This is a genomic window from Pseudomonas sp. NPDC087639 (assembly GCF_044743385.1).
Classification (GTDB): domain Bacteria; phylum Pseudomonadota; class Gammaproteobacteria; order Pseudomonadales; family Pseudomonadaceae; genus Aquipseudomonas.
Map to the genome: position 1 here is coordinate 1 of NZ_JBIUWI010000004.1, position 57,671 is coordinate 57,671.

Genomic DNA, 57,671 nt, shown 5'->3' on the forward strand with positions numbered 1-57,671 from the left:
TCACATCCTGGGGCTGAAGCCGGTCCCAAGGGTATGGCTGTTCGCCATTTAAAGTGGTACGCGAGCTGGGTTTAGAACGTCGTGAGACAGTTCGGTCCCTATCTGCCGTGGACGTTTGAGATTTGAGAGGGGCTGCTCCTAGTACGAGAGGACCGGAGTGGACGAACCTCTGGTGTTCCGGTTGTCACGCCAGTGGCATTGCCGGGTAGCTATGTTCGGGAAAGATAACCGCTGAAAGCATCTAAGCGGGAAACTTGCCTCAAGATGAGATCTCACTGGAACCTTGAGTTCCCTGAAGGGCCGTCGAAGACTACGACGTTGATAGGTTGGGTGTGTAAGCGCTGTGAGGCGTTGAGCTAACCAATACTAATTGCCCGTGAGGCTTGACCATATAACACCCAAGCAATTTGCGTCGAAAGGCCAGATTGCGGTGTGTGAAGACGAAACGAACCGAAAGTTCGATGTTCACAAAACACCGACAGCTGTCACATACCCAATTTGCTGAAGCGAGGCCATCAGGTCACGACTCAGTACCCGAATTTCTTGACGACCATAGAGCGTTGGAACCACCTGATCCCATCCCGAACTCAGCAGTGAAACGATGCATCGCCGATGGTAGTGTGGGGTTTCCCCATGTGAGAGTAGGTCATCGTCAAGATTAAATTCCGAAACCCCAATTGCGAAAGCAATTGGGGTTTTGTTTTGCCCGCAGGAAAGTTCGGAGAGCATTCAAAAGCGCAATGGCGCAGGAAGCGTCCGATACTTATTTCGCAAATTTCCTACATTTTGTTTGCCTCGCCAGTAAAAAACAGGGTTATTATCCGACGGCGTTTCGGGTCATAAGCCCGGCGCCAGAAGATTGCCGTGTGTCCACAGACCCGGTAATCGCAGCCGATCGGGACCACCCTGGCGCTGTTATCCCCGCACAGGTTGTTCCTCGTCGTTGACCCTCAAATGGAAGGCGAGGTTTCAATTGGTCACGCGGTTTGCAATCGACGATGTAATGGCCAAGGCGAACGATCTCGCCAGTGCGCCAGTCAATTCTCCAGCTGTTTGTGCTGACCGCGTTGCGGTTTTTTTCGCCTGCTCATCTCCCCCGGATTTCATGTGTGTGCCCGCGTCGGACTTAGCTCTGCACGCGCGCGCCGCGCCATCTCCCTGAATTCGAATCACCGAACCGGCACTTGAGGCCGGGGCCTGACTGACGGGGACGTACTGTCGCCGTCTGATCACAAAAATAAAGTAGTCATGGACGGTAGCCTCCGATGCTCGACAACACTTCCTTGCGCGGGACGACGCCTGCGCAGCCCGACCTTTCATCCAGAAAATCGCCAGCCGCTTCGGCATTGACCGATTCCGACTACCAGCGACTGATCCACGACTGGAACAGCGCGACGCAGTCGTTCGATGAAAAAATGTGCGTGCACGGCCTGTTTGAAGCGCAGGTGCTGCGCCATCCCGATGCCATTGCGGCATGTTGGCAGACAGAGGCGATAAGTTACCGTGATCTCAATACCCGCGCCAATCGCCTGGCCCATCACCTGCGCAGTTTCGGGGTCGGGCCGGACGTGCGCGTCGGGTTGTGCCTTGAGCGTTCGCTCGACACCCTGATCGGCGTGCTTGCGGTGCTCAAGGCCGGCGGCGCTTATGTGCCGCTGGATCCGGCGTATCCGCAGGCGCGGCTGGCACACATGCTGGCTGACAGCGCACCGCCGGTGGTGCTCACCCACGGCGCGGCGAAGCTTACATTGTCGGCGGCGCTCGAGCATTCTGTCACTGCGCCGACCATCCTTGATCTTGCCGATTCCAGCCATTGGGCCTCGCTCTCGCCTGATAATCCCGATCCGCACGCTGTCGGCCTGACACCACGGCATCTGGCCTACGTGATCTACACCTCTGGTTCGACCGGCACCCCGAAAGGCGTGATGGTCGAGCACCGAGGGCTCATCGCTGTGAGCGCCGCCTGGGCGCAACTCTATGCCTTGGACGAGCCAATCAATCACCTGCAAATGGCGGGTTTTTCATTCGACGTGTTCAGTGCCGATCTGATTCGGGCGCTGGGGTTTGGCGGCACGCTGGTGTTGTGCCCACGGGAAACCCTGATTGACCCGCCGGCGCTGTATCGCCTGATGAACGAAGCGCATATCGGTTTTGCCGACTTCGTGCCAGCGCTGCTCAACCCTTTGCTGGCCTGGGTCGAAGAAAATGGTCACGACCTGTCGTTCCTGCGCACCGTGGTCTGCGGTTCGGATATCTGGACCGCCCACAGCGCACGGCAATTGCGCAGGCTTTGTGGTGACCGCGTGCAAATCGTCCAGGCCTACGGTGTCACCGAGGCGAGCATCGATAGCACCTGTTTTGAACTCAGCGACGCGAGCCAGGTTGATGGCGTGCTGCCCATCGGTCGGGCGCTGCCCAACACCCGGATTTACCTGCTCGACACTCAAGGTGCGCCTGTCGCCGTGGGTGTCGCGGGTGAGTTGCACATAGGGGGCATCGGTGTGGCGCGAGGCTATCTGAACCTGCCGACACTCACCGCCGAGCGTTTCGTTGATAGCCCGTTCGTGGCGGGCGAGCGTCTGTACCGCACGGGTGATCTGGCGCGATATCGGGCCGATGGGCAACTGGAGTTCCTTGGGCGCAACGACTCCCAGGCGAAGTTGCGCGGCCTGCGCCTGGAACTGGGGGAAATTGAGACGCGCCTGGCGGACATACCGGGCGTGCGTGAAAGCGTGGTGCTGCTGCGTCAGGACGGCGCGCATGAGCCGCGACTGGTCGCTTATTTCTGCGCCGACCCAGCCACCGCGCTGACCTCCCGCTCACTGCGTGAGCAACTGCAATTGAGCCTGCCGGATTTCATGGTGCCGACAGCGTTCGTGCGTCTCGATGCGTTGCCTTTGACCGCCAACGGCAAGGTGGATCGCCCCAATTTACCGGCCCCGAACGTCGAAGCATTTGATCAACAGGATTACCAGGCGCCGCAAGGTTCGCTGGAAACTGCGCTCGCTGCGATCTGGGCCGAAGTGCTCGGCGTCGAGCGGATAGGTCGTCAGGATCAGTTCTTCGCGTTGGGTGGCCACTCGTTGTTGGTGATGCGGGTGCTGGCCCGAGTTCGCCACAATCTTGGGCTGGAAGTGACAGCTTCAGCGCTGTTCGCTGCACCCGTGCTCGTAGAGTTTGCCAAACGGCTGCAAGCCAGTCAGGCTGCGGCTCGTCCAGCCATTGCGGCTGTTGCACGGTCGGACGCGCAAACGTTGTCGTCTGCTCAGCAGCGCTTGTGGTTTCTGGCACAAATGGAGGGCGGTAACGCGGCTTATCACATGCCGTTGAACCTGCGCTTGCGTGGCTCACTGGACGTGGCGGCACTTGAACGCAGTTTCAATCAACTGGTGGCGCGCCATGAGGCGCTGCGTACCACTTTCCTCTCCGTTGAAGGCGAAGGGCGGCAACGGATTTCGCCACCAGCACACAGCATCCGGCTGACGGTGATTGACCTTCAGGGGCCTGACGCGCAAGAGCGTCTCAACCGATTGATCGATGAAGAGGGCGCCAAGCCGTTCGACCTGAGCCGTGGCCCGTTGATGCGGGTCAGCGTGGTGCGGATGGCGGCGGACGATCACGTGCTGTTGCTGACCCAGCACCACATCATTTCGGATGGCTGGTCGATGGGCGTGCTTACCCGCGAAATGGGCGAGTTGTACGAAGCGGCGTTGCAGGATCGCGAGGATCCGCTGCCGGCATTGCCTGTGCAGTACGTGGATTATGCCGTGTGGCAAAAGCAGTGGCTGTGCGGTGACGAACTGGCTCGCCAAAACCGCTATTGGCGCGAAACGCTAACGGGTGCACCAGTGCTGCTGGAGTTGCCAGCCGATCACAAGCGTCCGCCCATGCAGGACTACCTCGGCGGTTATGTGCCGCTGGTATTCGACGAGGCCTTGACCGTTCGCTTGAAGACCTTGGGCATGCAGCAAGGCACCACGTTGTTCATGACTTTACTGGCCGGTTTTTCGTTGCTGTTGTCGCGCCTGGCGGGGCAGAGCGATGTGGTGATCGGCGTGCCATCGGCCAACCGGCCTCAGCAGGAGTTGCACGGGCTGATCGGCTTCTTCGTCAACACCCTGGCGCTACGCATGACTTGCTCAGGCACACCGTCAGTGGCGCAATGGCTGCAACAGGCGCGGCGGGTGGCGCTGGAGGCCCAGGAACATCAGGATCTGCCGTTCGAGCAAGTGGTGGAGTTGCTCAACCCGCCGCGTAGCCTGGCGCACAGTCCGGTGTTTCAGGTGCTGTTTGCCTGGGAGCAGGATCAGGATTCGGACCTGCTGTTGAGCGGGTTGGAGGTCACTCCGGTCGAGAGTGGTCATCACGTGGCCAAGTTCGATCTGCAACTGGCACTCAGTGAGCGCGACGGCCAGATTGTCGGTGGCCTGGAATACGCCTCGGGCTTGTTCAATCGAGACACCGTCGAGCAGTTTGGCGATTACCTGCGCCGGGTGCTGGAGCAGATGGTCGAGGACAGCCATCAGCCGCTGGCGATGATCAACCTGTTGAGCGCCGAACAGCAGCGCAAAATCGTTCATGACTGGAACCGCACCACCCGCGATACCTCGTCGATACCCGGTTGCGTGGCACGCTTCGAAACCTTGGCCCGGCAGATGCCCGACGCTGTGGCGTTGCTCTCCGAAAGCGAGCAACTGAGCTACGGCGAATTGAACCGCGCCGCCAACCAACTCGCCCATTACCTGATCGAGAAAGACATTGGCCCCGAGCATCGAGTTGGCCTGTGCCTGGAACGCTCGCCGCAGATGGTTATCGGCCTGTTGGCGATCCTCAAGGCGGGCGCGGCGTACGTGCCGTTCGATCCGGCCTATCCGAGTGAACGTCTGGCGTTCATGTTCAGCGATGCCGCGCCGACCCTGTTGCTGACGCAGGCCGGCCTGCTTGCCGGATTGCCCGTCAGCGATGAGATGGAAATCTGCTGCCTGGACACTGAAGCGCAGCAATGGGCGCAGCATCCGGGCCACGAGCCACAGGTAGCGGTGAGCCCGGAAAACCTCGGCTACGTGCTTTACACCTCCGGCTCAACCGGACGCCCAAAAGGCGTGGCGCACAGCCGGCGTGCGCTGGATAACCTGATCGCCTGGCAACTCGACCAGGCCACCACGCCGCAGCGTGTGCTGCAATTCGCGTCGCTGAACTTCGATGTGTCGTTCCAGGAAATCTGCAGCACGCTCTGCCAGGGTGGCAGCCTGTTGCTGATGACCGAAGACAGCCGCAAGGACCTTGCCGCGTTGCGTCCGACGCTGGTGGCTGAAGGTGTGCAGCGGGCGTTTCTGCCGTTCGCCGTATTGCAGCAACTCGCCGGCCTGACCGAGGCCGATGCACCGATGCCGGCCGGCGGCTGCGAGATCATCACGGCCGGTGAAGCCCTGCAAATCAATGATGAGTTGCGCGGTTTTGTCCGAGGTCTTGGTGGCGCGCAATTGCACAACCAATACGGGCCGACCGAAACCCATGTGGTCAGTCAATTCAGCCTTTCGTGCAGCGAGGCCGAGGCCTGGCCGGATGCGCCGCCTATCGGTCGCCCCATCGCCAATGCGCGGCTGTACGTGCTGGATGAGCATCTGAATCCGGTGCCGGTCGGCGTGGCAGGCGAGTTGTACATCGCCGGTGCATGCCTGGCCCGAGGTTATCTGAACCGCGCGGATCTGACCGCCGAACGCTTCCTGCCTGATCCGTTCAGTGACGAGCCCGGCGCGCGGATGTATCGCAGCGGCGACCAAGCCAAGTTCCAGCCCGATGGCAACGTGCAATACCTGGGACGCATCGACCAACAGGTCAAGCTGCGCGGGTTCCGCATCGAACTCGGCGAGATCGACAGCCTGTTGCAGCAGCAACCCGGCGTGCAGGAAGCCGCGGTGCTGTTGCGTGAAGACGTGGCCGGCGACAAGCGTCTGGTGGCTTATGTGGTCGGCTCCGCGAACAGCGAGTTGCTGCGTGCCGAACTGCAACGGCACTTGCCCGAACACATGATCCCGAGCGCGTGGGTCAGGCTGTCGCAACTGCCGCTGACCCGCAACGGCAAGCTCGACCGGCAAGCGTTGCCAGCGCCGCAGCGCAGCACCGGGGCCGCATACGTGGCGCCGCGTAACGACATCGAACGGCAAATGGCCGATATCTGGGCCGAGGTGCTCAAGTGCGAACGCGTCGGTATCCACGATAACTTCTTCGACCTGGGCGGGCATTCGTTGCTGGCGACGCGGATGATCTACGCGATCAATCAGCGCATGGGCGCGCAGTTGTCGCTCAGCAGCCTGTTCCAGAAGCCGGTGCTGATGGACCTGGCGGCGCACGTGCACGGCGCACTTGATGCCGACACTTACATCGAGCCTGCCTTCAGCCAGATCGAACCGGATCGCGGCGCCCGACATGAGCCATTCCCTCTGACCGATATCCAGCAAGCCTACTGGTTCGGTCGTGAGGCCACGGTCAGCCTTGGTGGCGTCAGTGCCCACGGCTATGAAGAATTGCGCATTCCCGACTTCGATGCGGAACGTTTCGAGCAGGCGTTGAATCGCATGATCCAGCGTCACGACATGCTGCGCGTGGTGTTCCTCAGTGACGGCACGCAGCAGGTATTGGCACAGGTGCCGACGTATTGCATGCCGCGCAGCGACCTGCGCGGTCTGCCGGCCGAGGTGGCGCTGCGCACGCTGGAAGCGACTCGTGAACGCCAGTCCCATCAGGTGCTGGATGCCAGTCGCTGGCCGCTGTTCGAGTTCAGTGTGTCGCTGCTTGATGACGGCATTACCCATTTGCACATCAGCCTGGATGCGCTGATCGTCGATGCTGCGAGCACGCAGATTCTTGCGCGCGAATTGATGGCGTTCTACGTCGATCCGACCCTTGATCTGGCGGAGCCGGGCCTGACGTTCCGCGACTATGTGCTGGCCGAGCAACAACTGCGCAGCGCCAGCCGTTACGAGCAAGCGCTGAGTTACTGGCGTGAACGGGTGACCACCCTGGCACCGGCACCGGATCTGCCGCTGGTGCGTCAGCCCGAGAGCATTGCCAATCCACACTTCACGCGGCGCGACCGCGACATGTCAGCGGCGCAGTGGAGCCGGCTCAAAGAGGTGGCCAAACAGTTTGCGGTGACGCCTTCGGTGATGCTCCTGACAGCGTTCAGCGAAGTGCTCGCATTGTGGAGTCGCACGCCACGCTTCACCTTGAGCCTGCCGCTGTTCAATCGCATGCCGTTGCACCCGGACGTCGACGAAATCATTGGTGACTTCACCTCGCTGGTGTTGCTGGAAGTGGCGATCGACGGGGCGCTGAGTTTTACCGAAAAGGCCCGTGCCGTGCAGGCGCGGTTGTGGCAAGACATCGATCATTCGGCGGTCAGCGGTGTACGGGTGCTGCGTGAGTTGTCGCAGGCCCGGGGCGTGCAGCAGACGGCGATGCCGATTGTGTTCAACAGCACATTGTCGGAAGCAGCGCCGGAACTGGCCGAGTTCAATCTGGCGGACGCCTTGAACGCCCGGCACATGCACAGCATCACCCAGACCCCGCAAGTGTGGCTCGACCATACGTTGCTGGAACTGGAAGGACGCCTGTTGTTCAACTGGGACAGCATCGACGAACTGTTTCCCGAAGGCCTGATCGAGCAGATGTTCGTCGCCTATAACGCGCTGCTCGATCGTCTGTGCGAACCCCAAGCGTGGGACGCGGACACACCGCAGCTGCTGCCGCAAGCGCGGCTGCCGGCGCCTGTCGACAGCCACGACACGCTGCCCCTGATGCACGAACTGTTCGAACGTCAGGCGCTCGCCACGCCCGATGCGCTGGCGGTGATCGGCGCGCGGCAGCTGACTTACCGCCAACTGCGTGCAGAGGCTCGGCAACTCGGCGCCGCGCTGCAAGCGCAGGGCGTGGTGCCGAATCAGTTGGTCGCGGTGGTGATGGAACGGGGCTGGGAGCAAGTGGTGGCGACCCTGGCGATTCTCTATGCCGGTGGCGCTTACCTGCCCATTGAACCCACTCAGCCGGCGGAGCGCCTGCGGCATATTCTGCAGCGGGCCGAGGCGAGTCTGGCACTGACCCAACCGGCACTGATCGACAAGATCGAATGGCCGGCGCAAGTGACGGCGATTGGCGTGACCGACGCTGTCACTGCTGAGGTCGTTGCTTTGCGACCGGTAGAGCTGGTCAGCAGCGATCTGGCCTACGTGATCTACACCTCCGGTTCCACCGGCCAGCCAAAAGGCGTGGCGATTGATCATCGCGGTGCGGTCAACACGTTGCTCGACATCAACCGGCGCTTTGCCGTCGGCCCGACGGATCGGGTGTTGGCCATCTCGTCGCTGAGTTTCGATCTCTCGGTCTATGACTTCTTCGGCACCCTGGCGGTGGGCGCGGCGGTGGTTGTGCTCGAACCACAACTGGCGCTCGACCCGGCGCACTGGTTGACGTTGATCGAGCGTCACCGGATCAGTTTGTGGAACTCGGTGCCGGCGCTGCTCGGCATGCTGCTTGAGTATGTGGAGGGCGAGGGTGGTGCATTGCCCGCCCACCTGCGCCTGGCGATGTTGTCCGGCGACTGGATCCCGTTGACCTTGCCCGAACGGGCCTGGGCCTTACAGCCGGACTTGCAGTTGATGAGTCTGGGCGGCGCGACTGAAGCGTCGATCTGGTCGATCGGTTACGCCGTGCAAAACGTTGATCCTGAGTGGCGCAGCATCCCTTATGGCAAGGCCCTCGATCACCAGCGTTTTTACGTGCTGGACGAAGCGCTGCAAGTGCGTCCGACCTGGGTCGCGGGGCAGTTGTACATCGGTGGCATCGGCCTGGCCAAGGGTTACTGGCGTGATGAAAAACTCAGTGCCGGCAGCTTCTTCGCCCATCCACTGACCGGCGAACGCCTGTATCGCACCGGAGATCTGGGGCGTTTGTTGCAGGACGGCAACATCGAGTTTCTCGGCCGCGAAGACAATCAGGTCAAAGTTCAGGGTTATCGCATCGAACTGGGCGAGATCGAAGCTGCTCTCAACCGCCATCCGGGCGTGCAGAGCGCCGTGGTGCGCATCCTGGGCAGCACGTTGGGAGAGAAGCGCCTCGCCGGTTACGTGCTAAAGGCTGATCCGGAACTGCAAGCCCGGGACTTCAGCGAATACCTGGCGGATAAGCTGCCGGCCTACATGATTCCGTCGTCGTTCACTTTCGTGGAGGCCTGGCCGTTGTCGTCCAACGGCAAGGTCGACAAGAACCGTCTGCCGGAGCCGGCTCAAATCGAGGAACAAGGGCCGGCACTGCAAGTCGATGGCCCGCAGGAGCAGCGCCTGGTGGAGATCGTGCAGGGCGTGCTCAAGCGCGATGCGATTGCCGCCAACGCCAACCTGCTGAACCTTGGCGCGACCTCCATCGATATCGTCAGGATCAGCAATGCGTTGTCCAGCGCCTTGCAGTTCCGCCCGCACGTGGCGCAACTGCTGGCCCAGCCGACACTTCAGCATCTGCTCGGCATGTACCGCCAGAGCCGGGTTCGCCAAGAGGTCATCGGCAGCGTTCAGCAACCAGCGGACACCCCTGCGCAAGTCATCGAAGATCCGCAGTTGCGGGCGCAGTTCAAGGCTGAGCAGCGCGGGCGGCGTGAGTTCGCTCAAGCCTTGCCGACGCTGGAACTGGCCTTGCCACAAGACCCGACGTTCGCCCGGCGCTTCAGCGAGTATCGCTCGGTGCGTCAGTACAGCCCGCAGCCGATTGCCGGCGAGGTTTTCGCGCAATGGTTGGCGGCGTTGGCGCAAGGGCAATTGGACGGGGAGGCGAAATACCAGTTCCCGTCGGCGGGCGGGCTGTATCCGATGCAGACATACCTGTACGTCAAGCCGGATCGCGTGCTGGGCGTGCCCGGTGGCGCGTATTACTACGATCCCCGCCAGCATCGCTTGCTGGCCCTGCAGAGCGGTGTGCTCGACCCGGACACCTATGACTATTTCGTCAATCGTCCGGTGTACGAAAACGCTGCATTCTCGCTGTTTTTCATCGCCGACATGGCGGCGATTCGTCCGTTGTATGGCGAGCGCAGCCGTGACTTCTGCCACATCGAAAGTGGCGCCATGGCGCAGTTGCTGAGCATGACCGCCGTCGAACAAGGCCTGGGCCTGTGCGGGATTGGTTCGGTCGAGGAGCAGTCGCTGGCGGCGCTGTTCGACCTCGGGCCGAGCCATGAGCTGATCTACTCGATGATCGGCGGTTTGCGCACGGCCGATGAGCAACACCGCGCGACGGTTGAGGCGTATGCCCCGGTGCCGGTGACGGAATGCCTTGACGACGATGACATGGAGGAATTCGAAGTATGAATGCCGATCAATTGCTGGCGCTGTTCGCTCGTCATGGCGTGGTGCTCGATGTGGATGGCGACAAACTGCGCTGCAAGGCGCCTCGGGGTTTTCTCACCGAAGAGCTGACCCAGGCGCTCAAGCAACACAAGCAGGAACTGATTGCCTTGCTCGGTGGCCAGGACAGCGCGGCGATTCCCCGTCGTGGCGGCGAGCAAACAGCCTGGCCGTTGTCGTTTTCACAGCGGCAACTGTGGTTTCTCGATCAACTGGAACCCGGTAATCCGTTCTACAACGTGCCGAGCGCAGTGACGCTCAAGGGGCATCTGGACGTTGCGCTGCTGGAGCGCGCGCTGAATGAACTGGTCAGTCGCCACGAAATCCTGCGCACCACTTTCTGCCGCGTGGAAGGCGAGCCGCGCCAAGTGGTGCATCCGCCACTGGCGCAGGCGTTGCCGGTGAAGGATCTGCGCCAGGTGTCTGCCCGCGAGCGTGAGCAGCAGGTCAGCCGCGCCGTCGAGCAGGAGGCCCGTGCGCCGTTCGATCTGGTCAGCGGGCCGTTGCTGCGCGCGTCTTTGCTGCGTCTGGCCGACGACGAATACCTGTGGCTTTACAGCGTGCATCACATCATCGCGGACGGTTGGTCGATGGGCGTGATCCTGCATGAGGTTGCCGTGTTGTATGGCGATTATCAGCGTGGCGAGGCGTCGAGTCTGGCGCCGCTGCCGGTGCAATACGCCGACTACGCCTGCTGGCAGCAACAGCGCGTGGGCGGAGCGATGCTGGACGATCAACTCGACTACTGGCGCCGCGCCCTGGCCGATGCGCCGGCGCTGTCGACCTTGCCCGCCGACCGACCGCGACCGTTGGTGCAGCGTTATGTCGGGGCGACTTTCAGCTCGTCCGTCGATGGCGGCACGCTGCGCGAACTCACGGCGCTGGCCAGGCAGACGCAGGGCACGCTGTTCAACGTGCTGCTGGGGGCGTTGGCGGTGTTGCTGTGGCGCCATAGCGGCCAGCAGGATTTGTGCATCGGCACGCCTTTCGCCAATCGCAACCGTGCGGAAATCGAGCCGCTGATCGGTCACTTCGTCAATACGCTGGTGCTGCGTCAACGCCTGAACCCGCAGCAGACCTTCGCCGAACTGCTGCGCGAGGTGCGCGGCCAGATGCTCGACGTCCACGCCCATCAGGACGTGCCGTTCGACCGCGTGGTCGAGGCTGTCAACCCACAGCGTGATACCGGTCATTCGCCACTGTTTCAGGTGATGCTGGTGCTGCAGAACACCCCCGGCAGCGCCGTGCAAATGCCCGGGCTGGCACTGGCGCCGTACAGCACCAGCAGTGCAACGGCCAAGTTCGATCTGGCGTTTGAATGGGTCGAGCGCGAAGGGCGTCTGGACTTGTTGGTGGAATACAACACCGACCTGTACGACGTCGCGACCATCGAACGCCTGAGCGGACATTACCGGCATCTGCTCGAACAGATCGCCACGGACGCCAAGCAACCGATCGGTGCGCTGCCGTTATTGGCCGAAGCCGAGCGTCAGCAGATTCTGCTCGACTTCAATCATGCATCTCCGCTGACGCAAGCGGTCGACTGTGTTCATCGTCTGGTCGAAACCCAAGTCGCGCGCAACCCACAGGCCTGCGCGGTGGTGTTCGAAGGCGAGTCGCTGAGTTACGCCGAACTGAATGCCCAGGCCAACCGCCTGGCGCGGCACTTGCTCAGCCTGGGTGTCGGCCCGGATGTGCGCGTGGCGGTGTGCATCGAGCGCTCGCTGGCGTTGCCCGTGGCATTGCTGGCGGTGCTCAAGGCCGGTGGCGCCTATGTGCCGCTGGACCCGGATTATCCGCTGGGGCGCCTGAGTCATATGCTCGGTGACAGTACGCCGGCGGTGTTGCTGACCCTCGGTTCGGCGCACGGAATTTTGCGTCAGGCCCTGCAAGGTTCAACCTGGGAGGCGCCGGTGCTAGACCTCAAGGACGACGCCGCGAGTTGGGCGCAGTTGTCGGCGGACAATCTCGATCCGCACAGTGTCGGCGTCACGCCTGATCATCTGGCCTACGTGATCTACACCTCGGGCACCACCGGTTTGCCCAAAGGCGCGATGGTTGCCCACCGTGGCCTGAGCAATCTGCTGCTGTGGTGTTTGCAGGTCTGCGGCGAAGCAGGGGCGATGCTGCACAAGATCCCGTTCGGTTTCGACGCCTCGGCCTGGGAGACATTCTGGCCGCTGGCAACCGGCGGGCGTCTGGTGATAGCGCGGCCCGGCGGCCATTACGAGCCGGCGTATCTGGCCCGGGAAACCCGCGAACAGCAGGTCACGGCACTGGTGTTTGTGCCGGCAATGCTTGAGCTGTTTCTGGAGGTCGAAGAGGTCAGTCTGTGTGCTTCGCTCACCGATGTATTCAGCGGCGGCGGTGAGTTGCCGCCAGCCCTGGCCCGGCGTTTCCAGGAGCGCCTGCCGCATGTGCGCCTGCACAACGTCTATGGCCCCACCGAAACCACGGTGATCAACAGCATCTGGACGTTGCAGCCCGGCGCCGACGTGCCGGCGCTGAAACTGCCAATCGGCCGGCCCATCGCCAACAACCGTTTTTACGTGCTCGATGAACGCGATGCGCCGGTGCCCGTGGGCGTTACCGGGCACTTGCACATCGGCGGTGTCGGCGTCGCTCGGGGTTATCTGGGGCTGGAACAACTCAGTGCCGAGCGCTTTATCGACAGTCCGTTCGTGGCGGGTGATCGGCTCTACCGCAGTGGTGATCTGGCGCGTTATCGCGCGGACGGACAACTCGAATTCCTTGGCCGCAACGACTTTCAAGTCAAGTTGCGCGGCGTTCGCCTGGAACTTGGCGAGATCGAGGCTCGGCTCGAAGCGTTTGCCGGTATCCGCAGCGCTGTGGTGCTGATGGTCGGCGAGACGGCGCAGGATCAGCGGCTGGTGGCTTGCTGCGTGGTCGCCGCGCAACCGGACGAGACGGAGGTGCATGCGCATCTGGCGGCGACGCTGCCCAGAGCGGTTGTCCCCGGCAGCTATCTGTGGCTCGACAACTTGCCGCTGACCGCCAATGGCAAGGTGGATCGCGCAGCGTTGACGGCACTGGCGGATCAGGACCTGGCCGATCGACAGGTCAACCTGAGCAGCCCGCGCGATCACATCGAACTGGCGCTGTATCAGATCTGGAAAAGCCTGTTGCTGGCGCCGCAGATCGGTATTCGCGACAATTTTTTCAATGTCGGCGGCACGTCCATCGCCGCGATCAAGATGGCCCATGAAATCAGCCAGATGTTTGCGGTGGAAGTGCCGGTGCGCGTGGTGCTCAGCTACCCGACCATCGAAGCGTTGGGCGGCTGGCTGCGGATCGGGGCCAACCCGGCCGCCGCGCAAAGCAATCTGATCGAATTTCGCCGGGGCGCCGGCCGCAGCAATGTGGTGTGCATTCACCCGGCGGGCGGTACGGCGTTCTGTTACCTGTCCCTGGCCAAGGTGCTGCCCGAAGACGCCGGCGTCTACGGTGTGCAATCGCCGGGGCTGAATCCGGGAGAGAGCACCGAGCCGACGGTCGAAGCGATGGCCGAGGCGTATCTGCGCCTGATCGAACCGCTGGTCAATCAGCCGCTGGTGCTCACCGGGCTCTCGTTCGGTGGCCTGGTGGCCTACGAGATGGCGCGGCTGTTGACGGCTGCCGGGCATCATCAGGTGAGCGTGGTGTTGCTCGATACTCAGGGCAGCGACGATCCGGGTTTTCGCGAGCAGATCGGTACGGTGGACATGGCCGAGTTCCGCGACAAGCTGGTGCGCTTCAACGGCATGTATCCCGGCATCGAAGACGCGCAAGTCGAGCGCTATTTCCATCTTTACAACCATAACCGCCTGGCCATGGCCGCCTATGAGTGCGCGCCAGGCGCCGGGCGTGTCGTGCTGATTCAGGCGCGGGAAGATTTCAGCCGCCCTCAATTGCATGAGCTGCGCGGATTTTGGCGCCGCCGCGCCGGCAGCGGCTATCTGGCGAAACTGGTCAGCGGCGGCCACTGGGACATGCTCGAAAGTGCAGAAATCCATCGGGTATCGCAGATCATCAGGCAGGAACTGCAACGTTGCGATTCGCAGGAGGCGAAATGATGAGCGCTACCCATCAGATGACGTTGCTCGCACGCTTTACCGCGCAGGTGCAGCGATATCCACAGGCGTTGGCGGTCATCGATCAATCGGTGCAGCTGACTTACGCGCAACTGGCCAGTGCCAGCGAGCGCATCGCCAAAGGATTGCAGGCACGGGGCGTGCAACCCGGCGAGTCGCTGGCGCTGTGCATGCCGCGCTCCTGGCAATGGCTGGCGACCATCCTCGGCGCTTTGAAACTCGGCGCCGTGGTGGTTCCGCTGGATCGGGCCAGCCCGCTCAAGCGGCGCGACGTGATGTGCGCCGATGCGGCCTGTGTCGGCTTGATCACCTTGGGCGAGGAGCAACCGTGGGCATTGTCATCGCCGCTATGGCAAACCAGTGTCGAGGCATTGCTCGACCAGCCGGATCATCCGCCGCAAGTACTGACTGAAGAGTTCGCCGAGGTGATGTTCCTGTTTTACACCTCGGGCACCACCGGCACTCCGAAAGCGGTGGAGGTTGGCGAGCGCGGTCTGCTGCGTCTGGCGCACACCGACGCTTATATCGAGATTCGTCCGGCGGATCGTTTTGCCTGCCTGTCCAACCCGGCCTTCGACGCGTGCAGTTTCGAGCTGTGGGCACCGCTGCTCAACGGCGGCTGCTGCGTGATGATCGCCGACGAAGACGCGCTGGATGCACGACGTCTGGCCGAAGTTCTGGAGCAAACCCGGGTCGACAACCTGTTCATGACGGTTTCGCTGTTCAACAGCTTGATCGCCGAGTGGCCCGCGTGCTTTTCCAGCCTGCGTCAGGTGCTGATCGGTGGAGAACAAATCAGCGCCGTCGCCGTGCGTGCCTGGTACCGGGCCAATCCTGAAAGCGCCTGCCGGATTTTCAACGTCTATGGTCCCACCGAATGCACCACGTTCGCCGTGTGCTGGCCGATTCCGCGCGACTTTGTCGGCGACCTCGTGCCCATCGGGCGTGCGTTGCCGGACACCGGTCTGCAGGTGCTGGATGACCGGCAACGGCCGGTGGCCGCAGGTGAGGTGGGCGAACTGTATTTGAGTGGCAGCGGTGTCGCCCGGGGTTACCGCAACCGGCCCGAAGAAACTGCACGCCAGTTTGTGCGGTTACCCGAAATCGATGGCGGTGCCCAGGTGCATTACCGCACTGGCGATCGGGTGCGGCGCAACGCCGAAGGCTTGCTGGAGTACTTGGGGCGGGTCGACCGCCAAGTGAAGATTCGCGGTTTTCGAATCGAGCCGGCGGAGGTGGAGCAACGGATTCTTGAACATCCGGGCGTGGCGCAGGTGTACGTCTGCACCCGGCGCAATGCGGCGGAAGATCATCAGTTGCTGGCGTTCATCGTGCCGCGCGGTGAATTGGACTATCACGCCTTCGAAAGCCATCTGCGGGCACAACTGGCGCCGTACATGCGCCCGCATCAGTTGTTCCTGTTGGAGCGTCTGCCGTTGACTGCCAACGGCAAGATAGATCGCGATAACTTGCTCGCGCAGGCACTGAGCCCATGGCATCCAGCGGCCACCACGCAAGACGGCAGCGTTTCGCCAGCGCTGGAATGGCTGTTGTCGCAGGCCCGCTCACTGCTCGGGCAACCGACGCTGAGTGCGCAGGATGACTGGCTGAGCAGTGGCGGCGATTCGCTGAAGGCCATGCGTCTGCGTTCGGCAATTCGCAGTCGTTGGCAGCGCGAGATCGCTGTCGGCACGTTGCTCAACGAATCCTTCGCGGTGCTGGCCGAGCAACTGTCCGATGAACTGACCCGTGACTCGATCTATCCACCCGCGCCGTCCATCAGCACTGCCCGACGCTTGCCCGCCACCGCGGAGCAACGTCGCTTGTGGTTGCTGCAACAACGTTCGCCCACCTCGACGGCGTACAGCGTCCCGCTGATTCTGCATCTGGCGCCGGGCGTGGAGGTCTCGGCGCTGGCCGAGGCCGTGGGGCGTCTGGTGATTCGCCATCCGGGGTTGCGCACGGCGTTCGTCTCCGGTGCTGAAGGTCTTGATCAGTTGATTGCCGAGCAGGGCCCGGTCTGCCGCACCTTTGCGGTGGGGCATTTCAGCGAACACAACTGGCGGGCGTTCGCGGAGCTGGTGTTCGGCACGCCGTTCGACCTGAGCACACCGAACCTGTTTCAGGCGTGGCTGCTGCCGTTTGCCGATGGCAGCTGTCGGCTGTTGCTGAATCTGCATCACATCATCGTCGACGGTTGGTCGGTGAACCTGTTGTTCGACGATCTGATTCAGCTCTATGCCGATAGCGTGCAAGGCCGCGAGAGCCCGGAACCGCCAGCACGCCTGACCGCGCTGGAATTTGGCCAGTGGCAGCGGCAGTGGAGTGTCGATCCGTATTATCGCGATCAGCGCCGCGCCCTGGCCGAATTGCACCGACGTCAGGAAGAACCCTCGCCGACGCTGCGGCCGATGCGCGCCGTCAGCCCACACGCCAGGCTGTACCGGGAACCGCTGGGCGACGTGCGCAGTGCCGCCCTCGAACGGTTCTGCACGCAACAGCGGCTGACCCGTTTCGAAGTGCTGTTCAGTGTCTTCGCCTGGAGCCTCTACGCTTTGACCGGGGTTGCGCGCCCGCGTATTGCCAGCCCGGTCGCCAACCGGCCACTGGCGGAATTCGAGGACACCGTCGGCATGTTTGCCAACACCGTGCTGATTCCCACCGCCGTGGATCAGTCTTCGACACTCGACGAGCAGTTGCGCAAGCAGGCCGCCACCGTGCGCGAGGTGTTGGCATTGCAGGACGTCGCACTGGCTGATCTGGTGGAAGACCTGCGGCTGTCGTCGAGCACCGCGCTGTTCGATTTCATGTTTGTGCTGGAAAACACCGATTACGCCGCGCTGGCCGATTCAGGCCTGCGTGCCAAGCTGGAATTCAGCGAGGAGTTGCACGCTAAATGCCCGCTGACATTGCTGATGGTGGGCGCCGGCTCGCAATTGGAGTGCTGGTGGGAATATCAGTGCAGCTACTTCGATGCCGAGCAAATAAGCGCGGTTAACGCGCTGTTCCGCCGTGGCCTGGATCTGCTGCTGGAATCCCCGGCAGCCACCCTCGACGATCTGCTCGACCCTTATCGATCCGGTTTGCCAGCGGCCAGCGAAGGCCCGATCAGCGAACAGGCGTTCAACACGCTCGCGGACTGGTTTGAACATCAGGCGCACAGCACACCCGACGCCATTGCGCTGGTGCAGGGGCAGCAGCGCCTCGCTTATGGCGAGTTGAATGCGCTGGCCCATGCCCTGGCGGCAAGCTTGATCGAGCGCCATCCGTTACCGCTCGGGAATACACCGTTGCAGGTCGTGCTGTTCCTCGAGGCTTCGGTGGAGCACATCGTCGCATTGCTGGCGCTGGCCAAGCTCAACCTGACCGCCGTGCCGCTGGATCCTGCGTACCCGGTGGCGATTCAGCGCCAAGTGTTGGCGCAGGCACAACCGCATTGTCTGCTGTTCAGCGCGGCGACCGAGGCGAGGCTGGATGATCTGAATGCGGGGCGGTTTGCTTTGCATCGGGTTGACCTGCATGCCGATGTGCGGCCATTCGAACGCCCACGCCACGGCGGTGAACGCCCGCTGTACACGCTGTTCACCTCCGGCTCCACCGGTACGCCGAAAGGTGTGCAGGTGTCGGAGCGTACTCTATGCAACTTGCTGCAATGGCAACGCAACGAGGGGCAGTTGCCGGCCAAAGCGGTGACGTTGCAGTTCTCCATGCTGTCGTTCGACGTGTCGTTTCAGGAGATCTTCAGCACCCTGTGCGGTGGCGGTTGTTATCACCTGATCACCCCGGGCTGGCGCCAGGATGCCGAGGCGCTGCTGGGATATCTGGTCGAGGCGCGGATCGAGCGGCTGTTCCTGCCGTATGTGGCGTTGCAGCATCTGGCGCAAACCGCCGTGGCCCGTGGCATTTATCCGGGAGCGTTGCGCGAAGTGGTGACTGCCGGGGAGCAACTGCTCTGTACCGACGCATTGCGCAATTGGTTCAGTGGCATGCCGCAAGCCTCGCTGTTCAATCACTATGGGCCGACCGAAACCCATGTGGTCAGCGCCTTGCGTTTGCCGGCCGTGGCCCGCGACTGGCCGCTGCGCGCTCCGATCGGCCAAGCGGTCGGCAATGCCCGATTGCTGTTGGTCGATGAGCACGATCGCCCGGTGCCGAACAGCTGCCGTGGCTACCTGCTGGTCGCGGGGCCCATGGTTGCCCGGTGTTATCTGGCCGACCCGGCGTTGAATGCCGCGCGGTTTGTCGAATTGGCAGACGGCGAGGTTGGCAGTCGCCTGTTTTATCGAACCGGGGATCTGGCGTGGGCGGACGCTCTGGGTTGTCTGCATTATCTGGGACGTGATGATCAGCAGGTCAAACTCAGTGGTCATCGTCTGGAGCTTGGGCAGATCGAGGCGGCGCTGATGCAGGTGCCGCAGGTGGTCAACGCGGTGGTGGCGGTGCAAACCGAGCCGCCGCGCCTGACCGCTTGGCTGCAACTCGACGGCGAGCCAGCAACCTGCGCACAACTGGATCGTCTGGTGGCGCGGCAACTGCCGGCCCATGTGCGCATTGATGAGTACCGGCGGATTGACGTCTGGCCACGCACCCCCAGCGGCAAGATTGACCGCAAGGCGTTGCCGGAGATGGGCGAAGCGCTGGAACGGCGCAATGCGCCACCGCCGGGCGTGCCGTTGAGTGCGCTGGAGCGGCAACTGAGCGAGCTGTTCCAGGAAGTGATCGGGCGTGACATCGAGCCGGAGCAGACCTTCTTCGAGGCCGGCGCCACCAGCCTCGGTCTGATGCGTTTGCACGCTCGGTATAACCAGGCGTTGTCGCATCAGGTGGCGATGGCCGATCTGTTTGAACACGTCACGGTACGGCGCTTGGCAGCACATCTGTCGAAGGCACCGATGGCTGTCGTGGAGCGCGTGCGCCAGGCCGATGCGGGTCATCAACCGATGGCAATTATCGGCATGTCGGTCAATGTGGCCGGCGCGCAGAACCTGTCCGAGTTCTGGGCAATGGTGCAGGGCAACGCATTGGGCATCGAGCGCTTCAGTGCGAGCGAAGGTTTGGTGGGTGCCCGCAGTCAACTGGCCGGCATGCTCGACTTCGACCCCGAGTTTTTCGGCATCAGCCGCCAGGAAGCACGCCTGATGGACCCGCAACAGCGGCATTTGCTGATGGCGTGTGTGCAAGCCCTGCAACACGCGGCCATCGTGCCGTCGGCGCAGGGGCCGCGTATCGGCCTGATCGCCAGTTGCGGCGAAACCACATACTTCCAGCAGATGCTCCGTGAAACCGCTGACGGCGATCTTCCGGACGGCTTCCAGATGGCGTTGCATCACGACAAGGATTTTCTCGCGACCAAAGCCGCTTATCACCTCGATCTCAATGGCCCGGCCCTGAGCGTGCAGGCGGCGTGCGGCAGTTCGTTGATCGCTGTGCACCTGGCCAGTTCGATGCTGCAACAGGGTGACAGCGACGTGATGCTGGCGGCCGGCGTGCTGATCGATCCGACGCTGACCGATGGCTATCGTCATCGCTCACAGCACATCTTTTCCGCCGATGGTCTGTGCCGTCCTTTCAGCGACGATGCCAGCGGAACCATTGGCGCCAGTGGTTATGGCGTTGTGGTACTCAAGCCACTGGCCAGGGCCCGGGCGGATGGCGACCGGATCTATGCGCTGGTCGAGGGCAGCGCGTTGAACAACGATGGTCGGGCCAAGATGAGTTACACCGCACCGTCGGTGGCCGGGCAGAGTGCGGTCATTCGCGAGGCGCTGAGTCGCGCCGGACTGACCGGGGCGGACATCGGCTATATCGAAGCCCACGGCACCGGCACGTTGCTGGGTGATCCGATCGAGGTCGCGGCATTGACCCAGGCTTTCGGCGAGGCACCTGCCGAGAGTTGCGCGCTGGCTTCGGTGAAAAGCCAGATCGGTCACCTGGGCGCGGCGGCCGGGGTGGTCGGGCTGATTCGCGCCAGTCTTGCGGTGTTCCATGGTGTGGTGCCGCCGAACCTTGGCTTTGGCCGGATCAATCCGCATATCGATCTTGAGCATTCGCCGTTCTATGTACCCACCTCGTCCCGGCCGTGGCCGCAGGGGCGGCGGCGACTGGCCGGGGTGAGCAGCTTCGGGATTGGTGGCACCAACGCCCATGTGATTGTCGGTGCTGCACCTTTGGCGCCGGACGTGAGCGAAGAAACCCTGCCACTGCTGATGATCTCGGCTCACAGCCGAGGCGAATTGCTGCGCGATATCGCCACGATCAAAGACTATCTGCTGGCGTATCCCGACCGGCATGCCGCGCTGCTGCGGTATCTGCAAAGCGGTCGCAAGCAACTGCGTTGGCGCTTTGCGATGCTTTGCCAGCCCGGTGACGACATCCCGTTGCAGTGTGCCTCGATCAAGGAAGTCAGTGCTTCGGGCGTACAGCTGAATGCCGCGGATCATGCGGTGCCTGAGCTGCTGGCCGCCTGGTACGAAGGGGCGAGCATTCAGTGGTCGCGGCGCTCGGCACCGCCGCCCTGGGATTTGCCGCCGTCATCGTTCGATCTGCAGACCTATCGCTTCCAACCCTCGGTCGTGGCTGAAACCGTTGCGCCGCCGTCGCCAGGTCTTGAGCGCCAACCGTTGGCAGATTGGTTCCACCAACGGCAATGGGTTCGTACCCGGCGCTTGGGCGCGATGGCAGCGGGTGCCTCCCGTGAAGTCGCGATTCTTTGTAGCCATGACGCACCCGGCGCTGCATTGTTGGAGAGCCTGAGTGCGGTCTATCGACGCGTGGTTCAGGTGCGCGCCGGCAATGGCTTCAAGCGACTCGGCACGGATCGTTTCGAACTTGACCCGCTCGACGCCGAGGCCTTGAGTCGATTGCTCGGCGAGTTGGCCGAACCTTCGGTCGTCGAACTGGACTGGCTGCACGCCTTGCCGCTGTCGGTGGCGGGCGCGGTCGATGAACAAAGTCTCGACCGCTCGCAGTGGGCCTGTCTCGACACGGTCAGCGCCCTGATGCAGGCCTGGGGGCAAACCCCGCGCACGACAAGTCTGCGGCTGTGGTTGATGTCGTGGCAGGCGTGCCCGGTGAACGATGAGATACGCCGCCCCGAACTGGCCGCACTGGCGGGGATTACCGAAGTGGTGCCTCAGGAGTACCCGGTGCGTTGTCACTGGTTGGATTGGCCGTCACCGCACCTCGATACGCAGGCCGGTGAGCTGGCAGCGTTGCTCGGCGACCCGGCGTCGTTGCCACGGCGCATGGCGATTCGCAACGGTTATCTGTGGCAGCCACGATTGCTGCCCCAGCCATTGCCGACCTCGGCAATGTCTTCCAATCTTTTGCCGGAGGAGGGCACGTTCCTGGTGTTGGGCGGCTCGGGCGGGATCGGTCGTACCTTGTCCGAACACTTGTTGCAGGCACCGGGTCGGCGGGTGGTGCTGCTCTCGCGTCAAGGCGAATTGCCGGCGTCTCTGGCGGCTTATGCGTCGCGGATCGACTGCATTCAGGCGGACATCGCTGACCTTGCTCGGTGGCCACGGATACTCGATCAACTGGCCAAGCGTTACGGGCGAATCAGTGGGGTAATTCATGCGGCGGGCGTCGGTGCCGGCAGCCTGATTCGCCACCGCGATGCCGGGCAAATGGCCCAGGCCATGGCGGCCAAGACACGCGGCATGCTCGCGGTCGAAGCCTTGATCGAGCGTCTGCCCCCGGGATTTGTCCTCTACTGCTCGTCGATGTCAGCGCTGTTCGGCGGTGCCGGGCATCTGGACTACGCGGCGGCCAGCGCGGTGCTCGACGGCTTCGTCCACTATCGTCCGGATTCTGCGAGCGCTTGCCTGCGCCTGGGGATCAACTGGGACATCTGGCGTGACATCGGCATGGCCACGACGAGCAATGGCGCAGACGTTGCCCATCAGGAACATCTGACGGTCGGCCTGTCGGCCGAGGAAGGTTGCCGGGTGTTTGATCTGGCGATGGCCACGCAGTTGCCGCAGTTGCTCGTTTCGACGACGGGCATCGACATCTCGCGGCGGTTTTATCCGGTTCGTCATGGCGTCGCGGGCGCTCCGTCCGAGGCACCGCAAGGCGTGGATCTGCGGGCGCGTCTGGGTGAGTGCCTGTGCAAATGGCTCGGCATTGCCGATCTGGATGACGACCATTCGCTGTACGACCTGGGGGCGGATTCGCTGACGTTGCTGGACCTGATCGACGAACTGCAAGCGGCCACCGGTGAGGTGTTCCAACTGTCGCAGTTCAGTCACAAGGTCAGCCTCAACGAGGTACTCGGGCTGGTGGAGGCGAGCGCGGTGGAGGTGCCTTGCGTCACGCAGCCGAGCTGGAGCGACGCGGTGCGGATTGATCAGTGGCATGCCGGAGCCGGTCGCGAGTGGCTGTACCTGATTCACCCGGTGGGTGGCGATGTTCAGGCCTACCGGGACCTGGTTTCGGCACTGCCTGCGGACCTGGGAGTGTGCGTGATCGCCGACCCGGCGTTGCGTGTGCCGGGGTTGCCAAACATCAGTGTTGCCGAGCGTGCGCAGTTGTATTTGCAGGCGATCAAGGCTCACATCCCTGATGGCTGCGCCTGGCGGCTGGCCGGGTGGTCGTTCGGCGCGTGGGTGGCGCAGGCGCTGTGTCATCAGGCGCAGGTTGCCGGGTTCCGCCAACCGCTGCTGTACCTGATCGACCCACCCGCACCGGATGCCGGGGCGGAACTGGCCGGCATTGACGAGCAGGTAATCGAGCAAGTGTTCGAGCGCGAGTTTGCCCAGCGCTGGCCGAATGTCGAAGGGCAGGCAATGTCCGAAGAACGTCAGGCCTATCTGCAACGGCTGACAGTCTGCTGCCGCAACAACATGCACAGCATGGCTGACTTCCAGCCGCCAATGTTGGCTGCGACGGCGGTGCGGATGTTCATCGCCGGGCAACCTAACCCTTATGGCTTGGGCAACGCCTGGAGCATGGATGACCTGCACCGCCGTTGGCAGGCATTGCTGCCGCAGTTGCTCAGTTGGCAACCACTCGATACCGATCACTATGGCATCGTGGCCGGTCGCTGGGCGCGGTTGCTGGCCGAGGTGATTGGCACGGATGGGCCGTCAATATGAATGAGCCGAACGCAATGCCTCGATGGTGGCGCACATTGACGCAAGTGTTGTGCGAAACCCTGCCCACCGCGCAGGCCGACATTTTGCGTCAGCGGTTGCACGGGTTCGACGAGCCTGTAGCGCTTCGGGTTGTACACCTGTGGCACGCCGATGTGGTCATGCCGTTGCTGTGCGAAGCCGTGCCGGAGCATCGGCAGGCGCTGCTCGATTTGCAGAGCCTGCATCGACGGGCCGCGCTCGGCCTGCGCGCACGCCTCGGTGAATGGCGGGCGACGCTCAAACCGGTGTTGCTGGCGCTGTATCGACGGGCGTATGCCTACGACGCGGCATACGCCCAGGCCCACGCCAGTGCAATGACTTACGGTCAGGCACCGGCCAACGTCGCCATGATTGCCGAGCACTTTGGCGATGCCGAGGCGTTTGCCGTGTATTACGCGCAATTGAATACCGAAGCCAACGCCACCGCGTTTGCCCAGGCCCACGCCAGCGCCAACGCCGAAACTTCAGCCCGGGCCTTCGCCGCTGACGATGCGCAAGCGTACGCGCATGTCTGCGGTGCATCGACGCGGGTGTATGCCCGGGCCTGCGCGCAGACCGATGAACAGCGCCGTGTACTGTTCAACGACCTCGCCGAGGGGTTGAACCGGAGTCTGGCAACGCTGCAATCCCATTCAACAGGAGAACGACATGAGTGACGCACAGCTGCAATTCGATGTGGTGATCAATGGCCAAGGTCAGTATTCCCTGTGGCCCGTGGGCAAGCCGATGGCCAACGGCTGGAGCGAGGCGGGGATGCGCGGTGAACGCCAGATCTGCCTGGAATACATCAATGAACACTGGATCGATATGCGCCCGCGCTCGCTGCGAGAGAGCGTGTCGCAATAATCGTTATCGCACTCGTCCGCTGGGGAAGTGGGTATCGGGCGCTTCAATAAAAGGTGAGGGAACATGGATCAATTGGCACTTAAGGCAATCGAGCGCATCGCCGCACAACAGCGCGTGCCGTATCAGCACATCACCGTCGACCGGATCACGCCGGTCATTGGCGCCGAGGTCGCCGGCGTCGATCTTTCGCAACCGCTGAGTGACGATCAACTCTCAGAAATCCGCCGGGCTTTTCTGGAAAACCACGTGCTGGTGTTTCGCGATCAGCATTTGACGGTGCAAGAACACAAGGCGTTCGGCCGCTTGTTCGGCGAACTGCGTGCCTTGCCGGTGGAGGACATTGACGGCGATGACCCGGAACTGGTGGAGATCCGCGCCAATGCCCAATCACGCTACGTCGCCGGTGAAACCTGGCACACCGACGGCACGGCCGATGTCGCACCGTCCCTCGGTTCGATGCTGTACATCAAGGAAACTCCGGCCATCGGCACGGGTGGCGATACGTTGTTTGCCAACATGCACCTGGCGATCGAAATGCTGTCGCCGGCAATGCAGCAGTTTCTCGGCGAATTGACCGCCATCCATGACGGGGCGATTCCGTGGAAGGGCTATCAGGCGCCGGCCAACCTGCCGAGGACTGAACACCCGGTGGTGGTTCGTCACCCTGAAACCGGGCGCAAGTCGTTATTCGTCAATTCCGGGTTCACTTCGCACATCGTGCAGTTGTCCGGTGGCGAAAGTCAGGCGCTGCTGAACATGCTGTTTGATTTGGTGGCCCGAGAGCCAGTCCTCAGTTGCCGCGTACGCTGGGCGCCGAACACCCTGGTGTTCTGGGACAACCGCTGCACTCAGCACCATGCGGTCTGGGATTATTTCCCGCATTCGCGCTACGGCGAGCGGGTCACGATTCTGGGGACGCAGCCCAAGGCTTGATCCCCCCGAGGCACATCTGTGGGCGCAAGCTCACTCCCACAGATGTCCCCGCCTCTAGAGACCATGCTCCAGCAACTGCTCGACGATCAACTCACCAAACGCCAGATTGCCGTGCAACGGGTCATCCACTTCGCAGAACGCCGAACGCTGGAAACCCTGCTCATCGTTCGCCGCCGCGCGCACGTCGATCAGCTCCACGCCGAGCCCCTGCAGACGCTTGATCAGCAGCGTCTGAGCGGCCATGAACACTCGCGGGTCGGACAGCTCCGGTACCCGTTGCGGCGGTAACACGGCGAACACCTTGAGCTTCATCGCCAGTGCCTGTTCATAGAATGCCAATGCCGACCGGGACAGGGTGTCGACGATAGATTCGAACAACGGCCCTGCGAGAAATCCTGCGTCGAACTCACCCTCTGGCGTCTGGTAACAGGTCCAGTTCGGCGCTGTGGCGAGGTAGTGCAGACTCAGGCCGATTGTGCTCACCAGCGGCACGCCGACCTTCGCCAATTGCGGCGTTTCGAAGGTGTCGAGGGCCTGGCGATACAGGCGTTCCATCTCGCCATCCCTGAAGACCACGTCATTGCGGGTGATGCTGAAGAAATCGACGGCGAAATCTCTTCCGGTTCCCAGCGGGCCACCGCCGAAAGGCACTTCACGGGCCTGCGCCGCTTTGCCGATGACGCCGGCATGGGAGTCACCCAACAGCAGAAACCTAGGCGTAGTAATCGAGTACGGCGTCTTCACAGACAAGATCCTCGCTGGATACGCAAGTGGAGGGAGCAGAGGCGGGCGCTTGCACTGACTGGACGGCGTCGAGCCCGGCGAAAAACTGCTGCATGACGAACGCCACACCCTCTGGCGTGACTTCTCGCTGGTTGGCCTGGTAGAAGCCGCCCTTGAACGGTGTGCCGGTGATGATTTCGTAGGACGGGAAATAGTCGACGTCGTGCAGGTCTTCACACAGTTGCCCGGCGACGGCGCGCAGCACCGATTTGGAGTAGGTGGTGGCGCTCAACACATGCTGCCCGGTGGCCGTGGCCGTGAGGGGCACTGGCGAAACGGTGAGCAGCAGGCGCAGTTGCGGATTGATCGAGCGCATCAACTCGACTGCCCTGACCATCTCGCCATAGGTGTCGACAAACCCGAAGTTGCGGAACTGGTGGAGCTGCGGATCGAAGGTGCCGCGCACGGTGCCAGGACACATCGGATAGAGCGCAGAGGTCTGGCGATGTTGCCAGCCTTCGGTCAGACCAAGCGTGAACACAAACACCTTGGCGCGGCGCAGGGCGGTGCGAATGGCGTCCAGAGTAGCTTCGCGCGACGCGAATAACGCCTCTTCACTGGCAAAGCCCTCAGGCTCCACGGCGGGGCGGAACGGATCGAAGAAACGCCCGTCGTGTCCCCAGGTTTCGCTGTGCGGCACACTCAAGCCCAATGCCCATTCGAGCCATTGGCGCAACATCGCCGGGGTGTACAGGTTGCCGGTGCGGAAAGAAAACACCCCATAGTTGTGGGCCTTCCAGTCGACTTCAGGCAACCCGGCCGGGGCAGGCTCGGCGTCCAGCCAATTCATGCCGCGCTCCACCAGCGCCCGACCGATGTGCTGGGCGAAACATGAGCCGGCGGTAACGATGGCGTCCTTGTTGCCGATCTCGAATTCCGGTGTCCACAGTTGATCGATGTCCAGCGCGGGTTTGTCGGCCACGGCCGTGCGCCAGAAGGCGCGGGATGGCAGGCATTGATAGGGATTCACGACGAGAGGCCTCCTGGCGGTTCGCAGAGAAAAAGGATCAGCTGATTTGATAGCGGTAGATCAGGTCATCAAACCACCGGTCACCGATCTGATAGGCCAGCGGCACACGGCGTTCGAAGACAAAACCGCATTTTTCCAACACCTTGCAGGATGCGACATTACCGTCGGTCACGGTCGACTCCAGCGAGTCCAGGCCGATGGCGGCGGCATAATCGATGATCGCCCGGCGCGACTCGGTGCCAAAGCCTTTGCCCTGATGCTCCGGCAGCAGCAGGCAACCCACTTCGGCATGTCCCGGCGAGAGAATACAGAACCCGGTCACACCCAGTTCCTGCCGACTGGCCTTGTCAATCACCACCAGGCACAACCAGTGATCCGACTGCGGCCCCCACGCCGGCAACCGATGCTCGAAGCCCTTGCGAATTTGCTCCTCGGCAATTTCACCGAACACATACTGCATGGTCTGCGGCTCGGAATGCAGCCTGAGGAACAACGGCCAGTCAGATTCGACCAGGGTGCGCAGGTCCAGGCGTTCGGTGGTGAGTTCGAGCATCCGCTGCTCCTTGCATGGGTGGAAAGGGGAAGGGGTTTTTTACTTGTTGTGGGGGGAAAGATCAATGATCGGATATCGGTGCTTGCCCCCCGATGCGAGCCGAAATCCATTCCCGACTGTAAGCCAGCACGCTGTCAGCAATGGCTGTCGGAAAATGGATAAAACCATGGGGTGAAGAGGGCAGCAGGTACACCTCGACAGGCGCCGACTGCGACCAGCGTTCGGCGATGTCGAGGGTGTCATCGCGCAGCGGATCGAGTTCGCCGGCAAACATCAGTGCCGGCGGGAATCCGCTGAAGTCACCGTACAGCGGTGACAACGGTGGTTGCCGGCGCTGTTGGTCATTCAAGTCTGGCGTGAGCATGCGCAGCGCCTCGACCATGCCGGGGCCGTCCAGCACCAGCGTTTCCGGCGGCGCCGCGCGCACGCTCGGCGTTCCGGTCAAGTCGTAGACGCCGTAATACAGCAACGCGCCGCTTACCCGACTGAGTAAGTCGGGCGATTGTTTCAGCGCCAACAACGATGTCGCCGCCAGATGCGCTCCGGCCGATTCGCCAACGACAATTACCGGCAGATCGGCAAACTCGTGCTCATTGAGCAACCAGCGAGCAGCAGCAGTGCAATCTTCCATCACCCCTTCAATGGGCGTCGATACCGCAAGCCGGTAATCCACCGAGACAACTGTCACGTCGCAGGCGTTGACAATGGCAATGTTGAAATTGTCATTCATCTGCGCGTTGCCGATCACCCAGCCGCCGCCATGGAAATCCAGCACAACGCCTTTCGCGCACCCTTTGGGACGAATGATCCGCACGCTGCCCCCGGCAATCGCCTTTCGCTCTGCCTTGAGGCCGTGCTTGCGCAACTTGCTCGCGCCGCCGATCTGACTGACGCGCAGCAGCGCCTGAATCATCCGTGGCAAGACGCGATTGCGGATTTTAAAGCGCGGCAACCAGGCGAGCTTCCGGTTGAAGTCACGCACTTGCGCCAACTCGCGCTCGCCCTGTGGCCACGGCACTTTGCTGCTGCAATCGATCATCAGCGGTTCTTGATCAAGATGGAAAAATTCAACGCCGCGGCCACACACAGCCACGCCAGATAAGGAAACAGGATCAGGCCGGTGACCAGATCAAGTTGCAAGGCCATCACCACCATCGCCGCGACCACCAACCAGAGCAACGTCAGGATCACCATCGCGGCAAAAACCTGATGCGCCCCGAAGAACACCGGAGTCCACAAGGTATTCAGCGCAATCTGCGCCGCCCATAGCGCCAGCACCGTCTGACTTCCCGGGATCAGGCTCAGTCGGTATCCGGCCCAGGCCAGTAACAAATAGATTAGCGTCCAGGCCACCGGGAACGCCCAGTTGGGTGGCGTGAACGAGGGTTTGCTCAGTGATTCGTACCATTCGCCGGGTTTGAACATGACGCCTGTGGTCGCGGCAGCCGCGCAGGCCAGAAGGAAAATAAAAAAAGTCATCGGCAGTCCTTAGTTTGGGTCAGCTGTTTGAGAGTGTAAGCAGAGGACGCCCCGTGGCGCGAAAAGTTTGGATTGAGCATGAGATTTCTCTGCTCGCGTCCTGCGCTTCATGCCGTTGAACTAAAAGCCTGACTGAGACGTCAGGATATTCAGTGCCCCTCTTTTCTCATACGGATGACACCATGCACACCTATCGCCTGGAATACCTGTTCAACGGCGAGCCTCGCTCCCACGTGTTCGAACTCAAGCAACCACAACTGGCCGATCACGAGGCCGCGATGCATCTTCTGGAGCTGCATCTTGGCGATGCGGAAAACAGCCTGATCATGCCCACGGCCGATTCGACGCCCCAGGAGATCCTCAAGCAGGCGGAGCAGGTAGGGATTACACGGATTGAGGTGATCGCGTAAATCGACGATCTGTCGTGAAAGCCGGCAATTGTGCAGGTTCTGCCGCCATCGCGAGCAGGCTCACTTCTGCATTGGGAGTTCCTCGTAGCCTCACAGCAAACTCCACGAAACCCCGACATAAACCCCCATGCCTTCACCCGGCGTCGACCGCGCCGCATCCAGTCCCTTGTCGTCATACCCAGGCGTGACCGTCGCCGCATAGTGTTTGTTGGTCAGGTTGCGCATATCCACCCAGGTCTGCCAGTCACCTTTGGGTGCGTTGTAGCCCAGCGTTGCGCCGAACAGTGCGTAAGGATCGGCGTAGTAGCTATTGGCGTAGTCCACGGCAACTTTGGATACCAGTTGTGTGTTCATCGCCGCAAAGAACCCCTGCGGCCAGTCATAACGCAGCTCACCTTGGTAGTAATGCATCGGCAAGCCCGGCAAGCGGTTGTCACCGAAGCGATCATCATCGCGATAGTGGAAGTCGCTGAAGGTGTACGCCTGACGCAGGCTCAACTGGCGACCGTCGGCGGCTGACCAGAGTTTGCTGTTCAAACTGGCTTCGATGCCTTGGTGCACGGTCGGGCTGGCGTTTAGCTCGTAGGGCGTTACCGCGTTGGCGTCCGGCAGTACCGAGAGCAATTCGTGGCGCACTTGCGCGTAGTACCACGCCAGGCTCCACTCGCCGAGTGCGCTGTCGCCGCGCCCACCGAGTTCGAGGGTGGTGGCGGTCTGGTTTTGCAGTTTGATCGGGTCCTTCTGAGTGCCGGTCGCGGCGCCGTTGCCAGCCGGGAAGCGCACGTTGGAGCTGTAGATCAGCGACCATGGATGCGGTGCTTCGACCGAGCGGCTGAGGTTACCGAACACTTGCACGTCAGGCGTGATCTGGTAGCGCAGGCCGAGGCGGGGGGCGTAGTCCCAGTCGTTCATGCTGGTTTTACCGCCGCCTTCGGGGTAGGTGACTGCACTTTCGCGACGGGTGTAGATCGCGGCGAGGCCGGTGGTCAGCCACAGGTCGTCGGCGATTTCCAGATCGTTACCAAAATGCAGGACGGTGTCAGAGCCCTGATAGGTGAAGTTGCGCATGCGCGTGCCCGGTGCATAGCCAGCGGTGTTACCGGTGGGGATGCGCACAAATTCACTGGCACCGTCGTTAGGCAGGTGTTTGGTCACGCGCAGGCCAACGGTGCTGCGACTTTCCATGCCGAACAAAGTGTCACGACGCTTGTAATCGAAGGTCCCGCTGACGTCGGTGTAGGCGACCTTCAGACGATTCGGGCCTTCGCGCAGGTCCATCGGATAGTCGTGGTAGACGAGGCCGGTCTGGATGCTTGAATCGTCGTCGATGTAGAACGTGTTTTTGTTGCCGATGAAGGTGCTGCCCGGTTGCTTGCGGCTGTCATCGCGCGAGACGTAAGCCGGGTTGGCCGCTCGTGGGTCGTGTTCGATGGAGTGCTTGGTCACGCGGCCGGCGAGGTCGTTGTCGGTCTCGCGGTAGCGGATATAGAAGCGCGTTTCCAGATTCGGGTTGAAGCGATAGCCGAAGTTGGCGATCAGGCCTTTGCTCTCGCTGGCGGTGTGATCCTGATAGCCATCGGCGTTCGAATCGGTCAGCGACACGTAATAATCGAAGTCGCCCAGCACTTGTCCGGAACTGACCTGGCGCTGCTGATAACCATGGCTGCCGGTGGCGTAGCGCACTTGCAGTTTCGGCGCGTCGTAGCCGGTGTGGCTGACGTAATCGACGGCGCCGCCCAGTGCCAGCGCACCGCGATCAAAGCCATTGGCGCCGCGCAGCACTTCAACGTGGTCGACCCACAGGGGTTCGAGCAATTCATAAGGCGTGCCGCCGGGACCGGTCAGCGGCAGGCCGTCGAGCATGGTGTACAGCCCCGATGCGTGCGCGCCGGGCGCCCGGTTGATGCCCGAACCACGGATCGAAATCTTCACGCCTTCGTTACCGGCCGACTGCGCATAAACCCCCGGCTGATAGGCCAGCACATCCTGATTACTGGCCACGCGACCCTGCAACGGTTGGCGCATGTCGACCACGCTCGTGCCGCCGGGCACCTGATCCAGGCGGGCCTTGGCGTCTTCAACAGCCGCGTCCGTGCCGCTGCGGTCTTGCGCCGAAATCAGCACCTGCCCCAATTCCAGACCTTGAGTCTCGGCCATGGCCGGACAGGCAAGGGCCAGCCCCAACAATGCGGTGGGCAGGGATTTGGACGCGGGCATCGAGAAAACTCCAGGCAGGGACGGGCAATGAACAGTGCGACGTAATAAAGAACGAAGGAAACACATGGGAATTTGCTTTTCTCGGGGTTCCATCCGTCGACTTCACTGAACCACCGTGACGCCGTGTCTTTCTACCGAGTGAGTCCATCACGAGATACCCCTATGTTCGATCAGCGCAAGAAAGAATTACTGGCGGCATGGCGCAAACTGGCGACGCAGTCGCAACCGCGGATGGACCCGGAAGAACAGTACGACGAGTTGCTCAAGGCAGCTGATGAGATGGAGGAGCAGGGACTGATCACCAGCGCCGAATGGCGTCAGTTGGTGAGGGATGCGAGCAGTGTGTTCACCCGCGACGAAGGTCGAAGCCACGGTTGATATCAGCGCTATTGCTCAGCGTTGATTCACCTTATAAACCCTCAAGATTCAGGCCGCTCGTGACGCGGCCTTTCTTTTGCTTCGGCTGTGCGCTTCTTGATGTTTGCAACAGACGCGCGAAGGCCACCTTGTCGATCGGGCGACTCATGAAATAACCCTGTACTTCGTTGCATTGATCCTTGCCGAGGATATCCAGTTGCTCCTCGGTTTCGACCCCTTCTGCGGTAACGTTCAGACCCATGGCTTTGCCCAGGCCGATGATGGCTTGCACCACCGCCCGATCATTGGCGCCGCTGCTGATCGAGGCGATGAAGCGCTTGTCGATCTTGATCCCGTCGAACGGGTAGGCGCGCAGGTAGCCGAGGGACGAATAGCCGGTGCCGAAGTCGTCCATGTTCAGGCGCACGCCCAGTTCTTTCAGCGCGTTCATGGTGGTCAGCGCGCCGTCGGTGTCGTTGAGCATGACGTTCTCGGTGATCTCCAGTTCCAGGCGACTGGCCGGGAAACGCGTCTCGACCAGCATTTCGCGGACATCCGCAACCACATCGGTCACGGCAAATTGCGCCGGGGAAAGATTCACCGACAGCAAAATGTCTTCCGGCCAGGTCAGCGCCGTTTCGCAGGCTTCGCGCAACACCCAGCGCCCAAGAGGGACGATCAGGTCAGTCTGCTCGGCCAGCGGAATAAACAGGTCCGGTCCTAGCAGGCCTTTGCTCGGATGCTGCCAGCGCACCAGCGCCTCGACCGAGACGATCTGCTTGCCGTCAATCTTGTAGCGCGGCTGATAGTGCAGGACGAATTCGTTGTGCTTGAGTGCATGACGCAAATCATCTTCCATTTGCCGGCGCGTCTGGATCTGGTCGCTCATGTGCGCTTCGAAATAGCACCAAGTGTTCTTGCCGTCGGATTTGGCCTGATAGAGCGCGATGTCGGCGTAGCGAATCAGCTCGCTCGGCGCGAAGCCATGGCGGCGGCTCAAGGCAATGCCGATGCTGGCGCCAACGTGCAGCGGATAGTCTTCGAACATTACCGGCTGGTGCAGGCTGCCGATCAGGCGGGTGCAGAACTTGTCGATTTCGTGATGGCTGTCCATGCCGTTGAGCACCACCACAAACTCGTCACCACCGAGCCTGGCGACGATGTCGTTGTCACGAGTGCATTCACGCAGGCGCACGGCGACTTCTTGCAGCACCGCGTCACCGGCGGGATGGCCGAGGGAGTCATTGATCGGTTTGAAGTTGTCCAGATCGATCATCAACAGCGATAGCGCTGGCGAGTGCTCTTTGAGCAACAGCGCATCATCCAGATACCGCGCCAGTTTGTTGCGATTGGGCAGTCCGGTCAGGGCGTCGTGCATCGACAGGTGCTGGATCTGCGCATGGGCAGCGACTTCATCGGTGATGTCGCTGGCGGTACCCCGATAACCAATGACGACATGCTTGTCGAAGATCGAGCGGGCGGACAACCGACAGTGACGCTGCTGGCCGGAGTGGTCGCGGTAGGTGCAACGCAGGTCGCTGGTGTTGCCTTCCTCGGGCAGTTTCCTTAGCCACAATTGCAGTGGCGTGGTGTCGCAAAACAGCAATTCACCAATATCTTGCCCCAGCCAGAAGGTTTGCGGATAACCGGTCACTTCGCTGAACCGCGCGGACAAGTAGGTCAGCGACAGATCCCGATCGACCTCCCAGATCCAGTCCGAAGCGGCTTCCGCCACCGCGCGAAAGCGTTCTTCACTGGCTTCCAGCCCGCGGTTGGCGGCTTCCAATGCCTCGTTCGAGGTCTGCATGACGGCGAAGCTTTGGTCGACGTATTGCGATGAGCGCAAGGCATGCCGAAAGAAATAGGCGGTCAGCAGCATTAACACCACCATCGTCGCGCCGAGGGTAGGCAGCAATGACCCCAACAACTGTTGTCCCGGCCGCTCCATATCGGCAATCAAGCTGTACCCGGTGCTGCCCAGCGGCACCCGGGGGCGGGCCGGGTCAATCGTTTCATCCAGCGCCAGCGTCAGGTTGCTCAGGCCATACTCACTGCCGATCTTGCGTAATTTGGTGGGAGTGAGCTTGTCGACGAATACCAGCACAGAGGTTTGCTGCGCAGCATCTACCGGCCTTTGATCGTTGGGAATGATTGCCGCCGCTGACACCAGCGCTGGCCAGCCTTCAAACAGTGAATAAGTAGTGAAGGGTTGGGTCAGGTCGGCCTGGGTTTGTACGTTATCCAGCAGCGATGTGGCGCTGACTTCGAGGAAGGCCGAGAGATCGGCCTCAAGCATTTGCCCTCGAACCACTGTGTATTTGGTGCGCTCGCGATTGAGTACGAATACGCCGTCATAACCGTCACTGGTGAACAGGGTTTTACCCAGATTCTGCTCGGTGTATGCCCAGTTTGTGTCGACTTGGTTGCTCAGGCGTTCATAGGCCGTTGTCCAGTAGGCATAACTGGTGATGTAGTTCTTCGACGCGGTGATACGGTTTTCCAGGGCGCGGGCTGAATAGAACTTGATTTTGTTGATTTCTTCGCTGTCCAGCTTATCGGCAATTCCGAGCAGGGCGACAGTCGCGGCCATCACCCCGGTGACGAACAATGCGCCGACGGCAATGGCAAGGCGTCGGGTGACCACGCTTTGCCGGGGTGGAGCAGGCGCCGCATAACTGGAAATATCCATTCGCTCGTCCTTGATCCGCAGTCTTCTGAATCTAGAACAATGGCGTGGGCGCGACGTTCAGATTCTTCGTGGTGCAGTGGTCCGAATCTGTAAAAGCGTAGTGAACGTGTTGAGTCTTTGCTCGAATTTATGTGCAGAAATGGGCACCGGCGCACAGTGTGAGGCCCGTGCAGATGGCATGGCGCCGGTCAGCGGCCATTCCCGAAAGCACAAGACTTCCCGCTCAAAAACCGGATAATGGCCGCCATTCGTTTAGCCGTATTCTGGTAATCCCGCATGGAAATCAAGGTCAATTTTCTCGACAACCTTCGACTTGAAGCCAAGTTCGACGACTTCACGGTGATCGCCGATCAGCCTATCCGCTATAAAGGCGATGGCTCGGCACCGGGGCCGTTCGACTACTTCCTGGCATCGTCGGCGTTGTGCGCGGCTTACTTCGTGAAGTTGTACTGCGACACCCGCAACATCCCCACAGACAATATTCGCCTCTCGCAAAACAACATCGTCGACCCGGAAAACCGCTACAACCAGATCTTCAAGATTCAGGTCGAACTGCCGGCGGACATCACCGACAAGGATCGCCAGGGCATCCTGCGCTCCATCGACCGCTGTACGGTAAAGAAGGTCGTGCAGACTGGCCCTGAGTTCATTATCGAAGAAGTAGAAAACCTCGACGCCGATGCGCAAGCCCTGTTGATGCCGCATTCGGGTTCGGAAGCAGGCACCTACATTGCCGGCAAGGATCTGCCGCTGGAGCAGACCATCGCCAACATGTCGGGCATTCTCGCCGACCTGGGCATGAAGATTGAAATCGCTTCGTGGCGCAACATCGTGCCCAACGTGTGGTCGCTGCACATCCGAGATGCGCATTCGCCGATGTGCTTCACCAACGGCAAGGGTGCGACCAAAGAAGGCGCACTGGCCTCGGCGCTGGGCGAGTTCATCGAGCGTCTTAACTGCAACTTCTTCTACAACGATCAGTTCTGGGGCGAAGACATCGCCAACGCAGAGTTCGTGCATTACCCGGACGAGCGCTGGTTCAAACCCGGCCCGAAAGATGCTCTGCCGACCGAGATCCTCGACGAATACTGCCTCAAGATTTATAACCGCGAAGGCGATCTCCTCGGATCGCACCTGTACGACACCAACTCCGGCAACACCCAGCGCGGCATCTGCTCGCTGCCGTTTGTGCGCCAGTCCGACCAGGAAGTGGTGTACTTCCCGTCCAACCTGATCGAAAACCTGTTCCTCAGCAACGGCATGAGCGCCGGTAATACATTGGCTGAAGCACAGGTGCAGTGCCTGTCGGAAATCTTCGAGCGGGCGGTCAAACGCGAAATCCTCGAAGGGGAAATGGCGCTGCCGGACGTGCCGCAGGAAGTGCTGGAGAAATACCCAAGCATTCTGGCCGGCATCAAGGGCCTGGAAGAGCAGGGCTTCCCGGTGCTGGTCAAGGATGCGTCTCTGGGCGGTGAATTCCCGGTGATGTGCGTGACCCTGATGAATCCGCGTACCGGCGGTGTATTCGCCTCGTTCGGCGCGCACCCAAGCCTTGAAGTCGCGCTGGAGCGCAGCCTGACCGAGTTGTTGCAGGGCCGTAGTTTTGAAGGCCTGAACGACTTGCCGCAGCCGACCTTCTCGGGGCAGGCCGTAACCGAGCCGAACAACTTCGTCGAGCACTTCATCGACTCCAGCGGTGTGGTGTCGTGGCGCTTCTTCAGTGCCAAGGCCGACTTCGAATTCGTCGAGTGGGACTTCTCAGGCGAAGGCGAAGACTCCAACGCCGACGAAGCCGCGACACTGTTCGGCATCCTTGAGGACATGGGCAAAGAAGTCTATATGGCGGTCTACGAGCACATCGGCGCCAAGGCTTGCCGCATTCTGGTGCCGGACTATTCGGAGATCTATCCGGTCGACGACCTGATCTGGGACAACACCAACAAAGCCCTGCAATTCCGCGCCGACATCCTCAACCTGCACAGTCTGAGCAAAGTCGGCTTGCGTAACCTGGCCCAAGGCCTGGAAAACAGCGAGCTGGACGACTACACCGACATCACCACGCTGATCGGCATCGAGTTCGACGACAACACGCCGTGGGGCAAGTTGACCATCCTCGAGCTGCGCCTGCTGATCTACCTCGCCCTGCAAAAGTACGATCAGGCCAAAGACCTGGTTGAAGCGTTCCTGCAATACAACGACAACACCGTCGAGCGCGGCTTGTTCTATCAGGCCGTGAACGTGGTGCTGGAGATGGAACTGGACGAAGACCTGGAACTCGCCGACTACGAAGCCAACTTCCGCCGCATGTTTGGTAACGAGCGGATGGACGCGGCGATTGGTTCGGTAAACGGTAGCGTGCGCTTCTACGGCTTGACGCCGACGAGCATGAAGCTGGAAGGTCTGGATCGGCATTTGCGCCTGATCGAGAGCTATAAAAAGCTTCACACGGCGCGGGCTAAAGTCGCGGGTTGACGGTCATCACGTGTGGTGAGGGAGCAGGCTCCTTCTCCACAGGTGCGGTGCAAGGCTTGGGCTCAGTCACGACTGCACCAGCCACTTTTCCATGATGATCGTGCGCTCGGCTCCGTGAAATTCGTCTCGGATTTTGTCGAAACCCAGCGAGGCATAGAAGCCTTCGGCGGTAATGGAGGAGGGCACGCGCAGGCGTTGTGCACCTTCCTTGCTGGCGATTGCCTCAAGGGTCTTCATCAGTATTTTGCCGATTCCGGCACCTTGATGAGACGGCGTAACAAACACGCTTCGAACCACATCCTGATCAAGACTGGCCGTTGCAACGACGTGCTGATCGATTGTCGCGACAAACACTCGACGTTGACTCAACAAGTGCAGGATCGCCGCAGGGGAAAAGCTTCTCTGCACCTGCTCGATGATTTCTTGCGAGTAGTCCTGAGCGTTTGACTCACGCAGGGCCGCGACTACAACTCGGCTGATGGCCGAGGCATCGTCGTCGGTTGCGGTTCGAATCAGAGGATCCATTGAGGCGGCTCCAGGGTTTGCGTTACGTTCCGCGGCGGTAATGCAGGCCTTAGCGCCCGTGCGCCGCGTTAGCCAGTTCCCCGGTATCGACCCGCACAAAAACCGAATCGCCCACCGCCGTCAGCACTTCCCCTGCGAAGACCTCACAGATCACCCGGGTCTTGCGCCCGACTTCCCCTTCGACTTTCGCCCGCAGAGTCAGCGTTACACCCATCGGCGTCGGTTTGATGAACTTGATGCCCAGGTTGCCGGTAACGCAGTCGATGCGGGGCAGGGTGCCGGGCTCGCGGTTCTCTGCACGGTAGTGATAAGCCATTGCCGTCCAGTTGGAGTGGCAGTCGACCAGCATCGCGATCAGCCCACCGTAAACCAGGTCCGGCCAGCCGCAGTATTTGGCGTCCGGCACATGCTCCGCGAGGACGTGCACGCCGTCTTCGTGCCAATGGCTCTTTATATGCAGGCCGTGCGGATTGCTACCGCCGCAGCCGTAACAAACGCCTTGCGGCGCGGCGCTGTCTTGCAGTGAGGTGTCGAGGCTGGACATGGGTGTGGTCATCCTGGTGTGGTGAGGCCGGTCAGGCGCATGCGGCATTCGGCGCCGCGCCGATCCGTTATTGCTCGGGCGCAAGCCATGTATCGACGACCCGTCGATCCAGCTCTTCCCAATACGCCATGCCCAATACCCGCGTGGTGTTCAGCCCGCGTAGATAACCGCGCAACTGATGGGCCGTGTCGCGAATCAGCTGTGGATCGGCGCCGTCTTTGTTCAGCAACACGCTTTCGTACTGGACCAGGTATTCAGCCACTCGCTCGCGGAAATCGGGCAGAACGGCGTCGCGGATCAAGTCAAACGTTCTCAAGGAGGCTTCCTCATTCATCTTTTTCTAGTTGTGATTGAGTGTGTATCAGTCTGCACGTCGGGCAACTATTGCTAGAAGTAATAGTGACCATCAAGAAACGCAAGTTCTGCTTTGTCGGCAATCAGCGGAAAATCGCCTCCATTGAACACGCAGCCAAGGAATTTGCGCGATGAAAACTCTGACTCGACTGGCCCTGGTCGCCCTGCTGATGGGCGCTGCCGCTGCACCGACCTACGCAGATGACGCCCGGTCGTGTCACTTTCAAACCATTACCGGCAGCAGCGCGACGTTGCAGCATTCGCAAACCGTCGGTGTGCTGTACAGCGAAAACACCTTGGACAACCTGCAATACCTCGAGCGCTACCATGACATGGCGGTCAACGGCGCGAAAGATGCGCTGGACTCGCGGATTCGTGAAGCCTTCGTCAATAGTTCCGATCCGGAACTGGCGATTGACTGGTTGATGAGTTCGTTGCAGCAGCAGTTCTTGTCCGTGACCGTTTACGACAGCCTTGATGCCTTGGTCCAGGCTCATCCGGATGTGGTGGTCAAGCTCGACACCTTCAACCGCCTGATGACCCAACGCAACAGCCTGGTCGAAGCGCGTTTCACCGCTCGTTTCTACGACGCCGACCTGCAATACATCGGCAAGGCCGAAGGTGCCGTGGAAAAGCAGCTGCCTTCTGCCTGGGTGCAGAACCAGGCAGCGCCGCACATCGCCGCGCAGATCGAGAAGCAACGCGACTTGCAACTCAACGCACTGAAGCAATTCGACAGCTCGCTGAAAGCGTTGGTGTCGGCAAGCTGAACACTTAAAACATAAATGGCAACGGCGGCGCCGTGAAGCTGGAACGTTGCCGGTTGAACCGAACCTTTATTTTCAGGATTACACCGATGCGTCCTTTATTCGTGCCTGCCATGGCTTTTGCTTCCTTGTTGCTCGCCGGTTGCGCCTCCGCACCGAACGACCCGACGCTGACCTTGCAGACCAGCAAGACGCCGGCGCAATACGCCGATTGTGTTGTGCCGAAACTGCAGGGCAGTGCGATGAACCCGACCGTCTCGCAAACCCAGCGCAGCTACCGGATCGTGGTGCCAAGCAAGGTGGCAGCGGACAACGTGCTGGAAGCCTACAAGGCCGGCAATGGCGGCAAGGTGTTTCTCTACGAGCGTCACCTGCTGGCCTCGAACTTCATGCCATCGAGTTTTGAACGGGCAGCTCAGGATTGCATCTGATTTCGCCCGGTAAACGTATCTGACAGAGCTCCTTTGGTTGGCCGCAACCAACCAATTCTTTGCCCCGCGCCTTCACTCGGTCGCGGGGCTTTTTTTTGCCCGAAGTAGCCTCTCAACCCTGTGGCGAGGGGATTTATCCCCGATGGGCGCGCAGCGGCCCTTTCTTTTTGGGCTGCTACGCAACCCATCGGGGATAAATCCCCTCGCCACAGAGCCCTTGATACGGTGATTTTCCCCACACAGGAAGACAGGTTGCCTGGCTCCTGTAACATGTCATCTCTCACTTCCCCACGAGCATTGAAAATGGACTCTCACTCGATTCTGGCGTTTACCGTGGTTGCCGCGATTGCCATCGCCAGCCCGGGCCCCGCGACACTCATGGCGATCAACAACAGTCTTGCCCATGGACAGCGCAGCACAATCTGGTCATCGCTGGGCAATGCCAGTGGCCTGTTTTGCCTGTCGGCCGCCGCAATGTTGGGGTTGGGTGCTTTGCTGGCCAGTTCCGAGTGGCTGTTCAATGCGGTGAAGATCATCGGTGCCGGTTATCTGTTCTACCTCGGGGTCAAGCAGTTGTTCAGAAAAGGCCCGATGCTGCCGGACGGTATCGAGGGTGCCGCGAACAGGCCACGACCGACTCGCGGCAAGCTCTACAAGTCGGCTTTCCTGACGGCAGTGACCAACCCCAAGGCGACGATGTTTTTCACGGCGCTGTTCCCGCAGTTCATCGATCAGGGCGCAGCGTTGCTGCCGCAATTTCTGATCCTCACCTCGATCTTCATGGCGTTGTCAGTGTCGTCGTTGAGCGTCTATGCGGCGCTGGCGTCCCGGGCCAAGGGCGTGTTGACTCGCCCGGCGCTGTCTCGTTGGGTGAGCAGGGTGGTGGGGACGACGTTCATCGGTTTCGGTGCGGCGATCCTGACGATGCGCCGGCAGGCGGCATAAACGCGGGGCGTCAGCTCAAACCCATTTGAACTGAGCCGGGAATCGCGCTATGAAGCGGGTTCCTGATTGGATGTCTGATGTGACGCTCAGGCTGCCGTTGTGCGCCGTCGCGATCTGCGACGCGATATAGAGCCCCAGTCCCAGCCCTTCATCGCGCTGCCCGGCTTCGGATCGGGAAAAAGGCTCGAACAACAGTGGCATCAACTGCGCTGGAATCGGCGTGCCCTGGTTGGTCAGCGAGATGACGATCTCGTTGTTCTCGGAACAGGCGTTGAGGATGATCGGTGTGCCGGTTGACCCATGAGTGACCGCGTTCCCCAGTAAATTGGAGAGCAATTGGCTGATGCGCAAAGTATCGCAATAGACACCTGCCGGTATGTCCAGCGCATGCACGAACGTTGCCTGCGGATGGGAGGCCTGGACTTCTTCTAGTGTCAGCAGCAACGTCTTCTGCAAGTCATCCACTAACTTTCGCTGCACCGGAATCCCGCCGCCCAGCCGTCCCCGGGCAAAATCGAGGATGTTCTCGATCAGCACGCCCATGCGCACAGAGCTGTGGCGGATCGCCGCAAGCAAATTGAGCGAACGCTTGTCTTCGGTTTTGCTTTCGAGCAGGTCGGCGCTCATGCGAATGGCGCTCAGTGGCGTGCGCAGGTCATGCCCCAGTACCGCGATGAATTGCTCGCGCAGCCTGCCAAGCTCATTGGCCGTGTCCAGAGCGGTTTTGGTGGCTTGAAGATGGCTTTGAGTGTCGAGACTCATGGCAATCAGTTGGGCAAAGAGCGTGAGCGTCTTGGCGATGGCGGGTTCTTCAAGATTCGCCGGGACCGAGTCGATGGCGCAAAGCGTGCCGAAAAAATCACCGTTGGCTTTCACTATCGGAATGGAAATATAGCTCTCCAGTCCATAGGTTTTTGGCGTGTGATGCTGTGAAAACACCGGGTGGGCACTGGCATGGCCAAAAATCACCGGCTGTTGGTGTTGCCGGATCTCGTGACAGATGGTCGATTCGAGGACCAGCTCGCCGCCAGGCTTGAGTCCGAAATCGATCGAGTCGTCGACTGCGCACGCCACCCAGTTCTTATCGGTGACGCGAGCAACCGCAGCGAAGCGCATGCCAGTGAGGTGTTTGACCATGCTCAGGATCACGGGCACCGCGTCAATGCTGCGGATGGCGTCGATGTCTGCGGCAAATTCTGGAGGGGGCATGGGGCGGCACTTCGAAATGATCTCGCTCAGAGACTATCTCTAATTGCCGAACATGACTAATTGGTGAGGCAAAAAAGGGTACCGCGGATTTCCCGGGCGCCCTTTGCGGCTGTGCCGAGGGTGTTAAGCCACTCAGAACTTGTATTTGGCGGTCAGCATGTAACTGCGCGGATTGCCGTAGTTTTCGGTAGAGCCCCACGTGACGTCGGTGCCGATGGCGGAGTAGTAGACACGATCGAAGATGTTGTTCGCGTTGACCTGCAGATCCAGGTGTTTATTGACTTCGTAGCCAGCCATCAAGTCGGTAATCGCGTAACTGCCCTGTTCAAGGCGATAGCTGCCATTGGTCAGCGCGATGTCGTTGTACATGCGGCTTTGCCAGTAGACGTTGCCACCGACGCGGAATTTTTCCAGTGGTCCCTGGAGGCGGTACAGGGTGGAGACTTTGAACAAGTGCTCAGGCGTGTCGGTTTCGAAACGCTGATTATTGTTAGCTGGGTCTGCGTCCTTGATGTAGTGGGCGCGGGTGTAGGTGTAGCCGGCGCCGACCTGCCAGTTTTCGGTGAGTGCGCCTTGCAGTTCAAGATCAATGCCTTGGCTGCGGACTTTGCCAGATGCGCTGTAGCAGGTCATGACCGGGCAACCCAACTGATTTTCCGAGAGGGTTGAGCGGTTGGTCTGATCCATCTGGAACACGGCCAGGCTGGCGTTAAGTGCACCGTTGAAATATTCGCCCTTGATGCCGACCTCGTAGTTTTCACCCACGATCGGCTCCAGCAGCTTGCCGGAGATATCTTTCTGGGTTTGCGGCGTGAAGATGTCGGTGTAGCTGGCGTAAACGGAGTAGTGGTCGTCGAGTTTGTAGATCAGGCCGGCATATCGCGTCAGGTTGCGGGTGACTTTGTAGTCGCCATCGCCAGTGCGGTCATCGTTGTCATACCAGTCCAGGCGGCTGCCGAGGATCAGCGTCAGCGGATCGGCCAGACTCAGGCGGGTGGTCAGGTAAACGGCATCTTGTGTGGTGACGTTGCGGGTTTTGCCGTCACGCACAAAATCGGGTTTTGGCGCCCCGATTGGCCACGCGGTGGTGTAGGGATCGTATTCCTTGGAGGTCGCATCGTAGACACGGTTGCTGGCACCCACGACCAGTTCGTGGGTGCGGCCGAAGGCTTCGAACGGGCCGTTGGCGAACGCATCGACAGCGGTCTGCTTGTCGGTGTTGTGCGATTGGTACGCCGTGGTTTCCAGAGGGCCGGCGTAACGCGACAGGTAAGTGCCTGAGAATTCGCCGTTTAGTGTCGAGGACGAACCGGCTACGTGGAGTTTCCAGTCGTTGTCGAAGCGGTGTTCGACTTCACCGAAGACCGTGTCGATCTGCAGCTTCTTGTTCTCCCAATCGGAGCCACCGTAGGTGGAGCGGGGCAGATCGAGGTGGTGGCCGTTGGTGCCGATCGGCAAGCCGCCCCAGAAATAGTTGGTCTGTTCGTTCTGACGGGAGAAACCCAGGGTCGCGGTGGTGCTGTCGCTCAGGTCGGCTTCACCGATGGCATAGAACAAACCGTGATCGTTTTCTTCTTTGTCGCGGAAGCTGTCGGCGCCCTGATAGGAACCCACAACACGGCCACGCAACGTGCCGCTTTCGTTCAGTGGGCCGGAGGCGTCGATCTCGCCGCGGTAATCATCCCAACTGCCCGCTGCGCCGGTCAGCGTCACTTGCGGCGTGAATGTCGGGCGTTTGCGCACCATGTTGATCGCGGCAGACGGGTTGCCGGCACCGGTGACGAGACCGGTCGCACCGCGCACGATTTCAACCCGGTCGAACATTGCAAGGTTCGGTTGCACCGCCATCGTGTACGGCGAATAAGAACTCGGCAGGCCGTCGTACATGATGTTATCGATGTCGAAACCGCGAGACTTGTAGGTCTGTCGGCCCGGACCGCCGGCCTGACTGAGGAATAACCCCGGCGTTGCCCGCACCACATCGTTGATGCTGGTCATGGCCTGATCGTCCATGCGCTGGCGGGTGATGACGGTCACTGCCTGAGGCGTTTCGCGCAGGGTCAGCGACAGCTTGGTCGCGGTCTGCATCGGGCCGGTGGTGTAGGACTGCGAACCTTCAGTGGTGCTGCTCATCTGCGTGGCGCCGATTTCGGTCGCGCCGAGTTCCAGCGTGGTCGGTGCAACGGCGTTTTCAGGCGTGGATGTCGCAGCCTCGTCAGCCATGGCAGGCGCGATGCTGGCCGCGCAGATAGCCAGTGCCAACAGGTTAGGTGAAAGGTGCGAGCGGCGGTGAATGGTGTGAAACGACATCAATCTGCTTCCCCAAATGATACGAAAACGAATCCAGTGCAAGTGCTTGTAGGAATTATTCGCATTAGTGTGTCAGATGGTTCCGCTCGAAGAAAGCTGTACGGCTCAGATAGTTAACAAGATTTTCACATCTGCGCGGGTGCGCAACATCGGGAAGTCCACCGAGCTAGAGCGGTCGGCGGGCGTTGGCAGGCTGAGGAGGTCTGGATCGAGGGTCAACGCAGCGCCTGAAATGGCGCTGCTATTGAGATGGCGTTACGAGTGGGAGAGAGGGGCGTTCAGGTCATCGGCCTGATGACGTTCAGGCACCTGAGTCGCCTCATCGCCCCACGTCCGATTGACGCGCAACCCGCGAACGACCGCAGGCCGATTGGCGATCTCCTCTGCCCAGCGCTGTACATGGGTGTACTCCTGCGCCGAAAGGAACTCCGCCGCCGAATACACATTGTTGCGCACCAGTTGGCCATACCACGACCAGACCGCAATGTCGGCAATGGTGTAGCTGTCACCGGCAAGGTAAGGGCTTTCGGCGAGGCGCCGATTGAGCACATCCAGTTGTCGCTTGGTTTCCATGGTGAAGCGATTGATGGGGTATTCCATTTTCTCTGGTGCATAGGCATAGAAGTGCCCAAACCCCCCGCCCAGATAAGGCGCCGAGCCCATCTGCCAGAACAGCCAGTTGAGAGTTTCGGTGCGTCCAGCCGGATCCTTGGGCAGGAAGGCGCCGAACTTCTCCGCGAGATAAAGCAGGATCGAACCCGACTCGAAGACACGAACCGGTGGCTCGACGCTGCGGTCGAGCAGCGCGGGAATTTTCGAGTTCGGATTGATATCGACAAAACCGCTGGAGAACTGATCGCCCTCGCCAATGCGGATCAGCCATGCGTCGTATTCGGCGGCGGTATGCCCCAGCGCCAGCAACTCCTCAAGCAGGATGGTCACCTTCACGCCATTGGGGGTGGCCAGCGAATAGAGCTGCAACGGGTGCTTGCCGACTGGCAGCGTTTTCTCATGCGTCGGCCCGGCAATCGGGCGGTTGATGCTGGCGAACTGGCCGCCGGACGGCGCTTCGTTTTTCCAGACCTTGGGCGGAACGTAGGGCGCTTTACTCATGAAATTGGCCTCGTCGATTGCTGGCTGAGATGAAGTGAGATAGACACCGTATGGAAAAATGTTGGCGGGTGCCAGTGAAGTCCGGTTATTTCACGTTGCCGGCAGACCTGTCCAAAAACTCGGTAATCAGCGCAATCGTCTGCGCCTGGATCACCGGGCGTGGACGTCCGCCGTCGCCATCGGTGCAGATGATGCCGTCACCGGGGGCGTCTTCTTCGAGCATTGCGATCGCGCCGGGTTTGCACAGCGACAGAAAACTGAAATGGCTGGCGTCGCTGATCTCGACATACTGGCTGGAGGTTTTCGGCAGACGCTTGGCCAGGTCGGCGGATTCCAACTCGGCGGGTAAGTCTTGGGACGGCACGCCTGCGGCAATTACCAACACCGGCACTTGCAGCGCCGCGAGGCTGTCATCGGTGAAGCCGCGTGACAGGCCCAAATCCAGCGAAACCACGGCCGTCACGCGCTTATCGCGTAAATCGGCGGCCAGTCGAGCCTTCGATGCCGGGTTACTGGCGGGATTCATCTGTTGGTAAACCGAGCAACTGGCCAGTTGCGAATGGACTTTGCATTCCCGTGCATAAAGCTCTGTGTCGAAACGAGCGCCGGCGATTTCCAGGCCGGTCCAGCCGCCCAGTGAATGGCCTGCGACGGCAATACGACGCTGCGCGACTGCGCCGAACTTTTCCGGTTGAGCCGTCACCGCATCGATGGCTCGGCTGATGTCCACGGGGCGCTGCCATAACTGCGCCGCCGCTTCAGGGCTGCGGTCATGGGTGGTACTGCCGGGATGATTGACTGCCGCGACGATGTAACCCTGATGCGCCAGTGCACTGGCCAGCCACGCCTGGTTGCCCCAATTGCCGCGGTAACCGTGTGAGAGCACCAGCAATGGATGCTCGCCGCTGACGGGTGGCGCATTGTCGACAGCCAGGACACCGACAAACGCCGGATTGTCGGCGATCAGTTTTGGTGTGGCAGTGCTTGCACCGGCGGGGTACCAGACGACCATTTCCAGCGGGCGTTCATTGTTCGCGTCCGGCAACTTGAGGCTCTGGAAACCGATCGGGTTTTCGTCAGCGAATGCGCTGGTGCTCAGGCAAATGAGCAGCAGAGAACCGAGGGCTTTTTTCATTGTTTTTATCTTCCGTGATGGGGCCGATTGGCGAGGTGGACTTTGCCTCAACCCGAGCGTTTCAGCGAGTGTCTTCGAGCGCCCCGGCGACAATTTCCTCTATCGGCCAGCGTACGTTCAAATGTTCCGTCAAATAATCCATGAAGGCCTTGGCCTTGCCGGTCATCGCCGCACGCTCCTGCACACAGGCGTAAATCTCCATCGGCTCGACCACCGCGTGTGTTGCGTTATCGCGCTGTTCGAACAGCGGCAGCAGTTGCCCGCTTGCCAGATAAGGCGCTGCCACGAACTCCGCCAGTCGCGTAATCCCCGCACCGCTGATTGCCATCTGCGTCAGTGCATCGATGTCGTCACTGATGGCGGTGGCATTGATGCTCGCGTCGTAACGCTGGCCGTCACGCAGAAAACTCCAGCGCAAAAAGCGCCCGTCCAGCGGGTAACGAAATGCCAGGCACGCGTGGTTTTGCAGATCGTCCGGCGATTGCGGCACGCCGGCGCGCTCCAGATAAGCAGGGGCTGCGCAGAAGATGAAGGGCAAGGAGACGATCTTGCGTGCAACGATGCCGTCTTCCAGTTGTGGCTTGATCCGCAGGCTCAGATCGATGCCGTCCTGGATGTGGTTGATCTTGCCGTCGGTGGTCGACAACTCAATGAGCAGGCGCGGGTGTTGTGCGGCGAAACCGGCGATCAGAGGTGCCAGCACATGGCGTCCGAAGGCAGAGGTCGAGGCAATGCTCAGGCGGCCTTGCAGTTCGCTTGCTTCATCGCTGATTGCACTTTGCGCCGACTCCAGATCCGCCGCGATGCGCTTGACCTTGTCGTAGTACACCGCGCCGTTTTCAGTCAGCGCCATGCTCCGCGTCGTGCGTTGCAAAAGCTGCACGCCCAGGTGCGCCTCAAGCCGATTGATCGTCTGACTTACCGCCGCCGCACTGACGCCCAGTATCTTGGCGGCACCGACGATGGAGCCCGATTCCACCACTTTGATAAAACTGGCAATTGCCGCTAACAGATTCATCCATGGCCTGCGCAATAGGGGTTGATTCGTAAGTTCTGCTTTATAAAGCACCTACGGGGAGCCGTCTAGTTGAGGGCAGTCGGCTTTGCTAAGGTGCCTGCTCCCTGTCAATGGATGGAAAAGCCATATGAATCAAAGAACGAGCTCCGATGCCTTGTACGTCAACCGGCGCAAGCTGTCAGCGCGTGCGACACCCTATGTGTTCGCGTTGTATATGGCGACAATCATGGCGTTCCTCATGTCGTTGGTGATCACGGCCTCCAACTCCGGCATTGATAACAACTACCTGAGTAATACGTTGCATGCCTATAAGCTGGCGATGCCGGTGGCATTCCTGTGCATCCTCGTCGTGCGGCCCATCGTGATCAAACTGGTGGCGTTGACTGTGCATCCGCACCTCCCGCGCTGACCTGTTCCCGGACAATCAATCGAAACTTCGCCGTCAGCCCGACTGTCCAGACCCGTAACACGACCTCTGTAGGAGCTGCCGCAGGCTGCGATCTATTGATCTTGAAAAACAAAGATCGCAGCCTGCGGCAGCTCCTACATTGGAAAACGGAGATACCCATTTGATTTTCATCGGCTGTGCAGGCTGGAGTCTTGGGCTGGGGTGAGGGGGTAAATCCAATTGATTCCGCGAACCTCAATTCCCGTCCGCCACCTTGCGCTCAATCTCATCCACCTTGCGCTGCAACTCTTCGGCATCCTGCTCTTTGACACGATTAGACGACGGCGTGATGACGTCATCCACCGCCCTTATGTCGTCGTCCCTTTCCTCAAGATCTCGCTCGATTACGTTCACCGGTTTACCGGACGTATCGGTAGGCGGGGCGTTCGGGGCTTTGTTGTCGTTGCTGTTCATATCGTTGACCTCCGTGGGTGTAAACATTGGAGGCAGCGTTGTGGCGAGTGTTCGATTTTTCTACGGATATCGGAATGAACGGCGCTGAACCATAAAGCACCTGCAGGCGCTGCCGAATTCCGCACTCGACAGCGCCTGCAGGTGGACAGCATCAATCCTTCAGTATGTCGCGATCCTTGGTTTCCGGCAGGAAGAACGTGCCGAGTATCGCCGTCATCACCGCAATCACGATCGGGTACCACAAGCCGTAGTAAATATCCCCGGTGGCCGCGACCATCGCGAACGCCACGGTCGGCAGGAAACCGCCAAACCAGCCGTTGCCGATGTGATAGGGCAGTGACATGGAGGTGTAGCGGATGCGGGTCGGGAACAGTTCGACCAGCCATGCCGCGATTGGCCCATAAACCATGGTCACGTAGATCACTAGAATGGTCAGCAGGAGCAGCACCATCGGGTAGTTGGTTTTCGCCGGATCGGCTTTTTCCGGATAACCGGCGTCCTTCAGTGCAGTGCCGAGGCTGGCAGTGAAGGCGTCGTTACGGGTCTTGAAGTCGGCGGCCGGCAGGGCGCTGCCCTCGAAACTCTCGATCACTTTGTCGCCAATGCGCACCTGCGCCACGGTGCCGGGTTCGGCCTCGATGTTTTCATAAGGGATCGCCCGTTTCGCCAGTAACGTTTTCGCGAGGTCACAGGAGCTGGTGAATTTGGCCTTGCCCACCGGATCGAACTGGAACGAACACTGATCGGAATTGGCGATCACCTTGACCGGGTTTTTCTCCTGGGCGATGAACACGTCGGGGTTCCCGTACTGAGTCAGCGCATGGAAGATCGGGAAGTAGGTCAGCGCGGCCAGAATGCAGCCGACCATGATGATCGGTTTGCGGCCGATACGGTCGGACAGGCTGCCGAAGATCACGAAGAACGGTGTGCCGATCAGCAGTGAGCCGGCGATCAGCAGGTTGGCGGTTTGCGGGTCGATCTTCAGCGTCTGCAGGAGGAAGAACAGCGCGTAGAACTGCCCGGTGTACCAGACCACGGCTTGGCCGGCCGTGCCGCCGAGCAACGACATGATCACCACTTTGAGGTTGTCCCAACGGGCGAACGACTCGGTCAGCGGCGCCTTGGACGCCTTGCCTTCGGCCTTCATTTTCTGGAACACCGGCGACTCGCTCAGTTGCAGGCGGATATACACCGAGACGATCAACAGCAGGATCGACAGCAGAAACGGAATCCGCCAGCCCCAGGCTTCGAACGCTTCGGTACCCAGCGCGGTGCGGCAGGCCAGGATCACCAGCAGCGAGAGAAACAGGCCGAGGGTCGCTGTAGTTTGAATCCATGAAGTGAAGAAACCGCGTCTGCCTGGTGGCGCATGTTCAGCGACGTAAGTGGCCGCGCCACCGTACTCACCGCCCAGCGCCAGGCCTTGCAGCAATCGCAGGGTGATGAGGATCACGGGCGCGGCGACACCGATGGTTGCGTAGCCCGGTAGCAAACCGACGATAGCCGTAGAGACACCCATGATGACGATGGTGATCAGGAACGTGTGTTTGCGCCCGATCATGTCGCCGAGGCGACCAAACACGATCGCGCCAAACGGCCGCACGGCGAATCCGGCGGCGAAGGCGAGCAGGGCAAAGATAAACGCCGTGGTCTCGTTGACGCCGGCGAAAAAGTGCTTGGCGATGATCGCCGCGAGTGAGCCGTAGAGGTAAAAGTCGTACCACTCGAACACCGTCCCAAGGGACGAGGCAAAGATGACCTTGCGCTCCTCCTTGGTGATGCCGCCGCTGCGGGGTGGACTGCCTGTGGATGCTGTGTCGATTGTGGCCATAGGTGTTCTCCGTCGTGCTTATTGTTGTAGGCCGGAGTTCCACATATCGCTTATTGCACTCTGGCCTTGTGGCATCTGTCGCCATTGCTCTCGCGTAAAGCGTGCACAGTCTGACCGCCGCGCATTGCTGCGCGGTTTCCTGAAGCATAATCAGCTTCTGGCAGATATCCACTCGTGCACTTGCCCGCACTGGCAATTAAAGATCACTCGCCAGCAGCCGATAGCAGCCGATCAGCACACAATCAAGAATCCACTTTTCAGGGAAGATGCCCATGAATGCTTCATTGCAGAGCGCTGCCGCGCAAATCCGTCAGGCTGTGCGGGTCGCCACCGAAGGTCTGGTAGGGCGAGAGCAATTGGCCGAGCTGATCGTGCTGGCCGCTGTGGCACAGGAGCACATTCTGGTCATCGGCCCGCCGGGTACCGCCAAAAGCGCCGTGGTGCGGCGAGTGGCGCAATCAATGGGGGGGCGTTATTTCGAATATCTGCTGGGGCGTTTCACCGAGCCGTCGGAGCTGTTTGGCGCGGTCGACCTGAAAAAGCTCCGGGAAGGTACGGTCGAAACGGATGTCAGCGGCATGCTCCCGGAAGCCGACATCGTCTTTCTCGACGAAGTTTTCCTCGGCTCGACGGCGATCCTCAACACCTTGCTCGGTGTACTCAACGAACGCCGCTTCCGCCGCGGCCATACGCAGATTCAGTGCCCGTTGAGGGTCTGCGTCGGTGCCTCCAACGGCTTGCCGGACGATGAAGCGCTGGCGGCGTTTGGTGATCGTTTCCTGCTGCATCTGTTCGTCGAATCGGTACCGGACAATCAGCTCGAAGCGATGCTCGCAGGCGGTTGGCAGTCCGAGCAACGACCGGTTCAGCAGTTGTTGGGCCTGAGCCAATTGGACACTCTTGGCCAGGCGCTGAAGAATGTCGATCTGGGCGCCGTCCGCCCGGCGTTGGCCCAAGCCATCCGCCGTCTGCGTGAGGCCGGTATTCAGTTGTCGGACCGGCGCATCGTCAAATCCCAGCGCCTGATCGCCGCCGCCGCGTTGCTGGGCGGGCGACTCGAAGCCAGCGAAGCGGATCTGTGGCCGCTGCTGTACGTGCTGCCGACCAAAGAAACCCAGCAGCATGGTCGCGAAGTACTGCGCGAAATTTTCGCCCAGTCCAATAACAGTCATTTGTTCAGCGCCGTGGAAGAAGCCACCTTGCAGCCGATGTCGCGGCTCAGTCGCTTGCTGGAAACCGGCGAGGATTATCTGGCGCGTACCGAGCCACCGGGCAGCGCCTTGCTCGAAGGCCTGCTGCGCGAAATCGACGCCAATTTCAATGATCAGACCATTCCGTCGCAGTTGCAGGAAGTCCGTGGTCAGGTGGCGCGTCTGCTGACGTCTGCGGCATGACGGTCAAACCGATGAGTTGGGCCTGGCAGTCACGGCGCACGCCGGTCGAACCCCAAGCCGCGGTGGCCTGGGGCGAGGTCGCGCGGCGTTTGCACGCACGGTTACTGTTGGTCCCCGAGGAACAGGCCGGGCGTCTGCAGGCTACGGCCAATCGTGACGTGTTGGTGGTGGCCGGTGTCGCAGCGGACCTGCCGTGGGTCGACGGCGTGGCGTATGCGGCGATGGACGAACGTGCACCGGGGCTGTGGCTGCCAACCAGTTGGGAGCCCGACCGGCCGACAGATCTGCTGGGGCAGGCGCTGTCCAATAGATTCGCGCGGGCGCCGCTGCTGCTCTGGCGTGAGCCAGCCGCCGTGATGCCGCTGGATCGTTTGTTGCCGGTGACTGCGCAGCATTTGCAGCGCATTGATGCTTATTGGGCGGGTCGCTGATGCAATTACCGCAATCTCTGCAACCCTGGCGCGACTGGCTGCAATGGTTTGCCCCAGAACAACTGCCGCTGTTTGCTGATCTGTTCGGGCGTCTGGATCCGGTGCTGGGTCCACTGCGCGGCCAACAGCAGGGCGGTGTGCCCGAGCCCGATGGCTTGGCTGATCTGCAACGTCGTGGCCCTTATGAGCGGTTGTTGTCGAGTGAGTGGCTGTTGGCCGACGAAGTGCCTGACGAGTTTTTGCGCCGGGCCGCGGTGGGTGAACACCTGTTCCTTGCGCCGCAATATCGCTCGCATCAGGCCAGCCGCTTGATGGTCGTGCTGTTCGATGCCGGGCCGCTGCAACTGGGTGCCGCGCGTCTGGTGCACATGGCCTTGCTGATCCTGCTTGCACGTCGCGCCAAAGACGCCGGCGCCGAGCTGCGCTGGGGCGTTTTGCAGCAGGCGCCACAACTGCATTCGCTCGACAGTGCAGCACAGCTCAAACGCTTGCTCAGCGCCCGTACCTTCAAAACCGTTGACACCGGGCACTGGCAGGCCTGGCGTGACGGATTGAATGCGCAACCGGAGCCCGTCGGCGAATGCTGGCTGGTGGGCCAGCGCTTGCCCGCGACCGAAGGCTTGTCCTGCACCCATCGCGTCCAGGTATCGCGCAGCCTCGACGGACGCAGTCTGTCGGTGGCGCTGCAAGCGGCCGGCGCTCGTCGAGTGTCGCTGCCGCTTCCCGACGAACGCCTGGCCTTGCAGTTGCTCAAAGGCCAGTTCGAAGGCGAAGTGGCGATGGCCGCACCGACCGCGAAAGCCCGCGTACCGCGTGTGTCGCTGACCTTGCAACCGGTGATTTCCAGCGCGGGTACGCATGTCGCCCTGAAACTGCTAGGTGAGCCCGGCATGGTGGTCATCAAGCTGCCGGTGCACAACCAGAAGAAGCCCCTCGAAATCCGCCAGAGTCTGTGGTCTGCCAGGCAAACGGCATTGGCGGCGATGTTCAACGGCAAGGCCTTGGGCACTGTCTTGAGTGATCAGGAGCAATTGACGTTCTGGAGCATGCCCGGGCTGAAACCGGTCGACAAACCGGGCCTTGAAGAACTCAAGCTGCCGCCGGGCACCGCTTCGCTCCTGCCGGTAGCCGGGTTGCGCAATAAATCGACGGGCCGATTGTTTCTGCTCGACAGCCAGGGCCATCTGGCGTTCTGGGTAGTGGAAACCGGCCGTACGCCGGCTAAACCCAAAACGCGGCACACCTACCGGCTGGCGGCGAACGTGTCGAGCATGGCCAAGGTTGACAGTGACGTCGTGGCGTATGCGCGCCGTGAGGGTGATCGGTTGCACACGCACTCGGTCAACGCTGACGGCGATGTCACGGCGGCGTATGTGGTGGGGCTCGCTGGGCAAGTCGATCAGGTGCTGTTTGCCGCCAGTCCCCTGTGGCGCAAGGGCTTTGGCGGTTGCGCGGTGTTGAGGATGAGCGACGGGTGCGAAAGTTGGGGCGTGGTGTCAGCCAAGGGCGCGGCCTCGGAAATCGAACGCATCGTGCTGACCCCCGGCTGGAAGGGCGTTGGTTTGCTTCAAGAAGACAACGAGCGTTATTCACTGTTGTTGCTCGCCCCCAACCAGCACGCTATCGCCGTGTACTGCGAAGGCGCACAGCACGTGTTGTTTACCACCGCCGACCCCATCGTCAAATACAGCTTCTGCCCGCTGAGCGGCTTGATCGCTGTGTTGACCAAGGCCCGCGAACTGCTGGTGTACGCGGTGCCGCAACGTCTCCTGCGTTTGCAGATCATTTGTAATGAACATCCGGAATACAAGGACGGCAGCGATGCTTGAACATGACACAGCATTGATCCGCCGTCCGCTGTTGACCGGCCATCAACACATTGAAGGCCTGTGGTTCGCCGCCGAGCGTTGCAGCGAGGCCGAACGCGCCGTCCTGCTCCTCGAACACTGGCAAACCGAGGCCCGGGCCTACCGTTTCGCCGACGGTGATTTGTTGCGCTTTCGCCAGCCCATCGCCGTGCAATGCGAGGCGTTGACCGGTTGGCCGCTGATTCGTCAAGGCACCGCACTGTGTTCGGCGCTGCTCGATCCGCAGGAAATGCGCAACCTGCCGGCTGCCGACCTTTGGCTGGTGCGCGGCAGTCACGTCAGTGCCCTGCATTTGCGCGATGCCGTGGCCCTGGCACCGGGTGACTGGCTTGACATCAATGGCCTCACCTTGCTCGACACCTATGACTGTCGCAACGTGCTGCCGGAGCCAGTGCTCGAGCCCGTGGCCGTGGTCACCGACGTCCGGGAAATTCTCGGCGACGCGTTGCGTCCGGTCAGCCCCGAGCAGGCACAGGTCATGAAAGCGTTGCTGGAACGTCAACAAAATGCGGCGAAGGAGCCGGTCTATAAAGCCGTCACTGCGAAAGAGACGGGGTGGACTCAATCGGCTGACACGCCTTTGCCGTGGCTGAAGCTCAGTGTGACCCTGGTGATTCTGATAGCGGTTTTCTGGATGGGGTCGCAGGGGCAAAATCCTGGCCTGCAAGGCTTGCCAGCGAAGACAGCGTCGCCGGTCTCGGTGCAAATCAGCGCCATTGTGGTCGGGACATTGATCGGTGGGATTGCCCTGACTCTGATATTGGCCGGGCTGCGCCACCTGTTGCGCCGGCCAGTGCCCGTACGGCCTTCGGCTACCCGTGCCGCCGAGCCCGGCATCGAAGCCCGCGCCACACCGGTCAAAGCCAAACCGCCGCGCTGGCGGCGCTGGGTGACGCGTTTGACTGAAAATTCGCGTCTGTCGGCTCTGTATGGCAAGCGTCAGGCCGCCTACATGCGGCGCATGCTCGAGATGTTCGAGGACGGCGATTTCGAAGAGGCGCTGCGTCACGCGATTCCATTGGGTAGCGAGCAGAGCAGCGGCGAGCAGTCGTTCGGTACGCCGCAGCGCCGTGAGGATCTGATGATCGACCACGGCCGTGGACCCACGCGTTCGATCAGGTTCGAACACGACATGGAAATGCATCTGCGTCAGGTCTACCGGCAGACCTTTGAGCGCCTCGATCGCGCGGGCCGTATTGAGGAAGCGGTCTTCGTGCTTGCCGAGCTGCTCAAGGTGCGTCAGGAGTCGCTCGACTATCTCGAGAAGCATGGACGGCTGCAACAAGCCGCCGACCTCGCGCTGGCCTGGGATATGCCGTCTGCGATGATCGTGCGCCTGCTATGTCTGGCCGACAACTGGCAGCGCGCCTTGCTGGTCGCCCGGCGTGACAACGCGTTTGCGGCCGCCGTGACATTGCTGCAAGGCAAGTGGCCGGACAGCGCCGACCGTTTGCGTCTGGAATGGGCCGAATCGCTGACCCGCCAGGGCCTCTGGCTGCAAGCCGTCGAGGTGATATGGCCGCTGACCGCGGAGCGCCAACGCGCTGCCCAGTGGCTGCTGGATGCTGAAGCGGCGGGGGGGACGCTGGCGTTGGGCGCATTGGTGAAACGTGCGGCGCTGTTGCCCGATACCTTGCAGGCTTACGCCGAGTGGGTCGAGCAACTGCGCGATGATCCGGCACGTCACGCCGAGCGCGCGGCATTGGCCGAGATATTGTTGCAGCACAAGACGCACGCGAGTGCACTGGCCTGGCTGGCCGGTGCCATCGTGCACGCGGTGCTGGCCGACCAGATTGACGGCCATTGTCGCTTGACGCATCTGCAATTGCAGGCACTGGTCAGCATGAGCAAGGACAAACTGTTGCAGGCCGACCTGCCGGGGGCGTTACCGACCCTCGCCGCGAGGGTCTCGCTGTCGCAAGTGGGTGAGCCACTTGAATGGACAGCCCCGTTCATGGGCAACCGCAAGATTCTCGATGCGGTGCCGCTGGAGCAGGGGCGTTATTTGCTCGCGTTGGGCGAGTCGGGGGCGATGGTTATCGATGCGCACGGTCAGAGCCTGTGCCATTTCCCGGTGCCGGCACACAACATCGTACTGGCCCATGACCGGCAGGTCGTGCTGGTGCTGGCCCGGCGCGATGAAGTCTGGCGCATCAGCAAGCTCGATCTGGTCACGCGCAGTGCGACGGATCTGGGCGTGCAGCGGTTTGATGTGTTCGCCCGGTCATTCGACGGTTTGACCTGGACCGTCGGACGGGATCGGCAGGTACGGGTAGTCGATGTCGATCATGGATTCGAAACCCTGTGGCATGTCAGCGATTTGCCGGGTCAGGTCTGCGGTATGAAAGATGATGAGCAAAACGAACTGCTGTGGCTGACTCACCCAGACCAGGGCTTGTATCTGTGGCACTACCGCTTGCCCGAGCGTCGATTGATCACTCGGGATTTGATGCCGGCCGTGCCAGTGGGCAGTTTCCAGTTGCTCGACACCGATGGTCGGGTACTCAGCGCAACACTCAAACTGGCCGACAATGAAGATCCTGTCTTGGTGGTGGAGTGGATCGGCGGGCGCAAAGGCTACCGGTTACCGGGGCTGGATGCGGAAGAAAGCGATGGGCTGGATGTGTATCTGCATGGCCAATGGATGCTGACTCGTTACCTGATCAACGATCACGAGATGCGGTGGCATTTCATTCATCGCGGCAGCGACCAACTCTGCGCCACGTTGCAATGGCCTTTGCACGGTGTGAAATTACGCTGTTTCGGGCCCGATTTCTTGCTGTTCGATGACCTTGGACGCATGAGTCACATCAACGTCGACTCAGCCACCCAACACAACCTCTCGCTGAATTGACTGGGCCCGGCCGCCTACGCCTTGACCCAACGCTGGCGGCTCCACGCACTGAACCAGTCCACCGCAAACACCAGCGCCAGCATCGCCAGAATCACCGTGCTGGCCTGTGCTTCCTGAAACAGGCTCAGGCTCACATACAACATCTGCCCCAATCCGCCCGCGCCGACGAAGCCCAAAACGCTGGCCATGCGGATGTTGTTTTCCCAGCGGTACAGAATGTAGGCGAGCAGTTGCGGGGCGAGGTTGGGCAGGGTGCCGTAGCAGAAGGCGAGGAGCGGGTTGCCGCCCTGCAAGCGGATCGCTTCGGCGGGCTGCGGGGGGGTGTTTTCCAGTGCTTCGGCGAACAATCGGCCCAGCACGCCGGTGGTGTGAAGGGCGAGGGCGAGGGTGCCGGCGTTCGGGCCGAGGCCAGCGGCGAGCACCATCAGCGCGGCCCAGACCAATTCCGGAATCGCGCGCAGGCCGTTAAGCAGCAGGCGCGAGGTACTTTGCAGCGGCCAGCCGAAACGCCCGGCGGCGGGCAGGGCGAGAACGATGCCAAACACAGCCGCGAGCAGAGTGCCGAGGGCCGACATGGCCAGGGTTTCCATCGAACCGTGGAAGATCGCCTTCAGGTAACCGGCGCTCAGATCCGGGCTGAGAAAGCGCTGCACATATGCGCCCATTTGCTTGAGGCTAGTGGCACTGCCAAGTTCGCCAAGATCAAGGCTCAGATAAGCAAACGAAGCGAAAACCGCCACGCCGATACC

35 protein-coding genes and 2 rRNA genes (1 of these 37 running past the window's edge) are annotated in these 57,671 nt (G+C 61.1%); 19 read left to right on the forward strand and 18 right to left on the reverse strand.

Annotation, left to right across the window (positions count from 1 at the left end; all coding sequences use genetic code 11):
* The 8 genes from ACIOVB_RS03525 to ACIOVB_RS03560 all read left to right on the forward strand — a co-directional run.
* Window positions 1-391: ribosomal RNA gene (locus ACIOVB_RS03525) — 23S ribosomal RNA — on the forward strand; the annotation flags it as partial.
* Between the two features lie 151 nt (window positions 392-542).
* Window positions 543-658 (forward strand): 5S ribosomal RNA (rrf, locus tag ACIOVB_RS03530).
* Between the two features lie 607 nt (window positions 659-1,265).
* Window positions 1,266-10,358: an amino acid adenylation domain-containing protein gene (locus ACIOVB_RS03535; RefSeq protein ID WP_401264851.1), complete on the forward strand. Its 9,093-nt coding sequence runs from the start codon at window positions 1,266-1,268 to the stop codon at window positions 10,356-10,358.
* Window positions 10,355-14,467 (forward strand): amino acid adenylation domain-containing protein, encoded by a 4,113-nt coding sequence (locus ACIOVB_RS03540; RefSeq protein ID WP_401264852.1) that lies wholly within the window; start codon window positions 10,355-10,357, stop codon window positions 14,465-14,467. The genes ACIOVB_RS03535 and ACIOVB_RS03540 overlap by 4 nt, the downstream gene beginning before the upstream one ends.
* Window positions 14,464-23,583: an amino acid adenylation domain-containing protein gene (locus ACIOVB_RS03545; protein ID WP_401264855.1), complete on the forward strand. Its 9,120-nt coding sequence runs from the start codon at window positions 14,464-14,466 to the stop codon at window positions 23,581-23,583. The genes ACIOVB_RS03540 and ACIOVB_RS03545 overlap by 4 nt, the downstream gene beginning before the upstream one ends.
* 14 nt (window positions 23,584-23,597) lie before the next feature.
* On the forward strand, window positions 23,598-24,278 hold the full coding sequence (locus ACIOVB_RS03550; protein ID WP_401264858.1) for a hypothetical protein: 681 nt from the start codon (window positions 23,598-23,600) through the stop codon (window positions 24,276-24,278).
* Window positions 24,271-24,468, forward strand: a complete 198-nt coding sequence (locus ACIOVB_RS03555; RefSeq protein ID WP_187680820.1) for an MbtH family NRPS accessory protein — start codon at window positions 24,271-24,273, stop codon at window positions 24,466-24,468. Before ACIOVB_RS03550 ends, ACIOVB_RS03555 begins: the two co-directional genes overlap by 8 nt.
* A 63-nt stretch (window positions 24,469-24,531) precedes the next feature.
* Window positions 24,532-25,401: a TauD/TfdA dioxygenase family protein gene (locus ACIOVB_RS03560; RefSeq protein WP_401264861.1), complete on the forward strand. Its 870-nt coding sequence runs from the start codon at window positions 24,532-24,534 to the stop codon at window positions 25,399-25,401.
* Between the two features lie 54 nt (window positions 25,402-25,455).
* Here the strand turns inward: ACIOVB_RS03560 and ACIOVB_RS03565 are convergent, their stop codons facing one another.
* The 5 genes from ACIOVB_RS03565 to ACIOVB_RS03585 form a co-directional block, all read right to left on the reverse strand.
* Window positions 25,456-26,145 carry a hypothetical protein gene (locus ACIOVB_RS03565; protein ID WP_401264863.1) on the reverse strand — a complete coding sequence of 230 codons (690 nt, stop codon included), beginning with the start codon at window positions 26,143-26,145 and terminating at the stop codon, window positions 25,456-25,458.
* Window positions 26,114-27,154: a GSCFA domain-containing protein gene (locus ACIOVB_RS03570; protein ID WP_401264865.1), complete on the reverse strand. Its 1,041-nt coding sequence runs from the start codon at window positions 27,152-27,154 to the stop codon at window positions 26,114-26,116. The genes ACIOVB_RS03565 and ACIOVB_RS03570 overlap by 32 nt, the downstream gene beginning before the upstream one ends.
* A gap of 37 nt (window positions 27,155-27,191) precedes the next feature.
* A complete protein-coding gene (locus tag ACIOVB_RS03575; protein ID WP_187680818.1) occupies window positions 27,192-27,707 on the reverse strand; it encodes a GNAT family N-acetyltransferase in 516 nt (171 codons plus the stop codon).
* Window positions 27,708-27,768: 61 nt separating this feature from the next.
* Window positions 27,769-28,746, reverse strand: a complete 978-nt coding sequence (locus ACIOVB_RS03580) for an alpha/beta hydrolase (protein WP_401264868.1) — start codon at window positions 28,744-28,746, stop codon at window positions 27,769-27,771.
* The gene (locus ACIOVB_RS03585) at window positions 28,746-29,186 is read right to left on the reverse strand and encodes a TspO/MBR family protein (RefSeq protein ID WP_187680816.1); all 441 of its coding nucleotides are present in this window, start codon (window positions 29,184-29,186) and stop codon (window positions 28,746-28,748) included. Before ACIOVB_RS03585 ends, ACIOVB_RS03580 begins: the two co-directional genes overlap by 1 nt.
* Window positions 29,187-29,368: 182 nt before the next feature.
* On the opposite strand from ACIOVB_RS03585, the gene ACIOVB_RS03590 reads away from it, so the two are divergent.
* Complete coding sequence (locus ACIOVB_RS03590; RefSeq protein WP_187680815.1) at window positions 29,369-29,596, forward strand: hypothetical protein; 228 nt, start codon at window positions 29,369-29,371, stop codon at window positions 29,594-29,596.
* Window positions 29,597-29,686: 90 nt separating this feature from the next.
* Here the strand turns inward: ACIOVB_RS03590 and ACIOVB_RS03595 are convergent, their stop codons facing one another.
* Window positions 29,687-31,813, reverse strand: coding sequence for a TonB-dependent receptor family protein (locus ACIOVB_RS03595; protein ID WP_401264872.1), 2,127 nt, complete (start codon window positions 31,811-31,813; stop codon window positions 29,687-29,689).
* Window positions 31,814-31,975: 162 nt separating this feature from the next.
* Between ACIOVB_RS03595 and ACIOVB_RS03600 the strand changes: the two genes are divergently transcribed.
* The gene (locus ACIOVB_RS03600; RefSeq protein ID WP_187680813.1) at window positions 31,976-32,191 is read left to right on the forward strand and encodes a hypothetical protein; all 216 of its coding nucleotides are present in this window, start codon (window positions 31,976-31,978) and stop codon (window positions 32,189-32,191) included.
* A gap of 31 nt (window positions 32,192-32,222) precedes the next feature.
* Here the strand turns inward: ACIOVB_RS03600 and ACIOVB_RS03605 are convergent, their stop codons facing one another.
* On the reverse strand, window positions 32,223-34,859 hold the full coding sequence (locus ACIOVB_RS03605; protein ID WP_401264875.1) for an EAL domain-containing protein: 2,637 nt from the start codon (window positions 34,857-34,859) through the stop codon (window positions 32,223-32,225).
* A gap of 276 nt (window positions 34,860-35,135) precedes the next feature.
* Here ACIOVB_RS03605 and ACIOVB_RS03610 point away from each other — a divergent pair, with 276 nt between their 5' ends.
* Window positions 35,136-37,331, forward strand: a complete 2,196-nt coding sequence (locus ACIOVB_RS03610; protein WP_401264878.1) for an OsmC domain/YcaO domain-containing protein — start codon at window positions 35,136-35,138, stop codon at window positions 37,329-37,331.
* A 66-nt stretch (window positions 37,332-37,397) separates the two neighbouring features.
* On the opposite strand, the gene ACIOVB_RS03615 is transcribed toward ACIOVB_RS03610, so the two are convergent.
* From ACIOVB_RS03615 to ACIOVB_RS03625, 3 genes are all read right to left on the reverse strand, one after another.
* Window positions 37,398-37,856 carry a GNAT family N-acetyltransferase gene (locus tag ACIOVB_RS03615; RefSeq protein WP_401264880.1) on the reverse strand — a complete coding sequence of 153 codons (459 nt, stop codon included), beginning with the start codon at window positions 37,854-37,856 and terminating at the stop codon, window positions 37,398-37,400.
* 49 nt (window positions 37,857-37,905) lie between these two features.
* Window positions 37,906-38,400 carry a PaaI family thioesterase gene (locus ACIOVB_RS03620; RefSeq protein WP_401264882.1) on the reverse strand — a complete coding sequence of 165 codons (495 nt, stop codon included), beginning with the start codon at window positions 38,398-38,400 and terminating at the stop codon, window positions 37,906-37,908.
* A 67-nt stretch (window positions 38,401-38,467) separates the two neighbouring features.
* Window positions 38,468-38,716 carry a hypothetical protein gene (locus ACIOVB_RS03625; protein WP_187680809.1) on the reverse strand — a complete coding sequence of 83 codons (249 nt, stop codon included), beginning with the start codon at window positions 38,714-38,716 and terminating at the stop codon, window positions 38,468-38,470.
* A 169-nt stretch (window positions 38,717-38,885) separates the two neighbouring features.
* Here ACIOVB_RS03625 and ACIOVB_RS03630 point away from each other — a divergent pair, with 169 nt between their 5' ends.
* The 3 genes from ACIOVB_RS03630 to ACIOVB_RS03640 all read left to right on the forward strand — a co-directional run bounded on the left by ACIOVB_RS03630 (window position 38,886) and on the right by ACIOVB_RS03640 (window position 40,897).
* Window positions 38,886-39,524 (forward strand): ATPase, encoded by a 639-nt coding sequence (locus tag ACIOVB_RS03630; RefSeq protein WP_187680808.1) that lies wholly within the window; start codon window positions 38,886-38,888, stop codon window positions 39,522-39,524.
* An 86-nt stretch (window positions 39,525-39,610) separates the two neighbouring features.
* Window positions 39,611-39,952, forward strand: coding sequence for a hypothetical protein (locus tag ACIOVB_RS03635; RefSeq protein ID WP_187680807.1), 342 nt, complete (start codon window positions 39,611-39,613; stop codon window positions 39,950-39,952).
* A 303-nt stretch (window positions 39,953-40,255) separates the two neighbouring features.
* The gene (locus ACIOVB_RS03640) at window positions 40,256-40,897 is read left to right on the forward strand and encodes a LysE family translocator (protein WP_401264885.1); all 642 of its coding nucleotides are present in this window, start codon (window positions 40,256-40,258) and stop codon (window positions 40,895-40,897) included.
* A 15-nt stretch (window positions 40,898-40,912) separates the two neighbouring features.
* Here the strand turns inward: ACIOVB_RS03640 and ACIOVB_RS03645 are convergent, their stop codons facing one another.
* The 5 genes from ACIOVB_RS03645 to ACIOVB_RS03665 form a co-directional block, all read right to left on the reverse strand.
* Entirely contained in the window at window positions 40,913-42,106 is a 1,194-nt protein-coding gene (locus tag ACIOVB_RS03645; protein ID WP_401264887.1) for an ATP-binding protein, read from the reverse strand.
* 132 nt (window positions 42,107-42,238) lie between these two features.
* On the reverse strand, window positions 42,239-44,416 hold the full coding sequence (locus ACIOVB_RS03650; protein WP_401264889.1) for a TonB-dependent siderophore receptor: 2,178 nt from the start codon (window positions 44,414-44,416) through the stop codon (window positions 42,239-42,241).
* Between the two features lie 255 nt (window positions 44,417-44,671).
* Window positions 44,672-45,529, reverse strand: a complete 858-nt coding sequence (gene yghU / locus ACIOVB_RS03655; protein WP_401264891.1) for a glutathione-dependent disulfide-bond oxidoreductase — start codon at window positions 45,527-45,529, stop codon at window positions 44,672-44,674.
* 85 nt (window positions 45,530-45,614) lie between these two features.
* A complete protein-coding gene (locus tag ACIOVB_RS03660; protein ID WP_401264894.1) occupies window positions 45,615-46,664 on the reverse strand; it encodes an alpha/beta hydrolase family protein in 1,050 nt (349 codons plus the stop codon).
* A 61-nt stretch (window positions 46,665-46,725) separates the two neighbouring features.
* The gene (locus tag ACIOVB_RS03665) at window positions 46,726-47,682 is read right to left on the reverse strand and encodes a LysR substrate-binding domain-containing protein (RefSeq protein ID WP_401264897.1); all 957 of its coding nucleotides are present in this window, start codon (window positions 47,680-47,682) and stop codon (window positions 46,726-46,728) included.
* A gap of 127 nt (window positions 47,683-47,809) precedes the next feature.
* Here ACIOVB_RS03665 and ACIOVB_RS03670 point away from each other — a divergent pair, with 127 nt between their 5' ends.
* Window positions 47,810-48,091 (forward strand): DUF2798 domain-containing protein, encoded by a 282-nt coding sequence (locus ACIOVB_RS03670; protein WP_401264899.1) that lies wholly within the window; start codon window positions 47,810-47,812, stop codon window positions 48,089-48,091.
* Window positions 48,092-48,325: 234 nt separating this feature from the next.
* On the opposite strand, the gene ACIOVB_RS03675 is transcribed toward ACIOVB_RS03670, so the two are convergent.
* Together ACIOVB_RS03675 and ACIOVB_RS03680 are read right to left on the reverse strand one after the other, a co-directional pair.
* Window positions 48,326-48,544 (reverse strand): hypothetical protein, encoded by a 219-nt coding sequence (locus ACIOVB_RS03675; RefSeq protein WP_401264902.1) that lies wholly within the window; start codon window positions 48,542-48,544, stop codon window positions 48,326-48,328.
* A 151-nt stretch (window positions 48,545-48,695) separates the two neighbouring features.
* The gene (locus ACIOVB_RS03680) at window positions 48,696-50,375 is read right to left on the reverse strand and encodes an MFS transporter (protein WP_401264904.1); all 1,680 of its coding nucleotides are present in this window, start codon (window positions 50,373-50,375) and stop codon (window positions 48,696-48,698) included.
* 272 nt (window positions 50,376-50,647) lie between these two features.
* Between ACIOVB_RS03680 and ACIOVB_RS03685 the strand changes: the two genes are divergently transcribed.
* From ACIOVB_RS03685 to ACIOVB_RS03700, 4 genes are read left to right on the forward strand one after another with little or no spacing between them, the layout of a single operon-like run.
* Window positions 50,648-51,769, forward strand: a complete 1,122-nt coding sequence (locus ACIOVB_RS03685) for an AAA family ATPase (protein WP_401264906.1) — start codon at window positions 50,648-50,650, stop codon at window positions 51,767-51,769.
* Entirely contained in the window at window positions 51,766-52,200 is a 435-nt protein-coding gene (locus ACIOVB_RS03690; protein WP_401264908.1) for a hypothetical protein, read from the forward strand. Before ACIOVB_RS03685 ends, ACIOVB_RS03690 begins: the two co-directional genes overlap by 4 nt.
* Complete coding sequence (locus tag ACIOVB_RS03695; protein ID WP_401264910.1) at window positions 52,200-54,029, forward strand: hypothetical protein; 1,830 nt, start codon at window positions 52,200-52,202, stop codon at window positions 54,027-54,029. Before ACIOVB_RS03690 ends, ACIOVB_RS03695 begins: the two co-directional genes overlap by 1 nt.
* Window positions 54,022-56,922, forward strand: a complete 2,901-nt coding sequence (locus tag ACIOVB_RS03700) for a bpX6 domain-containing protein (RefSeq protein ID WP_401264912.1) — start codon at window positions 54,022-54,024, stop codon at window positions 56,920-56,922. Before ACIOVB_RS03695 ends, ACIOVB_RS03700 begins: the two co-directional genes overlap by 8 nt.
* Before the next feature lie 14 nt (window positions 56,923-56,936).
* On the opposite strand, the gene phnE is transcribed toward ACIOVB_RS03700, so the two are convergent.
* On the reverse strand, window positions 56,937-57,671 hold the 3' portion of the coding sequence (gene phnE, locus ACIOVB_RS03705) for a phosphonate ABC transporter, permease protein PhnE (protein WP_401264914.1). The gene runs 33 nt beyond the window's last position; the window shows 735 of its 768 coding nt (coding positions 34-768); its start codon lies off the right edge, out of view; it ends in the stop codon at window positions 56,937-56,939.

Bases quoted from the DNA above. Each gene is read 5' to 3' on its own strand.
- ACIOVB_RS03535 (WP_401264851.1), top strand. From the start codon at position 1,266: ATGCTCGACAACACTTCCTTGCGCGGGACGACGCCTGCGCAGCCCGAC.
- ACIOVB_RS03540 (WP_401264852.1), top strand. From the start codon at position 10,355: ATGAATGCCGATCAATTGCTGGCGCTGTTCGCTCGTCATGGCGTGGTG.
- ACIOVB_RS03545 (WP_401264855.1), top strand. From the start codon at position 14,464: ATGATGAGCGCTACCCATCAGATGACGTTGCTCGCACGCTTTACCGCG.
- ACIOVB_RS03550 (WP_401264858.1), top strand. From the start codon at position 23,598: ATGCCTCGATGGTGGCGCACATTGACGCAAGTGTTGTGCGAAACCCTG.
- ACIOVB_RS03555 (WP_187680820.1), top strand. From the start codon at position 24,271: ATGAGTGACGCACAGCTGCAATTCGATGTGGTGATCAATGGCCAAGGT.
- ACIOVB_RS03560 (WP_401264861.1), top strand. From the start codon at position 24,532: ATGGATCAATTGGCACTTAAGGCAATCGAGCGCATCGCCGCACAACAG.
- ACIOVB_RS03575 (WP_187680818.1), bottom strand. From the start codon at position 27,707: ATGCTCGAACTCACCACCGAACGCCTGGACCTGCGCACCCTGGTCGAA.
- ACIOVB_RS03580 (WP_401264868.1), bottom strand. From the start codon at position 28,746: ATGATCGATTGCAGCAGCAAAGTGCCGTGGCCACAGGGCGAGCGCGAG.
- ACIOVB_RS03585 (WP_187680816.1), bottom strand. From the start codon at position 29,186: ATGACTTTTTTTATTTTCCTTCTGGCCTGCGCGGCTGCCGCGACCACA.
- ACIOVB_RS03590 (WP_187680815.1), top strand. From the start codon at position 29,369: ATGCACACCTATCGCCTGGAATACCTGTTCAACGGCGAGCCTCGCTCC.
- ACIOVB_RS03595 (WP_401264872.1), bottom strand. From the start codon at position 31,813: ATGCCCGCGTCCAAATCCCTGCCCACCGCATTGTTGGGGCTGGCCCTT.
- ACIOVB_RS03600 (WP_187680813.1), top strand. From the start codon at position 31,976: ATGTTCGATCAGCGCAAGAAAGAATTACTGGCGGCATGGCGCAAACTG.
- ACIOVB_RS03605 (WP_401264875.1), bottom strand. From the start codon at position 34,859: ATGGATATTTCCAGTTATGCGGCGCCTGCTCCACCCCGGCAAAGCGTG.
- ACIOVB_RS03610 (WP_401264878.1), top strand. From the start codon at position 35,136: ATGGAAATCAAGGTCAATTTTCTCGACAACCTTCGACTTGAAGCCAAG.
- ACIOVB_RS03615 (WP_401264880.1), bottom strand. From the start codon at position 37,856: ATGGATCCTCTGATTCGAACCGCAACCGACGACGATGCCTCGGCCATC.
- ACIOVB_RS03620 (WP_401264882.1), bottom strand. From the start codon at position 38,400: ATGTCCAGCCTCGACACCTCACTGCAAGACAGCGCCGCGCCGCAAGGC.
- ACIOVB_RS03630 (WP_187680808.1), top strand. From the start codon at position 38,886: ATGAAAACTCTGACTCGACTGGCCCTGGTCGCCCTGCTGATGGGCGCT.
- ACIOVB_RS03635 (WP_187680807.1), top strand. From the start codon at position 39,611: ATGCGTCCTTTATTCGTGCCTGCCATGGCTTTTGCTTCCTTGTTGCTC.
- ACIOVB_RS03640 (WP_401264885.1), top strand. From the start codon at position 40,256: ATGGACTCTCACTCGATTCTGGCGTTTACCGTGGTTGCCGCGATTGCC.
- ACIOVB_RS03645 (WP_401264887.1), bottom strand. From the start codon at position 42,106: ATGCCCCCTCCAGAATTTGCCGCAGACATCGACGCCATCCGCAGCATT.
- ACIOVB_RS03650 (WP_401264889.1), bottom strand. From the start codon at position 44,416: ATGTCGTTTCACACCATTCACCGCCGCTCGCACCTTTCACCTAACCTG.
- yghU (WP_401264891.1), bottom strand. From the start codon at position 45,529: ATGAGTAAAGCGCCCTACGTTCCGCCCAAGGTCTGGAAAAACGAAGCG.
- ACIOVB_RS03660 (WP_401264894.1), bottom strand. From the start codon at position 46,664: ATGAAAAAAGCCCTCGGTTCTCTGCTGCTCATTTGCCTGAGCACCAGC.
- ACIOVB_RS03665 (WP_401264897.1), bottom strand. From the start codon at position 47,682: ATGAATCTGTTAGCGGCAATTGCCAGTTTTATCAAAGTGGTGGAATCG.
- ACIOVB_RS03670 (WP_401264899.1), top strand. From the start codon at position 47,810: ATGAATCAAAGAACGAGCTCCGATGCCTTGTACGTCAACCGGCGCAAG.
- ACIOVB_RS03675 (WP_401264902.1), bottom strand. From the start codon at position 48,544: ATGAACAGCAACGACAACAAAGCCCCGAACGCCCCGCCTACCGATACG.
- ACIOVB_RS03680 (WP_401264904.1), bottom strand. From the start codon at position 50,375: ATGGCCACAATCGACACAGCATCCACAGGCAGTCCACCCCGCAGCGGC.
- ACIOVB_RS03685 (WP_401264906.1), top strand. From the start codon at position 50,648: ATGAATGCTTCATTGCAGAGCGCTGCCGCGCAAATCCGTCAGGCTGTG.
- ACIOVB_RS03690 (WP_401264908.1), top strand. From the start codon at position 51,766: ATGACGGTCAAACCGATGAGTTGGGCCTGGCAGTCACGGCGCACGCCG.
- ACIOVB_RS03695 (WP_401264910.1), top strand. From the start codon at position 52,200: ATGCAATTACCGCAATCTCTGCAACCCTGGCGCGACTGGCTGCAATGG.
- ACIOVB_RS03700 (WP_401264912.1), top strand. From the start codon at position 54,022: ATGCTTGAACATGACACAGCATTGATCCGCCGTCCGCTGTTGACCGGC.